Origin of the sequence: Pilimelia anulata (assembly GCF_014647895.1) — a bacterium.
Taxonomy (GTDB): Bacteria; Actinomycetota; Actinomycetes; order Mycobacteriales; family Micromonosporaceae; genus Pilimelia; species Pilimelia anulata.
This window is the reverse complement of sequence record NZ_BMQB01000007.1, coordinates 112,247-169,595: the sequence shown is the minus strand read 5'-3', so window position 1 is coordinate 169,595 and position 57,349 is coordinate 112,247. Positions and strand designations below refer to the sequence as shown.

Sequence of the window (57,349 nt, the reverse complement as noted above, 5' to 3'; positions counted from 1 at the left end):
GACTGCCCGCCGACCGTGACCCGGCTGGCCGCGGTCAGGTTCGTCCCGTTGATCGTGACCAGCGTCTTCGCCGCCGAGGACGCCGCGCTGCCCACGCTCAGCGACGCCAGGGTCGGCGCCGCCGGGGCGGTGTAGGTGAAGTTCACCGCGTTGCTGGTCCCGCCCGGCGTGGTCACCCGCACCAGCGAGACGCCCGCGCCGGCCGCCTTCGGCATGGTCACCTTCACCTGGGTGTCGGAGACCTTCGCCATCGTGACCTTCGCGCCGTTCGCCGTGGCGCCGGTCGCGTCGGTCAGGTTGGCGCCGGTGACCAGCACCGACGTGGTCGCGTACGTCCAGCCCGTGCTGGTGCTGAGCGAGGACAGCGTCGGCGCGGACGGGGTCGTCCGGGTCACGGTCACGCCCTGGCTGGAGCCGGCCGTGTTGGTCAGCACCAGGGCGAAGCTGCCCGCGGCGCCGGCCGGGACCGACACCTTCGCCGAGGTCGCCGAGACCTTGGTGAAGGTCGCCTTGGTACCGCCGAGCGTGGCCCCGGTGACCCGGTCGAGCGCCTGCCCGGTCACCACGACCGTGGACGCCTTGTAGTACGGCACGCTGCTCGGCGTCACGCCGGTCACGGTCGGCGCCGGCGGGTTGGTGTACCCGTAGGACTGCGCCCCGCTCGCGCCGAGGGCGTTGGCCAGCCGCACGTCGTACGTGCCCACCGGCTGCGGCGGCACCTTGAACGTCAGCGACGTCGCCGAGACCACCTTCACGCCGGTCGCGGTCTTGGTGCCGACCGTGACCTTCGGCGTCGCGCCGGTGAAGTAGTTGCCGGTCGCGGTGACCGTCTCGCCGCCGAAGACCAGGCCGCTGCTCGCGCTGAGCGAACTCAGCAGCGGCGGCGGGTTCTGGTACGTGAACTTCGTCTGGGTGCCGACGTCGCTCGTGCCGCCCGAGCTGGTCGCCCGCACGTCCACCACGCCGTTGCTGCCGGCCGGCGTCCGGAAGGTGAGCCGGGTCGAGCCGCTGACCAGGGCGCTCTGCAGGTTCGTCGCGGCCGCGCCGCCGACCGTCACCGAGGTCACGTCGGCCAGGCCGGAGCCGGTCAGCGTCACCTCGGTACCGCCGGTGTTGGCGCCCTTGACCGCCGACATCGACGCGATCGACGGCTTCATCGCCACCGGGGTGGCCGGGGTGGTGATGCCGCGCACGGAGTACGCCGCGTCCACCCGGCTGAGCACCCAGGACCAGGACAGCTTCGCCTCGCCCGCGTTGCCCCAGTTGCCGCCCCACGAGTTGCGGACGGTGATGCCCTGGCTGTCGTACGCGAAGGCCGCCATCATGTGCCCGCCGAGCATGCTGCCCGAGGCGGAGTTGTAGATGGTGTGCGCGCCGAGGGCGCTGAAGTTGCTGTACACGGGCATGCCGATCGCGACCGGGTTGCCGGACGCCATCGCCGCCATCATCGCCTCCTTGGCGGTGGTGGTCTGCCCGGCGCCCAGCCACAGCCGGGTCCAGCCGCTGACCCGGTAGTTGGCCGCGTTCGCGATCTGCGCCGTGGTCGGCGCGGTCTGGTAGTTGTAGTAGCCCTGGAAGTAGTCGGCCTGGGTGTCCACGCCGGAGTTGGTCGCGGTCTGCAGCGCGTAGTCCGGGTTGGTGCCCGCGTTCGGGGCGCCGCCGGCGGCCACGGTCCGCATGTACAGGTACAGCGGCGCGTACGGGGCGCCGGAGCCGCCCGTCCGGTTCGCCCAGTACCCCATGATGTTGTGCGCGATCGACCACGACACGCAGGAGCCGATCTGCCCCTGGTTGCCGATGGCGGGCGCCCACTGCCGCAGGTCCGCCGACTCCGGCAGGACCTCGAACGCCTTCGAGGTGGGCTTCTTGGCGACGGCCCGGCCGACGGTCTTGACGTACCCGCCGACCTGGACCTTGGGCTTCGGCGCCGGCCTCGCCGGGGCCGCCGAGGCGGCCAACGGCGCGAGCGGCGCGGTGAACAGGGCGACGAGCAGGCTGACGCCCAGCCGATGGATCGGGCGCATCCATGCACCTCCGGGGGGGGAGAGGGGTCCGCACCGCACGGCCGTGTGGCCGCACGGGATTGCTGCGTTCCTGCCTCCGCCGGGGTGGTCGTCGGAAGTGCATGGTTGATCGGGGGGTGGCACCCCCTACCTGAGAAAACGCTCCGCGGTTGTGGCGTAGCTAACCGTTATGCAACCGAACGCGGGGGGTCGGGCGCGGTTGTCGGGCGCTGGTTTCGGGCGCCGGGCATCGAGCACTGGCTGTCGTGCGCGCTGTGGGATCGAGCGCGGGGTGATCGGGCGCGGGGTGATCGGGCCTCGGGCGATCGGGCCCCGGGGCGATCGGGCGTCAGGCGATCGAGCCCGGGGCGGCCACCGCGACGGGGGGCGGGGTCGCGAGCAGGTGCGGCGGGAAGACCAGGTGCAGGCTGGTCCCCTCCCCCGGCCGGTCGGTGAGCGCCAGCGTGGCGTGGTGCACGTCCAGGATCTGCTTGGTGACCGCGAGGCCGGCGTCCGGCTGGCCGGGCGCCGGGGTGGCGATCGCCCCGCGGTAGAGGTGCTCGAACAGGTGCGGGTGGGCGCCGCCGGGCGCTTCCAGGTCGTCCAGCCGCAGGCCCGGCGCGGGCTCGCCCTCGGTGGTCACCCGGACCCGGCCGTGCTCCGGGGTGAACTTCACCGCGGCGAACAGCAGGTGCGCCAGCGCCTGCTCCAGCCGGACCGGGTCGGCGAGGATGGGCAGCTCGGGGCCGTCCGGGTGGAGGATGCCGATGCCCTTCATCCCGGCGATCGGCCGGACCGCCTCGACCGCCCGGGCGGTCAGCCGGGTCAGGTCGACCATCCGCAGCCGCAGCCCGGCGCCGTCGCCGCCGACCACGGCCAGCACGGTGTCCACCAGGGCGCGCAGCTCGCCGGCGTTGGCCCGGACCACCCCGGCCGCCCGGGCGGTCAGGTCGGGGTCGGGCGCGATCCCGGCGGCGAGCAGGTCCAGGTACGCCCGGACGTCGGCCAGCGGCCCGCGCAGGTGCGCCCGGACCAGGTGCACGACCTCGTCGAGCCGCTGGTCCACCTCCTGCTGGTGGTGGCTGACCGCGCTGATCCGGCCGGCGGCGTGGCGCAGTTCGAGCTGGGCGGTGACCTGCCGGGCCAGCGCCCGCAGGGCGCGCATCTGGTCGACGCTGAGCCGGCGCGGCTGGGCGTCCACGACGCAGAGCGTGCCCAGCGGGAAGCCGTCGCTGGTGACCAGCGGCGCCCCGGCGTAGAACCGGATGCCGTGCTCGTCGGTGACGGCCGGATTGCCGGCGAACCGGGCGTCCCGCGTCAGGTCGGGCACCACCATCAGGTCCCGGCCGAGGATCGCGTACGCGCAGAAGGACAGGTCCCGGCTCGTCTCCTGCATGTCCAGGCCGAGCTTCGCCTTGAACCACTGCCGCTCGGCGTCCACGAGGCTGACCAGCGACATCGGCGTGCCGCAGACCCGGGCGGCGAGCGCGACGATCTGGTCGAACTCCTCCTCCGGCGGGGTGTCGAGCACGTCCAGGGAGCGCAGGCGGGCCAGCCGGGCTTCCTCGTTGTCCGGCTGCGGCGGACGGGTCGGCTCGGCCATCGGGCATCTCCTCGGCGCTCGGGTCGCCGGTGGTCCCGGCGGGCCGTTCGGGCAAACCACCTGGCACTACGACAGGTAGGCACACCACTACCCATCGTAGTGCCAGCGGAGTACTGTATGAGCCGATCGGTGCGCGAGGGGGGACGCAGATGGCGCTGATTCTCGCCGCGGACGATGAGCCCGCAGCGCGGGAGATTCTCACCCGCGTGCTCACGGAGGCGGGCCATCGCGTGCTCGCGGTGCCCGACGGCGAGACCGCCCTGCGGGCGTTCCGCGAACACCGGCCCGACCTGGTGCTCACCGACGTGGACATGCCGCTGATCAACGGCTTCCTGCTCTGCGACGAGATCCGCCGCGACCCCGACCGCCCGCACACCCCGGTGGTCCTGGTGACCGGCGTCATCGACCCGCGCGACCACCGGGCCCGCGAGGTCGGCGTCTCCGCGGTACTGGTCAAGCCCTTCGGCCCGGCCGACCTGCTGACGACCGTCGCGGGCTACCTGCGGCCCGGCGCGGGCCCGCCGCCGCTGGCGGCCGCCGGCCCGGCGGGCGCGCCCGGCCGCGCCGACCCGGCCGCCGGCGCCTGATTCCGCGGTTTTGCGGTACGGGGTCCGGTCGATGCCCACCCGCGGCCTTCGGGCAATTCAGGGTGATTGGGGGCACAGCCGGCGGGAGCGCGTTAGCGTTGAGGGATGCCGAAGGCCGTGTGGAACGACGTGGTCGTCGCCGAGAGCGACGACATCGTGGTGTTGGAGGGCAACAAGTACTTCCCGCGCGCGTCGGTGCGCGAGGACGTCCTGAGGCCGTCCGAGAAGCACACCGTGTGCCTCTGGAAGGGGCGCGCGTCGTACTACTCCCTCGAACTCGACGGCGAGCGCGCCGAGAACGCCGTCGTCTACTATCCGGAGCCCAAGCCGGACGCCCGGACCATCGCCGACCGCGTGTACTTCACCCGCGACATCAAGATCCTGGACTGAGTCCGCCCGCCGCCCGGGAGCCGGCCCACGCCGCCCGCTCCCGGCGGCCCGCGCCCGCTCCCCCCTTCCGCCGCCGCCCGGCTCCCACCGCCGCCCGGCGCGCGCCGCCGTTCCCCGCCCGCGGCCCGCGCCGCCCGGCGGCCCGCCGGGCTCCCGCACCGGCTTCGGGGTGATCGTCGCAACCCTGCCGCCCCTCCGCAGGCAGTGACGGACGTGCTAGCGTCCCCGTTTTGCCGTCACCTTCGACAACGGCAACCACCCCCGATTGACCTCGAAGGATCACCATGACCATCGGCCGACAGCCACCCATCGGTCCCCCCGACGCGACGCACACGCCGCGGTACGTCAACGCCAGCACCTTCGCCCGGCTCCCCCGGCTCGACCAGGTCGGCCGCGCCGACATCGCGGTCGTCGGGGTGCCGTTCGACTCCGGCGTGACCTACCGGCCGGGGGCCCGGTTCGGGCCGAACCACATCCGGCAGTCCAGCATGCTGCTGCGCCCGTACCACCACCTGCTCGACCTGGCGCCGCTCACCGACTTCCAGATCGCCGACGCCGGCGACCTCGCGGTCAACCCGTTCGACATGGACGCCACCATCGAGCTGATCGCCGACGGCGCCCGCGACCTGCTCGCCACCGGCGCCCGGCTGATGACGCTCGGCGGCGACCACTCGATCGCCCTGCCGCTGCTGCGGGCGGCGGCCGAGCGGCACGGCCCGCTCGCCGTGGTGCACTTCGACGCCCACCTGGACACCTGGGACATCGACTTCGGCAAGTGCCACTCGCACGGCACCCCGTTCCGGCGCGCGGCCGAGGCCGGCTACCTGGACCGCAACCACTGCCTGCACATCGGCATCCGCGGCCCGCAGTTCGACAAGGCCGACCTCACCGCCGACGCCGACCTGGGCTTCGAGATCGTGTACGGCGAGTGGCTCGACGACCTCGGCGTCGACGGCGTCGTCGAGCGGATGCGGGCCCGGCTCGGCGACCGCCCGGTGTACGTCTCGGTGGACATCGACGTCCTCGACCCGGCGTTCGCCCCCGGCACCGGTACGCCCGAGTGCGGCGGGCTGACCAGCCGGGAGCTGCTGGCGATCCTGCGCGGCCTGGCCGGGCTGAACGTCGTCGCGGCGGACCTGGTCGAGGTGGCGCCGGCGTACGACCACGCGGAGATCACCGGGATGGCGGCGGCCCGGCTGGCGTACGAGCTGATCTCGGTGATGGCCGCCCACCTGGCCGGCCGGACCCCGACCCCGCTCGCCGAACCGGCCCTCCTCGCCCCGACCTGCTGAACCGTTGATCGGGGAGGGCGGGCCCGCCCTCCCCGACCTCAGGTGGCGCCGAGGTGGGCGAGGAGCGTCTGGTGGGCGGCCCAGCCGTCCGGGAACCGGGTCGGCGTGTCCAGGTGGACCGGCTCCCGGGACGGGTGGGCGTCCAGCAGCTCCGCGATCCCCGCCCGGGCCACCACCACGCACGCCTGCCGATGCCGGCTGGCCAGCACGCACAGCCGCCCGGCCTCCAGGTGGAACGCCGTCGCGTCCCGCCGCCCGGACAGCGGGTGCAGCACGATCGTCACGTCGTACTCCCGGCCCTGGAGGCGGTTGGCCGTGTCCACGGTGACCGCGGCGGCGCGCGCGGGCAGGGCCGCGCGGATCGCCGCTACCTGGTCGCGGTGGGCGGCGCCGACCGCGATCCGGTCCGCGGTGACCGGCGCCGTCGCCCGCTCGCAGGTCGCGGTGGCGCCGCGGTCGAGCAGGCGGGCGGCCAGGTCGGCGCAGGCGCGGACCGCGGCGGCGTCGGTGCGCGGGGTGTGCCCGGCCGGCAGCTCGTACAGGCCCCAGCCGGTGTCCGCCGCGGCGGCGAGGGCGGCGTCGGCGGCGTCCCCGCCGCCGGGCGGCAGGTCCAGCTTGCGGTCACCGGGCGCGGTGCCGGCGGCGAACGGGGCGTCAGGGTAGAAGGCGTCGGCGACCAGGCCGGCCGCGGACGGCGGGAGCCGCCAGGAGACCGGCAGGCGGTGGACGGGCAGGTCCGGGTTGTGCCGGAGCAGGACGGCGACCGCGCTCTGCATCGGGTCCCAGGTCAGGCCGGTCCAGCGGGCGGTCTCCACGGTGGAGAACGGGTCGAGCTGGCCGGGGTCGCCGACGAACAGCGCCCGGTCGAACCGCGGGGCGACGCGCAGCAGGGCGTCCGAGCGCATCTGGTACGCCTCGTCCACGATCGCCCACGGCCACCGGCCCTCGGCGACGGTGGCCCACTTGGCCGCGGTGCCGATGGTGACGGCGGGCGCGTCGAGGTCGGCGACCTTGGCGGCCACCCGGACGTTGCGGTGCCGGGCGACCCGGTCGGCGGGGCGGTAGTCGGCGGCGGACAGCCGGCCGAGCCGCAGCCGGTCGTCCGCGGCGGCGAGCCGGTCGATCAGGTCGTCGACCTGCTCGTTGGTCTGCGCCACCAGCATCGCGGGGGCGCCGGTGGCGGCGAGTTCGCGGGCGGCCCGGACGACCAGCGTGGACTTGCCGGCGCCGGGCGGGGAGTCGACGACCACGCCGCGGTGGGCGCCGCCGAGCAGGTCGGCGAGGACGGCGTCGGTCACCTGCTGGGCGCGGGCCGTCGGGGTCACGCCGGACAGCGTGCCACACCGCCACCGCGAACCGCCGCAGGCAACCCCGCCCTGCTGACGGAAGACGTGGGTGTGATCCACGCCACTCGAGGGCGGGCGCAATTGGGTCGGGCGGGGCAGGGTGGCGCGACTCGGGCGGCGGTCCGGGCGTTTCGGCACGGATGGGGCCGAACGACCGACTGGCGTTCTGTTTTGGTTAGGCTAACCTCACTCCGTGCCCGATGCCGCCCGCCCCGCCCTCGCCGGCGCCGACCTCGACCTCGGCTACCACCGGACGACCGTCGTGCACGGCGCCGGGATCGCCCTGCACCCCGGCCGGGTCACCGCGCTGATCGGCCCGAACGGCAGCGGCAAGTCCACCCTGCTGCGCGCCCTGGCCCGGCTGCACAAGCCGACCGCCGGCCGGGTCACCCTGGCCGCCGGCGCCGACGCGCTCGCCCTCGCCCCCCGCGACTTCGCCCGCCGGGTCACCCTGCTCGCGCAGAGCCGGCCCGCGCCGAGCGGGGTCAGCGTCCGCGACGTCGTCGGGTACGGCCGGCACCCGCACCGCGGCCGCTGGCGCGCCGACGACCCGGCCGGCGCCGCGGCGGTCGCGCACGCGATGGCCGTCACCGGGGTCACCGCGATGGCGCACCGCGGGGTGGACGAGCTGTCCGGCGGCGAGCGCCAGCGGGTCTGGTTCGCCTCCTGCCTGGCGCAGGACACCGGCACGATCCTGCTCGACGAGCCGACGACGTACCTGGACCTGCGCTACCAGGTCGAGGTCCTCGACCTGATCCGCGACCTCGCCGACGCCCACGGCGTCGCCGTCGGGGTGGTGCTGCACGACCTGAACCAGGCCGCCGCGGTCGCCGACGACGTCGTCCTGATGGACGGCGGGCGGGTGCGCGCGGCCGGGCCGCCCGCCGCGGTGCTCACCGCGGCCGCGCTCAGCGAGACGTACGGGATCACCGTCGAGGTGGCCGTCGACGCCGACTCCGGTCGGCTCACCTGCCGGCCGGTCGGCCGGCACAGCAGCCGGGCCGCGGCCGTCGCCCGCGCCGGCGAACGGAGAGAAGAGAAGTCATGATGCGCCTGCGTACGCTCGCCGTCCTGGCCGCGGCCGGGCTGGCCCTGGCCGGCTGCGGCACCACCGAGAAGCCGGGGGCGGCGGAGCCGTCGGCGACCGGCGGGCCGGTGTCGGTCACCGACAGCCGGGGAAAGCAGATCAAGCTGGAGCGCCCGGCGAGCCGGGTCGTGGCGCTGGAGTGGGGCGAGGCCGAGATGCTGGCCACCCTCGGCGTGATGCCGGTCGGCGTCGCCGACACCAAGGGGTACGCCACCTGGGTCACCGCCGCGAAGCTGGACCCGTCCGTCGCCGACGTCGGCACCCGCGGCGAGCCCAGCGTGGACGCGATCGTCAAGCTCCAGCCCGACCTGGTGGTGATGGAGGACGAGTCGAAGTCGCCGGTCGTGGCGCAGCTCGAGAAGTACGTACCGGTCATCGTCACCAAGGGCAGCGACGCCACCCGCAACCTCGACCGGCTGCGCGACGACTTCCGGCTGCTCGCCGCGGCGACCGGGACGTCGGCCGCGGCCGACCGCGAGCTGGCCGCGATGGACGCCGCGTTCGACGGGGTCAAGGGCAAGCTGGCCGCCGCCGGGCACGCCGGCAAGCCGTTCGCCATGGCCGACGGCTGGAAGGAGGGCAGCACGATCTCGATCCGGATGTTCGGCCGGGGCGCGCTGGTCTCCGACGTGGCGACCCGGGTCGGGCTGGCGAACACCTGGACCGGCAAGGTGGACGCACTGTGGGGCCTGGGGACCACCGACGTCGAGGGCCTGACCCCGCTCAAGACCCGGGACCTGCACTTCCTCTACAACGCCTCGGCCGGCGACGACGTCTTCGCCGCCGGCCTGAGCACGAACGCGATCTGGCGGTCGATGACCTTCGTGCAGAAGGGGCAGGTCCGCAAGCTCACGCCGGGCATCTGGACCTTCGGCGGCCCGGCCTCGTGCCGGCAGTACGCCGCCGAGCTGGTCAAGGTCTTCGGCGCTTGAGCGGCGGGCGCGGGCTCCGGGCGGGCGGCGCGGCCGTGGCGGCGGCCGCGGCCGCCCGGCCGGGCCCGCCCGCGCCCCCGCCGCCGCGGGCCGGGCGGCTCGCGGCGCTGTTCGGCGCGGGCACGGCCCTGCTGGTCGTGCTCGCGGCGCTGCACGTCACCCAGGGCACGTCCGGCGCGGGCGCGGCGGACGTGCTGCGCGCGCTCGCCGGCGCCGACCCCGGCACGCTGGACGTGCTCGTCGCCGCCCGGCTCCCCCGGCTGCTCGCCGCGCTGGTCGTCGGCGCGGCGCTGGGCCTGGCCGGGGCGGCGTTCCAGTCGGTCGCCCGCAACACCCTGGCCTCGCCGGACACCCTCGCCGTCAACGCCGGCGCCCACCTGGCGGTCGTCGCGGTGGCCGCGTTCGGGGTGGCGCTGCCGGTGCTCGCCGCGGGCGGGGTGGCGTTCGCCGGCGGGCTGCTCGCGGCCGCGTTCGTCCTGCTCCTCTCGGCCGGCGGCGCCGGCGGGCCGACCCGGCTGATCCTCGCCGGCTCCGCCGTCGCGCTCGCCCTCGGCTCGCTGACCATGCTGCTGTTGCTGCTGTTCGAGCAGGGCACGGTCGGCCGGTTCGCCTGGGGCAGCGGCACGCTCGTGCAGAGCGACCTGAGGGCGGTGACCCAGCTCGGCCCGATCGTGCTGGCCGCCGGGCTCGCGCTGGCCGCGCTCGGCCGCCGGCTGGACCTGCTGTCCCTCGGCGACGACTCGGCCGCCGTGCTCGGCGTCGCGGTCCGCCGCACCCGGCTGTACGCGGTGCTGCTCGCCGTCGCGCTGTCCGCCGCCGCGGTCGGCATCGCCGGACCGATCGGCTTCGTCGGGCTGTGCGCGCCGGTGATCGTCCGGCTGCTCGCCCGGGTCGTGCCCGGCCTCGGCCGGCACCGGGCGCTGCTGCCGGCCGCCGCCCTGTCCGGCGCCCTGATCATCGTCGGCGCGGACCTCGCCGTCCGCGCCCTGCTCGGCGCCCGGGCCGGCGTGGACCTGCCGGCCGGCGTGGTCACGACCGTGCTCGGCGCCGGCGTCCTGGTCTGGCTCGCCCGCGGGCAGCGCGACTCCGGCCCCACCCGGCAGCCGCCGGCGGGGAACCCGGCGGTGCTGCGCGGCCGGGGGTACGTTCGGCTCGTCCTCGCCGCCGCGGGCGTCGCGGTCGCCGGCGCGGGCGTGGCGGGGCTGCTGCTCGGCGACACGCTCGTACTGCTCGGCGACGTCGCCAACTGGCTCGGCGGCCGGACCGGCCGGGCGCTGACGTTCGTGCTCGACCAGCGGTACCCGCGGGTGCTCGCCGCGCTCACCGCCGGCGCCGCGCTGGGCATCGCCGGCACGGCCGTCCAGGCCGTCTGCCGCAACCCGCTCGCCGAACCGGGCCTGCTCGGCATCACCGGCGGCGCCGGGGTGGCGGCGGTCGCCCTGATCACGTACGCGCCGCTGGCCGGCGGCTGGACCATGGCCGGCGTCGCGGGCGCCGGCGCGCTGGCGGCGTTCGCCCTGGTGTACGGGCTGGCCCGGCGCCGCGACGGCCTGCGGGCCGACCGACTGGTGCTGATCGGCGTGGCGATCTACCACGGCACGTTCGCGGCGATCACGATGATCATCGTGCTGTCCGACCCGTGGAACACCGCCAAGGCGCTGACCTGGCTGTCCGGCTCGACGTACGGGCGGACGCTCGCGCAGGTGATCCCGGTCGCGGCGGCGCTGCTGCTGCTCACCCCGGTGATCGCGCTGCGCCGGCGCACCCTGGACCTGCTGTCCCTCGACGACGACACCCCGCGGGTGCTCGGCGTCCGGCTGGAGCGCAGCCGGCTGGTGATCCTGCTGGCCGCCGCGCTGCTCGCCGCCGCGGCGGTCGCCGCGGTCGGCGTGATCGGCTTCGTCGGCCTGGTCGCCCCGCACGCGGCGCGGGCGCTGGTCGGCGGGGCGCACGGGCGGGTCCTGCCGGTGGCCGCGCTGCTCGGCGCGCTGCTGGTCAGCCTCGCCGACACCCTCGGCCGGACGGCCATCGCGCCGGCCCAGGTGCCCGCCGGGCTGGTGACGGCCCTGGTCGGGACGCCGTACTTCGTCTGGTTACTGTGGCGCGCGAGGAGGAGCGGATGACGGCCGTGGCGGCGTGGAAGCGGTTCGACGTGGTGGTCGCGGAGGTGGCCCAGCTCTCGCCGACGTTCCGCCGGTTCACCCTGGTCGGGCCGGACGTGGCGGAGTTCGCCGACTGCGGGTACGACCAGCGGATCAAGGTCGCCTTCCCGGTCCCCGGCTTCGGCCTGACCGCGCTGCCCGACGGCGGCGACTGGTACGCCGGCTGGCGCGCCCTGCCCGACGACCGCCGCCCGCCGCTGCGCACCCTCACCGTCCGCGCGGTCCGCGCCGACCGCGGCGAACTGGACGTCGTCCTCGCCGTCCACGAGGGCGCCGCCGGCCCGGCGATGAGCTGGGCGGCCCTGGCCCGCCGCGGCGACCCGCTCGCCATCATCGGCCCGAACGCCGGCTACGCCGGCGACCACGGCGGCCGCGAGTTCCGCCCCGGCGACGCCCCGCACCTCCTGCTGGCCGGCGACGAGACCGCCGCGCCGGCGATCGTGTCCATCCTGGAGCGGCTGCCGGCCGGCGTCGGGCAGGCGCTCATCGAGGTGCCGGACCGGGCCGACGCCCTGCCGTACGAGGCGGCGGGCCCGCTGCGCGCGACCTGGCTGCCCCGCGGCGACGCCGAGCCGGGCAGCGCGCTGATCCCGGCCGTCCGGGCGGCGGTGCCGGCGGCGCCGGGCGGCGAGGAGGTCGCCGAGGTGGACGTGGACGAGGACGTGCTGTGGGAGGTGCCGGACCGGGGGCCGGCGGCGGGGCTGTACTGCTGGCTGGCCGCGGAGGCGGCGGTGGTGCGGACGCTGCGGCGGTACCTGGTGACGGACTGCGGGCTGGCCCGGGACCGGGTGGCGTTCATGGGCTACTGGCGCCGCGGCCGCGCCGAATCCGACTGACCGCCCCGGGCGGCAAATCGCTTGCCGGCCGGCCGGGAGCCGCCGATGATGACGGCCGGGATCGGCCCGCCGCCGGGCGGGGTGGGATCACCATCCCGGACAGGATCGGGACAACCATGGACGTCACCCGCCGCCGCGAGCTGGCCCGGCTTGCGCTCGACGGCTACCCGAGCGGCCCCGGCGCGCCGGTCCGGGCCACCGCGCGCGCCCTGGCCGGGGTCGGCGACGCCGCGGCCGTCGTGCTCGTGGAGGGCGTCAGCGACCTGATCGCCGTGGCCACGGCGGCGGGGTGCCTCGGCCGGGATCTCGACGCGGAGCGGGTGGCCGTCGTCCCGATCGGCGGCGCCCACGCGATCGGCCGCTTCCTCGCCGACCTCGGCCCGCTGCGCCCCGGGGTGCGCCTCGCCGGCCTCTGCGACCTGCCCGAGGCGGGGATCGTCCGGCGGGGGCTGGTCGCCGCCGGCGTCGGCCCGCCCCGCGCGCGGTTCGACCCGGCGCACCCGGGATTCCACGTCTGCGCGGCGGATCTGGAGGACGAGCTGATCCGCGCCGTGGGCGTCGACGGCGTCGAGGAACTCTTCGCGGCGCAGGGCGACCTCGGTTCGTTCCGGTCGCTGCAACGCCAGCCCGCCTGGCGGGGCCGGGAGACCGCCGAGCAGATGCACCGCTTCCTCGGCAGCGGCTCCCGGCGCAAGCTGCGCTACGCCCGGCTGCTCGTCGAGGCGGCGGCCCGCCGGGGTGCGCTGCCGCGGCCGCTCGACGCCCTCCTCGCCACCGTTCGACCGCGCTGACCCCGCCGCCGGGCGGGGATCGGCGGCGCCGCGGCGGCGGGCGGGCCGGCGCGGCCGGTCAACCGGCGGCAGCCGGGGCGGTGCCGGACGCGGCCGGCTCCTCCTCGGCCGGCGGGCCGCCGTGGGTCCACGGTGTCTCCTCGGGCGGCGGGAAGGCCGGCGGCGGCGCGAACGCGTCCGTCAGCGTCGTGTACGCCAGCCGCTCCCCCACCCCCGGCACCGAGCCGGGCTCCGGCGTGCGCCCCCGCCCCATCCCGCTGCGCAGTTCCAGCACCACGTCCCGGCCGGTCACCGAGATCAGCGTGGCCCGCTGCTTCGGCCGCTGCGGCGAGCACAGCGCCGTACCGGGCGGCAGGTGCACCGGGTCCGCCGAGCGCAGCAGCAGCCGCGGGCGCAGGACCGGGCGGCGGCCGGTGTCGTCGATCCGGGTCGGGTCGGCCAGCACCACCTCGCCGGCGAACGCCTCGCCGGACAGCCGGTACTCGGCCAGGACCAGCGGGTCGTCGTACGCCCGCTGCAGCGCGTACGCCGACGCCGCCCGCTCCAGCCGGTGCAGCCGCGCCGCCGCGCCGACCGCCGTGTCCCACCGGCGCTGCGGCGGGCCGCCGGCGTCGACGTGCGCCGCGTACCCGGTGAACGCGTCCCGGTCGGCGGCCCAGCGCGCGGCCACCGACGCCCCGGCCGGCAGGGCCGCGAGCAGGTCGTACGCCCGCCACACGTCCGCCCACACCGGGGCGAGCTGCCCCCGCAGCGCGGCGGCGAGCCGGTCCCCGGCGGCCGGGTCGCCGCGGTCGTACGCGGTCATCAGCGGCGCCAGCACGTCCCGGTCGAAGGTCGGGTCGGTGGCCGGGCCGGCGGGCGGGCAGGCGGCCGGGTCCTCGGCCGCGGCGGCGGCGCCCGGGCCGGTCCGGCCCTCGGGCGGGTCGATCCAGGCGAGCAGGGCGGCGAGGTGGGCGTCCTCGACGGCGCTCTGCCCGGTGGCCCAGTGCTCGGCGAGCGCGGCGGTCGCCGGGACGAGCAGGTCGGCGCCGGGCAGCTCGGCCCGGTCGGCGAGGAACGTCAGCCACCGGCCGAGCAGCGGCAGCTCCGGCGGGACCGGGTGCTCGCCGTCGGTCCGGCGGAACCGCAGCGACCGGCCGAGCAGGGCGACGAACGCGACGCCGCCGGGGTTCGGCAGCCAGAGCTGCGGGGCGTCGAGGTAGCGCTGGCGGACCTCCCGGCCGGGCACCTCCTCGGTCGGGCCGCGGTGGCCGTCGAGGTACGGCAGGATCTCCGCGGCCAGCGCGGCGGCGAACGCGAAGCGCAGCTCCCGGTTGCGCGGCTGCGGGACGACCAGCAGCCGGGGCGCCCGCCGGTCGGTGCCGACGAGCGCGGCCAGCGGCGCGTGCGCCTCGCCGGCCAGGACGAGCGGGACGCAGACCAGCGGGCGCGCCGCGACGTGCCGGTGCCGGACGGTGGTGGTCGGCTGGGCGACGCCCGCGGCGGCGGCCCTGGCCCGGGCCAGGGCGGTGAGCGCGCTCACGCCGGCCGCCCCGCCGCGGCCGGCGCGGCGAGGGCGTCGGCGCGGAGGCGGGCCGCGGCGCGCAGCAGCGCGGCCGCCTCCTCCTGCCCCGGCGCGGCGGGCGCGCCGTCGGCCAGCGCGAGCGCCGCCCGGACGTCGGCCACCCCGCCCAGCTCCTCCCGGACCGCGGGCCCGAGCGCGGCAGTGCTGCCGCTGGCCTCGGCCCGGCAGTGGTACGCCAGCTCGCACGCGGCCAGGCAGTCCGGCGCGTACCGGGCGGGCAGCGCGCCGAGGGCCGCGGCGACCTCGCCGGCCGGGCGCGGCGCGGCCGGGTCGCCGAGGTCCAGGGTGTACCCGGCGGGGAGGTCGGCGAGCAGGGCGTCCAGCCGGGTGAGCCGGCGGAGCTGGCGGCGCAGCACGGCGACCTGGCGGCGCAGGTCGAGGACGGCGCCCGCGGGCTGCTGGCCGAAGTCGCGCGGGCAGACCAGCAGGGCGTCGGTGGCGACCGCGGCCGGGTCGGCGCCGGCCGCGGTGAGCAGTTCGCGCAGCGCCAGCACGTACACGGCGGCCTGGGTCGCCGCGGCGGCCACCTTCGGCGGATCGGCGCGGCCGTCCAGGATCGGGAAGGACTTGATCTCGACGACGTGCAGCCGGCCGGCGACCCGGCAGGCCACCAGGTCGGGCTCCAGGTGGACCACCTGGCCGGCGACGGTCAGCCGCAGCAGCGGGTGGTCGACCAGGCCGGCGGTGCCGTCGGCGAGCGCGGCGCGGGTGCGGGCGTACCGGGCGGCGTGGTCGGCGCCGGACTCGCCGCCGAGGTCCTCGACCGGGCCGTCGACCGCGGCGCCGGGCAGCTTGGCGGCGATGACCCCGCGCAGGGCGGCGTACCCGTCGGCCTTGAGCCGCGCCTCGAACGCGTGCCCGCGAGCGATCGCGAACGGCGACTGCCCGTACCGGGACGGGTGCCCGACGTGCGCGGCCAGCGCGGTCTTGTCGACGCCGGCGGCGTCCACGACCGCCCGCCGGGCGCAGCCGGGGTTGCCGGTGAGCGCGGCGATGGTCCGGGCGTTGTGCCGCAGCGGGGCGGCGCGGCCCCGGACGCGGTCGAGCCGGGCGGCGACGGTGTCGGTCACGGCGGCCAGTATGCCGCCCCACCCCGACACCCGCCCGCCGCCGGGCCGACGCCGCCCGCCGGGCCAGCGACTGCCGGCGGTTCCGCCCGCCGGACCGGCGGGCAGCGAACGGTGGGTCAGCGGTGGACCGTGTGCTTCAGCTCCGCGATCAGCGCCGGCGACAGCGACGGCCCGGCGCTGGCCGCGAACCGGGTCATCTCGTACGCCACCGTGCCCAGGTTCGCGCTGCGGTCGGCGATCGCGCCGAGCACGCTGCCGGCGCTGATCGCCGTCATCAGCAGGTACCCGTCCGCCATGTCGATGATCACGCGGTTGAGCGCGCCGAGCCGGTACGTGCCGGCCACCCCGTACGCCAGCCCGGTCATCCCCGCCACCACCGCCGCGAGCCGCTCGGCGTGCCCGCGGTCGCTGACCGCCGACACCGCCATGAGCAGCCCGTCGGCGGAGACGGCGATGGCCTCGCGGACCCCGGCGCAGTGCGCGGTGAACGAGTCCAGCAGCCAGTTGAAGTTCTCCGCCTCGGGGCTGAGCCGGTCGCTCACCTCGTACGTCATGCCGCTGATCGGCTGCGCGTTCGTCACCGCCGCACCTCCCCGCTCGCCGGGCCGTACTCGTCCATGGCCCGCGCCACCCCCGACTCGAACTCCTCGACCAGCGCCCGGACGGCGGCCGGGTCGTGGGTCGGCGCCCCGGCCGGCGCCGGCTGCACGCCGACCGCCCGGGCCCGGGCCGGCAGCGTCGCGCCGGGGATCCGGCGGATCAGCCCGTCGTCGCCGGCGCGCTGCGCCGGGGCGGCGGGGAGGGGGATCGGTCTCGGTGCGGCGGTGGCTGGGAACACCGGCGCCTCCTCGCTGTTCTCGTACCGGGGTGCCCACGGCTCGGCCGCCGGGCGTTGCAGGGGGATGAAGCCGCTCCACGACGGGCCCTCGGTGACGGCCGCCCGGGCGCGGTCGAGCGCGGCGCCGGGCCGCCGGGGCGGCGCCGGACCGGGTACCGCCACCCGCGGCGGCACGTCGTCGGCGAGCAGCCGGGCGGGCAGCTCGATGATCGCCGTCGTACCGCCGCCGGGGTCCGCGGTGAGCCCGACCCGCAGCCGGTGCCGGCGGGCGAGCCGGCCGACGACGAACAGCCCGAGCGCGCCGGTCGGCGCCAGGTCGAGCCGCTCGCGCTGGCGCAGCCGGCTGTTCTCGGTGGTGAGCTGGCCCTCGCTGAGCCCGATGCCGGCGTCGGTGATGCGGACCCGGGCGCCGGCCCTGGTCTCCTCGGCGGCGACGGTCACCCGGCTGGTCGGCGGGGAGTACACGCAGGCGTTCTCGACCAGCTCGGCCAGCAGCAGCACCGCGTCCCCGGCGAGCGCCGGGACGACCGCCAGCGCGGCCGGGACCTCGATGTCGACCCGGTCGCCGTCCTCGATCTCGGCCAGCGCCAGCCGGACGATGTCGCGCAGCGCGCGCGGCTCGGTCGGCGGCTCGGTGCCGACCGCCCCGGAGATCACCACCAGGCTGCCGGCGTTGCGCCGCAGCCGGCCGGTGAGCTGGAGCAGCCGGGTCAGGTCGGCGCGCCGGACCGGGTCGGTCTCCGCGCCGGTCAGCGTCTCGATGCCGATCGTCTGCCGGGCGACGAGCGCCTGCGTGCGCCGGCCGACGTGGTGGAACATCTGGGCGATGTTGCGCCGGACCGCGACCTGCCGGTGCACCAGGCTGACCGCCGTCCGCTGCACGCCCTCGATGGCGCGGGCCAGCTCGCCGATCTCGTCCGGCGCGTCGGTGGCGACCGGGTCCAGCCGGACCGGGCGGGCGGCCTCGACCTCGTCGTCGACGACCCGCAGCAGCTCGTCCTCGGTGATCGCGGCGATCCGCTCGGCGGACGCGGTCAGCCGGGTCAGCGGCCGGACCACCCGGCGCCCGACGACCAGGCAGAACCCGACGACGAACACCGTGAGCAGCAGTACCCCGACGCCGACCAGGATCGCGCCGAGCACCTGCGCCCGGTAGTCCCGGTCGGCCAGCGCGGTGACGTCGCCGACGATCTGCTCGCTGACCACCCGGTCGGCGCTGCCCCGGTAGTACAGCGCGCGCAGCAGGTCCGGCAGCGCCTGCGCGCGCAGCGCGGGCCGCGGGTCGACGCCCGGCTCGGTGGTGACGACCTCGCCGACCCGGGCCACCCGGGTGTACAGGGTCTGCTGGGCGGGGGTGGCGAAGTGCCGGAACCGGTCGACGTCGGCGGCGAACACCGCCTGCGCGCCGTGGTACCGGGCGAGCAGGTGGTCGTACCGGGGGACGCCGAGCAGGAACGCGTACACGCCGGCGACGGCGAGCGCCTCGTCGGTGCGCAGGGCGGCGTCCAGGGCGTAGAGCTGGCGGCCGGTGCCGCCGTCGGTGCCGGCGCGCAGGCCGAGGGCGTCGATGAGCCCGCCGATCAGGCCGCCGTACCCCGGTACGACGGCGCGCGGGTCGGCGGCGGCCGGGGCGGCGTGCCGCGGGGCGTACCCGCCGACGGCGTCCAGGGCCGGGGCGAGCGCGACGCCGTCCGGCAGGTCCCGGGTGCGCAGGGCGGCCGCGCGGCGCTCGACCAGCTCGACCTGCGCCTGGAGCTGGGCGCGCGGCGCGGCGCCGACGCCGACCCCGAGCAGGACCAGGCGCTCCTGCTGGAGGGCCTGGATGAGCTGGCCGACGTCGGCGGCCAGGCTGGCCCGGGCGGCGGCGAGCGCCGCCCGGCCGGCGGTGTCGACCCGCTGGTTCACGACCGGCACGGCCAGGGCGATCACGGCGAGTAGCGGTACGGCGCTGAGGAGGCCGAGCTTCCCGCGGATGCGGAGTCGGCTCAGCAGCACGGGACCGCTCTCGTCCTCAACACCCACCCCGCCGTCCGCACCCAGGAATGTGGACCGCCCCGCCCGAGCACGGGGCGGTGCGGCGAGGATGAAGTTACCGGACCACCCCGCCGCTGTCGCGCGCTGGTCAACGCAAAGATGGCGTGATTCGCACGACGGGGTCCGCGTCGATACATTCCGTCGGGCTCCCGGTACTGCTAGTGTCGCCCGACATGGCGGGCAAGAGGGCGCCGCGCCCGGTGGGCGGCGGCGACGGGGGCACCTCCGGCGGCACTGTGGACGACGGCGCCCGCGGGGCGGCGCGGCGTACGCAGGGTGATCGCAATCCCTGGTACTGGCTGCTCGCGATACCGGTCGTCATACCGCTGATCACGGCGGTGTACAACACCGCCGAGCCGCGCCTGTTCGGCCTGCCGGCCTTCTACTGGGTCCAGCTCGCCTGGATCGGCCTCGGCGTCGTCGCCACCGCCGCCGCCTACCTGCTGACCAGGGGCCGTCGATGAACGTCACCCAGCTCGCCATCTTCACGGCCGGCTTCCTGCTGGTCGCGGGCCTGGGCTTCGCCGCCGCGCACTGGCGCCGCCCGGCCGACATGGCCCACCTGCACGAATGGGGGCTGGGCGGGCGCAGCTTCGGCCCGTGGGTGACGTGGTTCCTGATCGGCGGCGACCTCTATACGGCCTACACGTTCGTGGCCGTTCCGGCGCTGGTCTTCGGCGCGGGCGCGATGGGCTTCTTCGCCGTGCCGTACACCGTGGTCACGTACCCGCTGGTCTTCCTCGTGCTGATCCGGCTGTGGTCGGTGGCGCACCGGCACGGGTTCGTCACCCCGGCGGACTTCGTCCGGGCGCGGTTCGACTCGCCGACGCTGGCGCTGGCCGTCGCGGTGACCGGCCTGGTGGCCACGATGCCGTACATCGCGCTGCAGCTCGTCGGCATCGAGGCCGTGCTCAAGACGATGGGCGTGACCGGGCACTGGCCGATCGTGCTGGCGTTCGCGGTGCTGGCGGCGTACACGTACCGGTCCGGGCTGCGGGCGCCCGCGCTGATCGCGTTCGTCAAGGACACCCTGATCTACGTGGTGATCCTGGCGGCCGTCCTGTACATCCCGTACCGGCTCGGCGGCTGGTCGACGATCTTCGACGCGGCGGCGCGCAAGTTCGCCGCCACGCCCGCGGCCGGCGACGGGCTCCTGCTCCAGCCGGGCCAGCACCTGCAGTACGTCACGCTCGCGTTCGGGTCGGCGCTGGCGCTGTTCCTGTACCCGCACTCCGTCACCGGCGTGCTCGCCAGTCGCAGCCGCGACGCGGTCAAGCGGAACATGGCGGCGCTGCCGGCGTACTCCCTGCTCCTGGGCCTGATCGCGCTGCTCGGCTTCATGGCCATCGCGGCCGGCGTCACGCCGATCGGGACGGACACCAACACCGTCGTGCCGCAGCTCTTCGACCGCATGTTCCCGGACTGGTTCACCGGCGTCGCGTTCACCGCGATCGGCATCGGCGCCCTGGTCCCGGCCGCGATCATGTCGATCGCGGCGGCGAACCTGTTCACCCGCAACATCTACAAGGAGTACCTGCGCCCCGGGGCCACCCCGGCGCAGGAGGCCACGGTCAGCAAGGTCGCGTCGCTGCTGGTCAAGGTCGGCGCGGTGCTGTGCATCCTGCTGCTGGAACCCCAGTTCTCCATCGACCTGCAACTCATCGGCGGCGTGATCATGCTCCAGACGCTGCCGGCGGTGGCGCTGGGCCTGTTCACCCGCTGGTTCCACCGGGGCGCGCTGCTGGCCGGCTGGGCGGTCGGCCTGGCCGCCGGCCTGGCGATGCTGTACGCCACGCCGAACGCCGCCGGCACCCGGCAGCACTTCGGCGGCTCGGCGTTCGCCCTGTCCCACCTGGGCCCGGACACGAAGCTGACGGTCTACGCCGGGTTCGTGGCGGTCCTGCTCAACCTCGCGGTGGCGGCGCTGGGCACGCTGGTGCTGCGCCGGGCGGGCGTACCGGCCGGCACGGACCGGACGGCGCCGGACGACTATGACGCGGAGGCGCCGGCGGACCTGCCCCAGCAGCGGGTGGCCGCGGCGACGACGGGCGCGGCGACCCACTGATCCGGGCCGCCAACCGCCCACGGCCGGACGGCGGCCGCCTCCGCGCTCCCGGCCGGGCGGGCGGCCGCCGCGATCGCGCGCCGGCGGTTGGCCGGGCGGGCGCTCAGGGGCGGGCGGTGTCGCCGGCCGGCTCGGTCTCGTGGCCCGGCTGGCCGGGGGTGCGGCGGCGCTGCTTCAACTCCGCCTCGTACAGGTGCCGGACCCCGCCCGCCAGCTCCTCCCGGGCCGCGCGCTCGATCCGCCGGAACGTCGCGTAGTAGCCGTCGTCATACTCCTCGACGATCTGGTACGTCCACCGCCCCGCCAGCACGTTGCGCCCGACCAGCTCCCGCTCGATCCGGTCGGCGTACCCGTCGTGCCCGGCCCGGCGCAGCAGCTCGACGGCGGCGTCCAGCTCGAAGTCGGCGGTACCGGTGAGCTGGTGCAGGCTGTACAGGTGCCCGCGCGCCCGCTCGATCGTCTCCAGCGCCTTGCTCAGCCGGCCGAGCGCGTCGACGGTGGTGTCGTCGAGCCCGGGCGGGCGGCGATGCCCGGTGTCCACCGGGTGCTCGGCGTCGGGCGGCGGGGCGGGCGCGTCGTTCGGCATGACCGTCCGCTACCCGCGATCACCCCGCTCCACTCCCCGCGCGCCGCACGCCGCTCAGCCGACGCCGCCGGGTCGGCCCGGCGGCCGGCCCGAGCGGTCGGCGTCGCGGGCGGCCCCCAGCGGTCGGCGTCGCGGGCGGCCGGGGCGGGCTCAGCCGAGCTGGCCGCGGATGGCGCCGCCGGGCGAGTCCGGCGTGTGGAGCTGCAGGTAGTGGATGTCCGGCGCGGCGGCCACCCGGAACAGCACGTCGTTGTCCGCGTCGATGCAGGCCGCGACCCCGTTCCCGGCGATGTCCAGGTCCACGACCACCGGCCCGGCCACCCCGTACGGCCCCTGGTGCACCATCGCCGCCGTCGGCTCGGCCATCCCGGCGTACCCGAGGGTGTAGCAGAGCCGCCCATCGTGCAGGACGAAGTCCAGGCTCGCCGACCCGTGCGCCCCCGCCGGCCCCGGCCGCGGTACGACCTCCTCGGCGGTGAGGTGCACGTCGTGCACGGTGCCGGCCAGCGCGGGGGGCGGCGCCACGACCGCGGCGAGGACGGTACCGGTGGCGATGGTCGCCGCGGTGAGGAGCGTACGCATTGCGGGGTTCACCTTCCGCCGTCGGGCGCGCACCCTGCGCACCACCGCCCGGCAGCGTAGAACCCCGCCGACCCGGCCGCCGCCGCCGCGAGGGGCAGGGCGCGAAGTCCTAACCGGTCCAGTGAAGATCGACAAGTCCGCACGTACCGAATCCACCCCTCATGGGTGCGCCACCCCATCCTCCCGAGCGCGCGGCACGGGGGGGGTGGCGCGGGGGGTCAGGCCGCGAGGCCGAACAGTTCCACGGCGCGGGCGCGGAAGCGGGTCACCGCCGGGAGGGTGGCGTGCGGGGCGAGGCGGCGGTCGAGGTCCCGGACCGCCGCCCGGCAGCGGGAGGAGTCGACCGCGGCGGCCAGCTCCAGCACCCGGCCGGCGGCGGCCGCCGCGGCCTCCACCTCGCCGTCCGCCAGGTGGCCCGCCGCCAGCGCCGCGTGGCTCAGCGCCCCCCGCCGGGCCCGCCCCTGCGCCGCCGCGGCGGCGATCGACTCGCCCGCGAACCGCGCCGTCTCGGCCGCCCGCCCCAGGTCGCGGAAGCAGTGCGCGGCCTCGCCGAACAGGTACGCCGCGTCCAGGTACCGCGCCCACTCCGGCTCCGCGGCACGGTCCACCAGGCCGAACGCCCGCTCCGCCGCCGCCACGGCACCCGCCGCGCCCGCGCCGTCGCCGAGCGCCGCGAGCGCCCGCGCCTCCAGCACGTACAGGTCGGCCAGGCACGCGGGCGATCCGGCGTCGCCGATCCCCTGCCGCCCGACCCGGGCCAGCGCGAGCGCCTCCCGCGGGTGCCCGAGCAGGTTCGACTGGTCGGACATGCCGGCGAGGATGTGCGCGCCCAGCGCCGCCGCCCCGGCCTCCTGCGCGAGCCGCAGGGCCTGGATGAGGTACCGCTGGGCGAGCCCGTGCGCCCCGTCGTCGTAGGCCATCCAGCCCACCAGGTACGCCTGCTCGGCCGCCGCCTCCTGCACGGCCGCGCGCACGCCGGGCTCGTGCTCGCGCGCGACGAGCGGCAGCACGTACCCGTTCAGGTACTGCACCAGCGCGGTCCGCGCGTGCCCGCCGCCGCGCATGACGTCCAGCTCCTGGAACAGCGCGAACATGTCCCGCACCCCGGCCACCTCGCGCAGCCCGATCCGGCGCGGCCCGCGCTCGGTGGCCAACTCGGCGAGCTGGGCCAGCAGCCAGTCCCGGCTGGGCCCGCCGAGAGCCGCGACGATGAACGGCGCCTCGATCGCCCCGCGCCCGTCCGGGTCGGCCCGCCCGAGGTCGATGATCGTGTTGATCGCCCCGCCGGCCGTCCCGGCGTACCGCAGCCCGCGCGCGGCCACCGACTCGCCGTCGCGCAGGCCGAGGTCCGGCGGCGTGACCCGCCGCCCCAGCCGCTCGGACAGCACCCGGGCGATCAGCGCCGGCACCGGCGGCCGCGGCCGCTCGCCCTTGCGGACCCAGCGGTGGACGGCGGTGTAGTCGTACCGCAGCGCCAGCCCCTCGTCGGCGCCGGCCGCGTTGATCCGCCGGGCGAGCCCGGCCCAGGAGCAGCCGGCCTCGGCGATCAGCGCGCCGAGCGCACCGTTCGGTGTGGACGTCGTACCCCCGGACATCGGCACCTCCCACCGCGACGCTACCGCCCGCCCGAGCGGCGCACCATGCCCACAGCACCACCCGTTCCCCGCATGGTCCCGCACATGGGGACAGCCGCGCCCGCGTCCACTGTGCTGTAACGATGTCGCCGCACCCACGCCCGCCGGGAACGCTGACCCCCGAGCACCTGCTGGCCCTCGCCGCGCTGGTCGACCAGCGCCCGGCCACCCACACGTCGTGGCGGTACATCGCCGAGTCGATGGCCCACGAGCTGCGCCGCCTCGCCGCGGCGGCGACCCGCCCGCCCGAGGTCCGGTGGTGGTCGGGGCAGGTGCACCCGCACATCCGGCACGCGCGGCTGCCGCACGGCGTACCGGGCGTCACGGTGGACCTGCACAGCCGCCTCGTCCTCGACGGCGTCGCCGCCCTGCTCCCCCGCGACGCCGCCCTGCGCGGCTGGGCCCTGATCAGCGGCGCGGCCCTGTGCGACGAATGAGCCCGCCCCGCCGCCGATCCAGCCGGCGCGGGGCGGATCCGGGGCGTCGAGCCGGGAGTACGCCAGCGGCGGAACGGCTTGCCGCCGGTACCGCGGGCGGCCAGGCTGGCGGGCGTGACCGACGCCTCCGACCTCGCCGCGCTCCGAGCCGCGGACCGCCGCCTCCAGGCCGCGCAGCTCGCCGCCGACGCCGACGCCCTGGACCGGCTCATCGACGACCGGCTCCGGTTCACCGGGCCGGACGGGCGGATGTACACCAAGCAGGACGACCTGGCGCTGCAACGCTCGGGCGAACAGGCGTTGACCGAGGTCACCGAGGAGGGGCTGGACGCGCTGGTGGCCGGCGACACCGGGGTGACGTGGTTCCGCGGGCGGCTGGCGGGGCGGCTCCGGGGCGAGGCGTTCACGGCGCACGTCCGCTACACCCGCACGTGGATCCGCAGCGGCCCCGACTGGCGCCTCCTCGCCGCCCACGTCAGCCCCGCCGACTGACCCGGCGGACGCCCGCCGCGACGACCGGGCGGGTAGCGCGTCCGGCGGTACGCGTTCCCGTCGCCTCCGACCGGTCGCCGGTCACCGCCGGCCACCACCCGCCGCACGGCGGACCGATCGGCCCGGTTTGCCGAATGGCTGTCGAGTACCGGACAGACCCATGGGCTTCCGCCCGCATCGACCCGCAGGGTGGGCGCAGGTTGCCCCGCCCGATCGCCGGTCATGCGGTACCCCGGCCGGGTGGCGCACCGCCGCTGTTCGCTCACCACGGGAGGAAGATCGATGAACGCACTACCCAGCCGTCGACCGTGGCACCGGCGCGCCGCCGCAATCGGCGCGCTGCTCACCGCCCTATCCCCGATCGCCGTACCGGCACCCGCGCTGGCCGATGCCGTGCCGGACTACGTCGCGATCTCCCGCGCCACCCCGACCACGATGCCCGAGAACCCGCCCGGCAGCGAGGGCGCGATCCGCGCCACCCTGAAGTTCCGCGGCCTGGCCGCCGGCGACACCCGCAATCTCCGCGCCGAGGCCGTCGTGGGGAATTCCAGGGTGAACGGCGAGCCCGGCCGCGTATCGGTGAGCATGAAGATCACCTGCAACAAGATCGGCGGATCCACCCTGCCCACGGCCGACGTGTGGCCGGGCGGGCCGAACCTGCTGCGCGGAGGGCCGGACAAGACACTGATGGGCCGGATTCTCTTCCGGGCTCCCGAGGCGGGCGACTACGAGTGTCACGAGCGCGTCTACGTCGGCCGCGATCTGTCGGATGGGGAGGAGACCGCCGCCCTCGTCTCCGGCTTCCTGGGTGACATCAGCGGGCCGATCGACCCGGCGCACAGCCGCCAGGTCGTCTCCGACACCCCGGCCAACCTGTACTTCGACAACGGCAAGGACGCGCAGGTCAACGTCCTGAGCGGCTACCGGACGGCGGCCAACGCGACGTCGTTCGTCGCCGTCTCCGACATCTACACGACGAGCTGCTACCAGAAGGACAACCACTGCCCCACCGGCAACCCGGACTCGTCGGGGACCGACACGGCCCGGATCTACGCCCGGCTGGTCGCCACCCCGTCGGTCACGACGGGGTCGTGTGCTGTCCAGGCGACCAACCCGACGACCACGTCGGTCAGCCGCTCGGTGCACCACACGCGGATCACCCAGGCGCTCGTCGTCAACCTGCCCGCCGCCGGCTGCGGCACCTGGACGATCAACTCCTACGTCAAGGACGACGGCGGCAAGCTGCCCTTCGTGGTGAACACCGCCAACCCGTACACCGTCACCTACGCCCGCCCCGCCTACTGACCTCGGCCGCCATACGGACCCGGCCCCGGAATTCGACGGTGCGGGGCCGGGTCGTCAACGCGGGAGATGGTCCCTGACCATGCGGAGTCGCTCCGCCAGTACGGCGAGGTCGGGCTTCCCGCCGGACCGCGGATCGAGGCCATGCAGGTGCAGTCCCGCCAACTCGGCGCCGCCACCCAGCTCCGCGATCTCCCGGATCAGGTCGTCGCATGGCCAACCGAAGACCGCGAGGTGGTGGACGACAACGTCGGTGACCGGGCTGTCCCCTGGTTTCCCGTTCGGCATACCGCCGATCGTGCCAGACCCGCACCGCCGCGACCCGCAGGCCGCTCGCCGCGCCTGCGGGTCGCGGCCGGACCGGCCGACCCCGCGGGCCCGGCGACGGTCGCCGCCGCCGTGCCGCCGCACCGGACGGGCCCGCCGGACGGACCCCGAACGGCAGGGAGCGGCCGGTGCCGGACGGCCCGATCGGGCCCTACCGGGACGGCGGGTGCGCGGCGGGGTCGGCCGGGACGCGGAACAGGGTCTGCTGGCCGGCCGCGACGAGCACCCGCTCGTCGCCCGGGTCGCCGAACACCTCCAAGCGGCAGATGGTCAGCGTCCGGCCGGACCTCAGCACGGTCCCGACCGCCTCGATGTGCGCGTACGCGGCGGGGGCCAAGAGATTGATCTTGTACTCCACGGTGAGCACCTCGGTGTGCGCGGGGAACAGGGTGAGAGCCGCGTAACCGCCGGCGGTGTCGGCGATGGCGCTGGTGGCGCCCGCGTGGATGTAGCCGTGCTGCTGGGTCACCTCGGGCCGGTTGGCGAGGGCGATGCGCACGCAGCCCGGCCCGACGTGGGTCAGCCGGGCACCGAGGTGACGCATCAGGCCCTGCCGCGCGAAGCTGGCCCCGATGCGGTCCCGCACCGCGGCGTCGGGCGGCGGCGGGCTGCCCGCGTCCCCCATGGCTCCCCCTCGAACGTCTCCGGGCCGACCACCGTCGCGGTGGTCGGATCACTGCCTGCGCCGAGCACGAAGTGGCCCCCCAGAGAATTCTCTGGGGGGCCACTTCCGTTGTAGCGGGGACAGGATTTGAACCTGCGACCTCTGGGTTATGAGCCCAGCGAGCTACCGAGCTGCTCCACCCCGCGTCGGCTTGTTAACAGTAGCGCACCCACCCACCGCCCGCCAAAACGGCTCCCCACCCCCCATAGCCACCCATCGATAACCCCAGCTCAACCCCCTGATAACCCGGAAAGCAGCGGGCCGCCACCGCCGCGTCAACGGCGATGGCGGCCCGCTCGGCCGACCGCGATCAGCGCCCGCCGGACGCCGCCCGCGCCGCCTGGTAGTTCCGCATCGCCGTCTCCAGCCGCTGCAGCGCCCGCCCGTACCGGGCGAAGTCCCCGGCCTGCTGCGCCGCCCGGACCTCGGCGATCGCCCGGTCCAGCTCCGCCGCGGCGGCCGCCACGCTCGGCGGGGTGGCCGTACCGGTCGGACCCGGTGTCGGGGTCGGCGTGGGGGTGGGGCCGGGGGTCGGCGTGCCGCCGCCCGGCGGTCGGTTCCGCCCGGCGGCCAGGAGTTTCTCGAGGCCCTCGGACAGCGTCGACGCGATCGCCCGGGCGTCGCCGTAGCTGACCATGACGAACTGCAGGGTCGGGTACGCGCGCACGTTCGCCGTGCTCTTCACGTACACCGGTTCGACGTACAGCATGCCGTTGTCGAACGGCAGGGAGAGCAGGTTGCCGTACTCGACCACGGCCTTGCCGTCCGCGGTCAGACCGTTGAGGATCGGTCGGATCTGGCCGTCGTTGACCATCTCCTGGTGTACCTGGATCGGACCCGCCACGACCGAGCTGGACGGCAGCTCGGCGACCTGGAGGGTCGGGGTGCCCTTGTCGTCGTACGAGCCGGACAGGACCGCGGCGAGGTTCTGCCGGTCCTTCGGGCTCAGCGCGGCCGTGAGCTGGAACCGCGGGGCGGCCTGGCCGGGGAGCTGGGTGAGCAGGTAGTACGGCGGCTGCTTCACCCCGGCGTCCGGCAGGGCCGGCGCGTTGGGCACCTGCCACAGGTCCGACTCGCGGTAGAAGGCGCCGCTCTCGGTGACGTGGAACCGGCTGAACAGGTTGCGCTGGACCTTGAACAGGTCCGCCGGGTACCGCAGGTGCGCCATCAGCTCCGCGGGGATCTCGGCCCGCGGCTTGACCAGGTCGCCGCCGAAGGCGGCGTTCCACGCGCGCAGGATCGGGTCGGTCTCGTCGAAGGCGTACAGGGTGACGGTGCCGTCGTACGCGTCGACGGTGGCCTTCACCGAGTTGCGCAGGTAGTTGACGTCCTGCCGCTGCTGGGCGACCGTGCCGCGGCCGGTGGAGGCGTCCGAGGTGGCGGCGGCCAGGTCGACCTGCTGGGCGTACGGGTAGGTGTTCGCGCTGGTGTAGCCGTCGATGATCCACTGGATCCGGCCGCCGACGACCGCGGGGTACGGGTCGCCGTCGAGGGTGAGGAACGGGGCCACCTTCTGCACCCGGTCCCGCGGGTCCCGGACGTAGAGCAGCTTGGACTCGTCGTTCACCGCGTTGGACAGCAGGAAGTTGCCCTCGGTGAAGCGCAGCGCGTACAGCAGCCGCCGGGTCAGCGAGCCCACCTCGATGCCGCCGGCGCCGGCGTAGGTGAAGTTGACCTGGTCCTCGCCGCTCTTCGCCTGCTCGGCACTGGTCGGCCGGTCGAACTCGACGTCCCGGCCGCCGGGCTGCTTGCCGACGATCGCGTACGGCGGGAGCTGCTCGCCGTAGTACACCCGGTGCTCGGTGACCGGGATCTGCTCCTTGTCGGCGTTGCACTGGCTGTCGCCGCCGCCGCGCGCGTCGTCGGTGAGGAAGCCGGAGACGAACGCGGGCTGGCCGTTGCAGACCCGGTTGGCCGGCGCGGCGACCAGGCCGTACCCGTGGGTGTAGACGGTGTGCCGGTTCTGCCAGACCCGCTGCTGGCCGCTCAGGTGGTCGTCGGCCACCTCGCGGACGCCGACCACGTAGTCCTGGAGCTTGCCGTCGACGACGTACCGGTCGATGTCCAGCTTCTCGCCGAAGTCGTAGACGTTGCGCACCTGCTGCAGCGCCGTGAACGTCTCCGAGACCAGGTCGGGGTCGAGCAGCCGGATGTTCGGGACGACCGCCTTGTCGGTCTTGAACGCGGCCTCCCGCGGCGAGGTGTTGGGCCCGTCGTACGGCGTCGACTGCACCCCCTCCAGCCCGAACGCCGTCCGGGTGGCCTTGATGCTGCGGTCGATGTACTCGGCCTCCTTGCTCGGCACGCTGGGGCGGACCGAGAAGTACTGCACGCCGGCCGGGTACAGCCCGCCGATCGCCACCGCGGACACCCCGAGCAGGGCCAGCGCGATGCCCGGCCAGAGCAGGTTGCGCATGATCGCGTGGGAGAAGACGAGGATGGCGATGGCGACCAGCACGGAGATGTACGCGAGGATCTCCTTGGCCGGCAGCAGCGCGTTGACGTCGGTGTAGCCGGCGCCGTACAGGTTCGTCGCCTCGTTGTGGCTGAGCAGCAGCCCGCGCCGGTCCAGCAGGTACGCCACCGCCTTGGCGGCCACGAACAGGGCGACCAGCGTGGTCAGGTGGGCCCGCGCCCCGTTGGTCATCCGGTCGCCGACGCCCTGCAGCCGGACCCCGCCGAACAGGTAGTGCACGGCCAGCGCGCCGACCAGCGACAGCACCAGGGCGGTGAAGACCGCGCCGAGCAGGTACCGCCAGAACGGGTACTCGAACACGTAGAAGCCGACGTCCACCCCGAACTCGGGGTCCGCGACGCCGAAGTCGCCGCCGTTGCGGAACAGCAGCCACTGCCCCCACTGGGCCTGCGCCGACAGGCCGGCGAAGACCCCGACCACGGCCGCCGGGAGGAGCAGCCAGGTGGCGATCCGGGGGGTGAGCAGCATCCGGTACCGCTCCAGCGTCGCCTGCTCGTCGGAGTGCGGGCGCAGCAGCGGGCGCAGCCGGTACGCGAGGTACAGGTTGCCGCCCACGACCAGGCCCATCCCGACGCCGAAGGCGAGGAAGAGCACCAGCCGGGTGAGCAGGACGGTGGAGAAGACGCCGGTGAAGCGCACCTCGTCGAACCACAGCCAGTCGGTGTACGCCTGGACCGCCCAGCTCAGCACGCTGAATAGGATGAAGGCCCCGGCAATGACGGTGATGGCCGCTCGGCCCCGGCGGTTGACCCGGGGCAGCGGTGCGTTCCTGATGACCACGCCCACAGCGTACGACGCGATCCCGGGACCGGCCGCGACCCGCGGGCCGCGGCGCTCAGCAGGGCTTCGGCGGCCGCCCCGCGCGGATGTCGGCCAGCGCCGCCAGGGCCTCATCCAGCGTGGACACGCGGGCGAGGGTGAGGCCGGCCACGGGGTTGGCCGCGGCCTCGGCGCAGTTGTCGGCCGGGGCGAGGAAGTACGTGGCGCCGGCCGCCCGGGCGCCGACCAGCTTCTGCGGGATGCCGCCGATCGGTCCGACCTTACCGGCGTCGTCGATGGTGCCGGTGCCGGCGATGACCTTCCCGCCGGTCAGGTCCTCCGGGGTGAGCTTGTCGATGATGCCCAGGGCGAACATCAGGCCGGCGCTGGGGCCGCCGATCTCCTCCGGTACGTCGATCTTGAGCTGGAACGGGTGCGGCTGCTCCTGCTCGATCTCCACGCCGATCCGCGGCGGGTCGTCGCCGGCGCCGCGGCTGACCAGCGCCGCGGCGGCGGGCTTGCCGGCGCGCTCGTACGCCACCCGGAAGCGGGTCCCGGCGGGCGCGGCCTGGATCGCCGCCGTCAGCGCGGCCCCGCTGTCGATCTTCTTGCCGTCGACCCCGGTGACGACGTCGTCGGCGCGCAGGACGCCCTCGGCGGCGCCGCCGGGCACGATCCGGCTGACCCGGATCCGGACGGGGAAGCCGAGGTGGCGCAGCGCGGCCGTCTCGGCGCTGGTCTGGGAGCGGGCGAACTCCTCCTGGTTCTGCTTGTCCACCTCCTTCTCGTTGCGGCCCGGCGGGTAGATCAGCTCCCGCGGGACGACCGCCTCGCTCCGGTCGAACCAGGCGGCGATGGCCGCCACCAGGTCCGTCCGCCCCTGCACGCCGACCGTGGTGAGCCGGAGCTGACCGGCCGAGTCGGAGGTGGCCCGGCCGGTGACGTTGATCACCTGCTTGCCCTTCTCGGTGCCGACCGTGTCGACGGTCGGCCCGGCACCGAGGATCACGTACGGGACGGGGGCCGACAGCAGCCCGGCGAGCAGCAGCCCGACGAGGACCGCCCCGACCAGCACCGTCACACCCCGACGTCTCATGCCGGCGAGCCTATCCGCTGCCGGCGCGGACGCCGGTGTCGGTGGTGCCGGGGCGGCGTACCGTGGAGTGGTGCCCGACATTCCTTTCGGCTTCAGCCTCCCCGGCCAGGGTCCCGACCCGGCCGATCCCGCGCAGCTCCAGGCCATGATGAGCCAGCTCCAGCAGTTGCTGGCGACACCCGGCGGCGGCCCGGTCAACTGGGACCTGGCCCGCCAGCTCGCCGCGAACGCGCTCGCGCAGGAGGGTGATCCGGCGCCGTCGCCGTACGACCGGCACGCCGTCGACGAGGCGATCCGGCTCGCCGACCTGTGGCTGGAGCCGGTCTGCGCGCTCCCGTCCGGGGTGCAGACCACCGAGGCGTGGAACCGCAACGAGTGGATCTACCGCACCCTCGACGTCTGGAAGAAGCTGTGCGACCCGGTCGCCGGCCGGATGGTCGCCGCGATGGGCGACCTGGTGCCGCCCGAGGCGAAGGCCCAGTTCGCCCCGATGCAGGCGATGATGGCCAGCCTGGGCGGCGCGATGTTCGGCGGCCAGCTCGGCCAGGCGCTCGCCTCGCTCGCCGCCGAGGTCCTCTCGGCCGGCGACATCGGGCTGCCGCTCGGCCCGCCCGGCGCGGCCGCGCTCGTCCCGGCCAACATCAAGACGTACGGCGACGGCCTCGAACTGCCGCCCGACGAGGTCCGGCTGTACGTGGCGCTCCGGGAGGCCGCGCACCAGCGGCTGTTCGGGCACGTGCCGTGGCTGCGCGGGCACGTGCTGGCGACGGTCGAGACGTACGCCGCCGGGATCCGGGTGGACCAGGACCGGATCGAGGAGGCCCTCGGCCGGGTGAACCCGATGGACCCGGCGAGCATGCAGGAGCTGGACCTCAACGGCGTGTTCGCCCCCGCCGACTCCCCCGCCCAGCAGGCCACGCTGGCCCGGCTGGAGACCACGCTGGCGCTGGTCGAGGGCTGGGTCGGCCACGTCGTCGACGCGGCGGTGGACGGCCGGATCACGCAGGTGGACCGGCTCGCCGAGGCGTTCCGGCGGCGCCGGGCGGCCGGCGGCCCGGCCGAGCAGACGTTCGCGGCGCTGGTCGGGCTGGAGCTGCGGCCGCGGCGGCTGCGCGAGGCCGCCGAGGTGTGGACGGCGCTGACCCGCGAGCGCGGCGTGGCCGGCCGGGACGCGATCTGGGGGCACCCGGACCTGCTGCCGACGGCGGCGGACTTCGCCGATCCGACGGAGTTCGCGACGGCGACGAGCGAGGAGATCGACTTCGACGCGCTGACCCGCGATCCCGGCCCGACCGAGGAGCCGCCCCCGGCGGGCTGACCGCGCTCGTTCGCGCTTCGTTTGCGCTCGGCCCGGCGATTCGCCGGGCCGAGCGTCGTTGCGGCACGGGTGGCGGCGCAGCGAGCGCGGCCGGGGTCCGAATCCGCGGTCTCGGCTAGTCCACGGTGTCGGGGCCGCGGTCTCGGCCAGCCCCCGTGGCGGTGTCGGGCTCCGCGGTCCCGGCGCCGTCGGTATCGGCGTCGGCGTCGGCGTCGGCGTCGGCGTCGGCGTCGGCGAGGAGGGTGCGGGTGGTGTCGGCGCCCGCCAGCGCCGGGGTGAGGGTGGCCAGGTCCGCGGGGTCGCGCAGGCGGCGCCAGCCGGCGGTCACGGCGACGTCGGCCGGCCGCGGCGCCGCGGCCCGCACCGCCGCGGCCGAGAGGTCGTCCAGGCCGGCGGCGGGCAGCCAGCCCGGCGCCGGCAGCCGGCTGGCGAGCCCCGCGAGCGCGGCCCGGCCGGAGGCGTCGGGGGCGGCGGCCACCGGGCGGGAGGTCAGCGGGCGGAGGAGCTTGCCGACCAGCAGCGGCGGCAGGTCCGGCAGGTCGGCGGCGAGCAGCACGGCCGACGTCGCCCCGCCGGCGGCGGCCGCGGCCAGCACCGCCGGCGCGGTCAGCGCGGGGAGGGCGAGGACCGCCATGCCCGGCCAGCGCAGGGCGGCGGCGAGGTCCCGCTCGGCGTCCCGGACGGCGATCGCCACCCGGACCCCGGCCAGCGTTCCGGCCAGGTCGATCGTGTCCTCGGCCAGCGCGGCCCGCCAGTCGGCGGGGGCGACGCCGGGCGGCGCCCAGGCGGCGGGGGGGCCGAGCACCACGACGACGACCCGATCCACCACATCGGACACCGTACCGGCGCCGACCCGCCCGCGCGATCACCCGGCGCGGCCGGCCCGCCCGTCAGTCGTCGAGGGTGAGGGCGGTCGCGGCGGCGACGCCCTCCAGGAAGCCGCGGGCGCGCTCGGCCTTCGGGTACCGGCCGACCAGCGACCAGAAGACCTCGTTGTGGCTGGGCACGACCAGGTGGGTCAGCTCGTGCAGGAGGACGTAGTCGACGACCCAGTCCGGCATCTCCTGGATGCGGTGCGAGATGCGGATCGTCCGGTCGGCCGGGGTGCAGGAGCCCCAGCGGCCGCTCTGGTTGTGCACCCACCGGATGCTGACCGGCATGGCGCTCTCGCCGTGCTCGTCCAGGTACTGCGAGATCAGCCGGCGGGCGCGGGCGGCCAGGTCGGAGTCGGTACGGCGGGCGCGCTGCTCCCTGGCGGCGAGCCGGGCGAGCATCTTCTCCACCCACTCGGACTCCTCGGCCCGGGAGAACTTGTCCGGGATGAGGACGACTACGCGCTCTCCGTCCCGATAAGCGGACACCGTTCGCCGCCGGCGCTGACTGCGCCGTACTTCGACCACCGGCTTGCGCGCCCCGCCCATCAGTGCTCCGCGCGACTCCGAACGACGTTCACGCTGGCACGCTAGCCGGTAAGGGGCAGGGGGCCGCAAGACTCGACACTCCGTACCCCGCCGGGAAATCGACCTTATGCGCCGCAGGTCCGAATTTTTCTCCGACCGGGTGCTCAGCGCTCACCGTTTCGTCAACCGTACGGCGTGTCCCGACTAAGTTCGCATACACGGACGATCGGGACATGCACACTCAATTGGCCGGGGCTCCCACCCGGCGACGACATGAAAACGCGCCACCTCGGGTACCGAAGGAGGCGCGGACCGGCGGCCACGACGAGTGGACGCACCAGCCGTCGACCCGCCGCCGGCGTCCCACCGGGCGCCCCGGCGCGCGACGGACGAGACGAGGAGGACACCGTGGCCCAGAACTACGAGGGTTACTGCGTCAAGTGCAAGGAGAAGCGCACGTTCGAGGGCAACGTCACGGTGTCCAAGACCGGCATGGAGATGGCCAAGGGCAAGTGCCCGGTCTGCGGTACCACCGTCAACCGGATCCTCGGCAAGGCGAAGGCCCAGGCCTGATCGGCGCGCCGGAGCACTGATCGGCGGCGAGCCGGCTGGCGGACGGGCGCGGGCCCGGACACCAGCCGGCTTCTGCATGCCGCGACCCCGATGCGTGCCGCGACCCTGATCGGGTGCGGGCCGCGACCCTGATTCGAGTACGGCGTGGGGCTCGCGCCGCGAGCGGACTCACGGACGTCGCCGCACCGGGCGCCCGCGTTGTCCACCGTCCGCGGCGGACCCGGGGCGGCGAAGGATCGCTGCCCGCCGATGAGGCGACTGTCGGGCATCCGACAGGCCCTGTGGATAACCCGCCGCCGCGGGCGTTCGGTCGGCAATGACCGATACCTCCTGTGGACAGCGCGCACCGCCGCCCCGCCGGATCGTGGGAGCGTGCCGCCATGCCCACCGCGATCCGCCCCACCCTCGTCCCCGGCCTGCCGCTGCTGCGGCGCGGGCCGCGCCTGCTCCAGTTCGGCGTCGAGCCCGGACCGCACTGCCTGATCGAGCTGCCGCACCCCGCCCTGGCGGCCGTCGTCGACCTGCTCGACGGCGGGCACACCGTCGCGGCGATCGTCCGCCGCGCGGCCGGCGCCGGCGTACCGGCGGGCTGCGTGCACGACCTCATCGCCGCCCTGCGCCGGGCGGGCGTCGCGCTGCCGGCCGGCGACCTGCACCCGCCCGGCCTGCCGCCCGAGCGGCGCCGGCGGCTGGCCGCGGAGGCCGCCGCGCTGGCGCTGGCCGAGCCCTGGCGCCCGCCCGCGGCGGCGCTGACCGCCCGCTCGGCCGCCCGGATCCGCCTGGAGATCGTCGCCGGTACCGCGCCCGCCGGCGCCGAACTGGGCACCGTCCTCGCCCGCCTGCTCGCCACCGCCGGGGTCGGGCGCCTCGACCCCGTCACCGCGCCGGCCCGGCGGCTCGCGATCACCGCCGCCATCGCCGACGTGGCCCCGGACGTCGACACCGGCCGGCTGACCCGCCGCGCGAGCGCCGTCGTCCACGTGGGACTGGACCGGCCGGCGACGCTGGTCGCGCTCGGCCACGCCCGGCGGCGGCAGCCGCACCTGGTCGTCGGCGCCCGCGGGCCGATCGTCGCGGTGGGGCCGCTCGTCCCGCCGGCCGGCGGCCCGTGCCTCGGCTGCCTCGACCGGCACCGGACCGACCGCGACCCCGGCTGGCCCGACCTCGCCGCCCGGGTCCTCGCCGGTACCGCGCCGGCCGGGGCGGTGACACTGCACGCCGCGGCCGCGTACGCCGCCGGCCAAGTGCTCGCGCTCATCGACGGCCGGGCGCCGGACACGATCGGCGCGCTGGTGGAGTTCGACCGGGACGGCGCGCCGCGCTGGCGCCGATGGACCCACCACCCGCACTGCGACTGCGCCGCCCCCGCAGCGGCCGCCCGCGGCGGCGGGACCCACCCCCGGCAGGCCGGGGATCAGCGGGTACCGGCATGACATCGCCGCCGCCGGCACCATGGACCGCCGTCACACCGGCCACTCGACACTGCGCGGACCCCCGACCGCACACTGCGCGGACCCCCGACCGCGACCGACTCCGGACGAAACCGCGCCGGGCGTGCGCGCGGGAGCGGCGCGGGGACCGGCTCCCCGCGCCGACGGCACCGGGCCGGACGGTCGAGGCCGCCGTCACCGCCCGCACCGGGCGACCGGGCTCGCGCCGGGGCTTCCGGGTGGCGGCGGGGGCGGTGTCCGGTGCCCCCGCCGGGTCCGCCCCGCGGGCTGGCCGGGGGGTGGGCGGCGACGGCCGGAGCACGCGGTTGTGCCGCGTCGGTCAGAATCGGGGCATGAGCGATATCCCCCGCCGGGCCGTGGCCCGGACCGCCAAGCTGGCCGCCCTGCCGCTCGGCTTCGCCGGGCGGGCGGTGCTGGGGCTCGGGAAGCGGGTCACCGGGATCGCGTCCGACGTCGTCAGCGCCGAACTCCAGCAGCGTACGGCCGAGCAGTTGTTCAGCGTGCTGGGCCAGCTCAAGGGCGGTGCGATGAAGTTCGGGCAGGCGCTGAGCGTGTTCGAGGCGGCGCTGCCCGAGGACCTCGCCGGGCCGTACCGGCAGGCGCTGACCAAGCTCCAGGAGGCCGCGCCGCCGCTGCCCGCCGCCAGCGTGCACAGGGTCCTCGCCGAGCAGCTCGGGCGGCAGTGGCGGCGCAAGTTCCGCGAGTTCTCCGACCGGCCGGCCGCCGCCGCGAGCATCGGGCAGGTACACCGGGCGATCTGGCGGGACGGCACCGAGGTCGCGGTGAAGATCCAGTACCCGGGCGCCGGCGAGGCGCTGGTCGCGGACCTGAACCAGCTCGCCCGGCTGTCCGGGCTATTCAAGATCATTCAGCCGGGGATGGAGATCAAGCCGCTCGTCGCCGAGATCCGCGCCCGGATCACCGAGGAGCTGGACTACGAGCTGGAGGCGGCGGCGCAGCGGGCGTTCGCCGACGGGTTCGCCGACGACCCGGAGATCCACGTCCCGCGGGTGGTCGCCGGTACGCCGCGGGTGCTGATCACTGAGTGGATCGAGGGGACGCCGCTGTCCGCGGTGATCGCCGGCGGTACGCCCGAGCAGCGCGACCGGGCCGGCCGGCAGCTCGCCACGCTGCACTTCTCCGGGCCGGCGCGGGCCGGCCTGCTGCACGCGGACCCGCACCCCGGCAACTTCCGGCTGCTCCCGGACGGGCGGCTGGGCGTGATCGACTTCGGCGCCGTCGCGCGGCTGCCCGACGGGCTGCCGGAGCCGATCGGCCGGCTGGTCCGGCTGGCGCTGGCGGGCGAGGCCGAGGAGGTCGTGGCGGGGCTGCGGGTCGAGGGGTTCGTCACCGACGAGGCGATCGACCCGGTCGCCATCCTGGACTTCCTGCTGCCGATGCTGGAGCCGATCGCGGCCGAGGAGTTCCACTTCACCCGGGCGTGGCTGCGCGCCGAGGCGGCCCGGCTGGGCAGCCCGCGCAGCCCGGCGTACCAGCTCAGCCGGCAGCTCAACCTGCCGCCGTCGTACCTGCTGATCCACCGGGTGACGCTCGGGTCGATCGGGGTGCTGTGCCAGTTGGAGGCGCGGGCACCGTACCGGGCGGTGGTGCACGACTGGCTACCCGGCTTCGCGGAGTGACCAGCGGCCGGAAACGGGGGGCGCGCCCGTACGCGGGGAGACGTACGAGCGCGGGTCGGTGTGTGCGGACGGAACAGGTCCGGGCGGCGGGCGTCAGCCGGGGCCGGCCCAGCCGAAGAACGTAGTCATCGCAGTGATACCCCGTGATGTCGAGGGAATCCTCTCGGATCGGTGCACGCCGGGGGCGTGCGGTCAGGGCCGCGGCGGGGGCGCCGGCCCGGGCGCCCCCGCCCGATACGGGGAGGAATCGGGGTGCGGCTCAGCCGTACAGCAGCCGCGTCGCCTCCTGGCGACGGGCCCGTGCGGCGGTGCTGAGCGCGGAGCGGGGTGCCTCAGTGGTCGCCTGTACAACGGACTGAGGCCGGCGCGTTCGCGCCCGCGACAGCGCTTGGTGAAGTAGGTGCAGGCCGGTCAGGGAGCTGGTCATCTCAGTGGTCCTCTCGGGTTGTGGTGCGCTTCTCGGGTGTTGCCTTCTCGGGTGTTGCCGGCCGTTCGTCAGGCCGCGACCGGGGTTCCGGCCAGGCCGTTGGCGGTCAGTCGCGCCGCCACCTCGGTACGCAGGTCCGCGTCGCGGGCCAGGTCGGTCTTGCGGGGACGGCCGCGCGGGCGCTTGCGCGGCACCACGGCCCCCCGTTCGAAGATCTCCCCGCCCCACACGCCCCACGGCTCGGCCCGCTCGACGGCGCCGGCCAGGCACTCGCGCCGGACCGGGCAGTCGCTGCACAGGGACTTGGCCAGTTCCAGCTCGGCCGGGGCGTCGGCGAACCACAGGTCGGGTTCGAAGTTGCGACAGGGCAGTGCGGACAACTCCACCCGGGGCGGTGGAGCCAGGGACAGGGTCATGGCGTCGGTCCTTCCTCGGTCGGCGGTGCGGGCGAGTGGGGCGATCGGGTATGGCTCGGTCTTGATCAACTGGTCACCTGTTCCGGACAAAAAAATTGAGGCCGCGGATCCCGGTTACGGGTTCCGCGGCCTCAAGCGAGCCGAGGGCCTGACAATCAGGCCGGCCTACTTCGAGGCGGAACTCCGCGCAGGGGATCGGTAACGAAACGCTTCTTGGTGCCGGCAGCGGACAGAGTCCGGCCCAGCAGGGTGGTGACGGTGTACGCGATGCCGCGCTCACGCTGGACAGCCGGCTGCGCCGGGGCGCCCGCGCTCGGGCGCGACCACGGCGCGGCACCCGGGATCGGGTGCGCGACAGCGGTGGGCGGCGTCCACGTGGGGCCGACCGCGCTTGTGCCAGTCATGTTGATCTCCATCGGGGAACACCTCCTCGTCGGCTGTCGATCGGGGCTCACAGCGGAGCCCGGTCCGGGTGGGCCCCCGTGCGGGAGCCCGGTTCAGCTTACCGTCCCGGCGGTCGTCGCGGAATCCCCCACGGCCCGGAACACAGGCCCATTGACCTGGAAAAACACTGTCCCGGAAAGCGGTGGACACGACTCCCGAAGGGGCGCGGAATCGAGGCTAAGCCCAACCCCGCACCGGGGGCAAACGTATTTCCGTCGTTTCTTCGGTGGCTACCCGGTCGGATCCTCCGGCGGTCGGCCGGCGACGATCGCCAGCGCGGCGGCGCCGTACTGGGCGATCTTGCGCGGGCCCAGGCCGGGGATCGCCCGCAGCTCGGCCTCGGTGGCCGGGCGGCGCTCGGCGAGCGCGGTCAGCGTGGCGTCGGTGAACACCACGTACGCAGGGACGCCGTGCGCGTCGGCCACCCCGGCGCGCCAGCCCCGGAGGGTGTCGAGCAGGGCCTCGTCGACGTCCGAGGGGCAGTCGGCGCAGCGGCCGAGCTTGCGGTCGACGCCGGCCAGCAGGGTGGCGCCGCAGACCCGGCAGGTGGCGATCCGGACCGGCCTGTCGGGTTTCCGACTCCTCGCCGCCGGGGCCGGCGTGCGGTCGGTGGTGCCGTCGAACTGGGGCAGGAACCGGCACGGCCGCCGGTTGCGGCCGCCGGACCCGCGGGCCCGGGCGTAGGAGAGCCAGAGCCGCTGCCGGGCCCGGGTGATGCCGACGTACAGCAGCCGGCGCTCCTCCTCGACCGCGGCGTCGGTGCGGGCGTACGTGGTGGGCAGCGTGCCCTCGGCGAGCCCCACGAGGAACACCGCGTCCCACTCCAGGCCCTTGGCCGCGTGCAGCGAGGCGAGGGTGACGCCGGCCAGGGTGGGTACGTGCGCGGCATCGGCCCGACGGGCCAGCTCGGCGCAGAAGTCCCCCAGCGTCGCGCCCGCACCACCACCCCCGGAACCATCGGACCCGGAACCGCCACCGTCGCCGGTGGCCCCGGAACCGCCGACCGCGGACCCGGCAACCCCGGACCCGGCAACCGCGGGCCCGCCGACGGTGGTCGGGCCGGCGTACTCGGTGGCCAGGGCGACCAGGGCGGCCAGCGACTCCCACCGCTCCCGGGCCGCGCCGCCCCGCGGCGGGTCCCCCGGCTGCCAGCCGGTCGCCGCCAGCGACTCCGCCACCACCGCGGGCAGCGGCGCGGCCGGGTCCGCCGTCCGGGCGGCGGTGCGCAGCGCGGCCAGGGCCGCGCGGACCTCCGGGCGGGCGAAGTAGCGCTCGGCGCCGCGGACCACGTACGGCACGCCGGCCGCGGCCAGCGCCTCCTCGTACGCCGGGGACTGGGCGTTGGTCCGGAACAGCACCGCCAGCTCGCTGGCCGGGGCGCCCGCGGCGATCAGGTCGGCGCAGCGGCGGGCGACGGCGGCGGCCTCGGTGGTCTCGTCGGCGAAGATCCGCCACTCGGGCTCGGGGCCGGGCGGGCGCTGGCCCTCCAGGGCGAGCCGGAGCCGGGCCTCGCTGCCGCGGGCGCGGCCGATCACGGCGTTGGCCAGGCCGACCACCTGGGGGGTGGAGCGGTAGTCGCGGACCAGCCGGACGACCGTCGCGGTGCGGTGGGTGCGCGGGAAGTCGACCAGGTACGCCGAGGTCGCGCCGGTGAACGAGTAGATCGTCTGGCTGGCGTCGCCCACGACGGTGAGGTCGTCCCGGCCGCCCAGCCAGGCGTCGAGGAGGCGCTGCTGGAGCGGGTTGACGTCCTGGTACTCGTCGACGACGAAGTGCCGGTACTGCGCCCGGACCTGTGCCGCGACGTCCGGGTGCTCCTCGATGCCCCAGACGGCGGCGCGCAGCACGTCCTCGAAGTCGATCACGCCCTGCGCCCGCTTGAGCCGCTCGTACTCGGCGAAGACCGCGGCGACCCGGGCCGGCTCGTACGGCGTCTCCCGGCCGGCGGCCGCGGCCGGGTAGGCGTCGGGCTCGACCAGGCTGGCCTTGGCCCACTCGATCTCGCCGGCCAGGTCGCGGGCGGCGGCGCCGTCGGCGCGCAGCCCGGCCCGGGCGGCGGCGAGGGTGACCGGGCGGATCTTGCTGTCCAGCAGCTCGGGCATCGCCCGGCCGTGCAGCAGCCGCGAGGCGAAGTAGCGCACCTGGCGCAGCGCGGCGGCGTGGAAGGTGCGCGCCTGGACGCCGCCGGCGCCCAGCGCCGCCAGCCGGCCGCGCAGCTCGCCGGCCGCCCGCGCGGTGAAGGTGACCGCCAGCACGTGCCGGGCCGGGATCAGGCCCGCCTGCACCCGGTACGCGATCCGGGAGGTGATCGCCCGGGTCTTGCCGGTGCCCGCGCCGGCCAGCACGCAGACGGGGCCGGCCGGGGCGGTCACGGCCGCCCGCTGGTCGGCGTCCAGGCCCGCGAGCACGCGGTCGGCGGAGGTCTGCGTCACACCCGGAATTGTCCCGGGCCCCACCGACGTTGCGCGGGGGGCGGCGGCCGGTGTGGCCCCCGTCCCCCGACGACGGCGGGGCGCGCCGGGCGGGCGCGGCCCGGGGAGAGGTGGCGATCGGCATGCTGACGATGTACTCGACCGCGTGGTGCGGCTACTGCAAGCGGCTCAAGGCCCAGCTCGACCGGGCGAACATCGCGCACCGCGTGGTCGACATCGAGCACGACCCGGCGGCGGAGGCGTTCGTGATGAGCGCCAACGGCGGAAACGCGACGGTGCCGACGGTGGCCTTCCCGGACGGTACGGTGCTGACCAACCCGACGATCACCCAGGTGACGGCGCAGCTCGCGGCCTGAGCCGGCGGAGGACCGCCGGCTCGGACCGGCCGCCGGCCGGGCGCGGCGCGGGGTCAGGCCGCGGCGGTCGGGCGGCTCGCCGCCGCCGGGGCCGTCGCCCGGGTCGGCGGCTCGATGGCGCGCACGCGCGGGATCGGCGGCGAGAGCCGCCGGCCGCGCCACAGGTACGTGCCGGCGATGCCGACGACGAGCGCGATCCCGAGGTACAGCACGCGGTAGTCGACGAAGCTGACCAGGACCGCGCCGAGGCCGATCGAGGCCGCCTGCGGGCCCATGATCATCGCGTCGTTGACCGCGGTCACGCGGCCGAGCAGGTACGCGGGGGTGAACCGCTGGACCAGCGTGGTGATCCCGACGATCGCCATCGGCACCCCGGCGCCGAACACGACCACCGCGAGCATGCCGACCGGCAGGATCGGGATGGTCAGCGCCAGCGTGGCCGGGACGAACAGCAGCAGGCCCAGCGCCGCCCCGCCGATCTCGCCCAGCCGGCCGATCGCCGCCGGCGCGGCCAGCCCGCCGAGCAGCCCACCGACCCCCTGGACGGCCATGAGCACGCCGACGAAGCCCGGGTCGCTCAGGCGCAGCCCCCGGTCGACGTACGCGAAGATCAGCGCCTCGCCGAAGCCCAGCGCGAGCATCGCGACGGCCGCGCCCACGACGGTGCGGCGCAGCGCGGCCCGGCCGATCAGGTGGCTGAACCCGGCCTTCAGCTCGTCGCGCAGCGGCTGGCGCGGGACGTGCAGGCGCAGCCGCGCGGGCGGCAGCGAGGCGATGGCGCCGGCGGCGAGCAGGAAGCCGGTCGCGGCGACGACGGCGAGCGACCAGGGCCCGACGGCGACGTACAGGCCGGCGCCGACCAGCGGCCCGCACATCCGCAGGCCCTGCTTCACGGTCTGCACGGCGCCGTTGGCCTCGACCAGCAGCGGCGCCGGCAGCATCTCCCGGAGCAGGGCGGACAGGGTCGCGTTGCCGGCGATGCCGGCCAGGCCGTACAGGGCGGCGACCACATAGATCATCCAGACGTCGTGCGGACCCTGGACAAAGAACAGCGGGATCAGCGCGGCGGCGGCGCCGGCGTTGACGGCGGCGAAGAAGGGCCGGCGCGGGAACCGGTCCACGACCCAGCCGACCAGCGGCGCCAGCGCCATCGGCGCGGCGACCGCGAAGAGGGTGACCCCCGCGAGGCCGTCCGACCCGGTGAGGTCCTTGACCCAGATCGCGAGCGCGAGGACCAGGACCGAATCCGCGACCAGGTTGGCGACCAGGCCGGCGAAGAGTCGGGGGAACTCGGGGAGTTTCAGGACGGTGCGCATTCAGGGGCACTCCGGTCGAGGGGGGAGGGGTGGTGGTGCCGGTGCCGGCGGCGACGGTGGGGAGTGCGCCCGGCCGCCCGGTGCGCGGGGTGGGTGCGGTCTACTGTGGCGGCGCGGGTACCGGCACCCCCCAGGCCACGAAGCGGACGGGGCGGGCGTCCTCCGGCCGCTCGGCGGGGTGGGCCGTGCGGCCGGCGTAGCGCAGCAGGATCTCGTCGATCTCCGCGGAGACCGCGGCCAGCTCGTCGGCGGTGAGCCAGCCGATGGCCTGGTTGACGAACCCGGTGTCGCGCCAGGGGGTGGGCTCGGCCGCGCGGGCGGCCCGCCACTGGCTCAGTTGCTCCAGCTCGCGGTGCAGCAGCAGTTCGCTGACGGCGCTGCCGGCATGGGCCAGCGCGGTCGACTCGTCGTGGCCGCCCCAGCGGCGCGGCCGGAAGATCGCCCGCCACGGGCGGCGTCGGCCGGCGCCGCCCCCGGCCTCCTCGACGTACCCGTATCGGGCGAGCTGGCGCAGGTGCCAGGAGCAGTTCGCGGGGCTCTGGGCGAGCCGCTCGGCCAACTCGGTCGCCGTCGCCGGGCCGCCCAGGAAGAGTTCGTCGAGGAGTTGCAAGCGGACCGGATGCGCAATTGCACGCAGTTCTTGTGGATCCCGCACCTCATGCACTTCTAAATCGTTCACTCTCTGGACGCCGGTCACCCGGCCAGCGTACGGCCCACAAGGTATCTTTAGAAAGAGTTCTTGCGAAGATCAGCGATGCCCCCGTGGTCGGACGCCGGCCCCGTGGTCGGATGCTGCCCTGTGGATCGACGCTGTCCACGCTCGCGAACGGGTTCAGCGCGCGAGCGGGACGGCAGTAAGGTCGGAACGGCCGGCGCTCTCCGAGCCGTCCGAGTGATCGCCGCCCGGGTGATCACATAGTGCAGTGATCATCCTACCGTCCAACGTGGTCGTCGAACACCCCGTTCCGAAGGAGGTTCCGCCGGTGCCCCGCGCAGCGAGCCCCAGCGTGCGCCGTCGCCGCCTCGGCGCCGAGCTGCGCCGCCTCCGCGAAGCGGCCGGTCTGACCGGTGACCAGGTCGTCGAGATGATCGGCTGGGCCTCGTCCTCGAAGATCTCCCGGATCGAGAACGGCCGCAGCCGGGCCGACCTGGGCGACATCCTCGACCTGCTGGACCTGTACGGCACCACCGGGCCGCTGCGCGAGCAGCTCGTGGCCATCGCGCGCGACGCCGGCAACAGCCGCGGGTGGATGCGCGCGTACCCGTCCATGACCCCCCAGCAGCGCTCGTACGCGGAGCTGGAGGTCGGCTGCTCGATGATCCGGGAGTACGCCCAGCAGATGCTGCCGGGCCTGCTCCAGACGCCGGGCTACGCCCGCTGGCGCATCCTCGGCGGCCGACCGTCCGGACCGGACGACCTGGACGCGGAGGTTGCCGCGCGGGCCGCGCGGACCAGCCTGCTGCACAGCGAGACCGACCCGCCGATGTACGAGGCGATCCTCGAGGAGTCGGCGTTCTCCCCGCGGGTGGCGCCGCCGGACGTGCTCGCCGACCAGCTCCAGCACCTGTACGAGGTGGCCGCGCTGCCGCACGTCACGCTGCGGCTGCTCGCGCCGGAGGTGGTGGTCGGCCCGTGGTACGTGCCGGCCACGTCCTTCTCGATCTACCAATTCGTGGACCCGGACGACCCGGGTACGGTCGCGGTCGAGGCCCTGGCCCGCGACCACCTGCTCAGCGACGGCACCAGCCTGCGCGAGTACCTCAGCGCCTTCGGCTGGCTGCGGGAGGCGGCCCGGTCGCCGGAGGAGACGAGAGCATGGTTCGCCGCGCGGGCGGCGGCCGTCCGGGGCGACACGCCCCCCACCCCCGCCGACTCGCCGCCCGTCTCGGGTGGCGAAACCGCCGGCCGTCCGGCGAAACCCCCGGCACCACGCGCGGCCCCGACGATCGCCGCGCCGCACCAATGAGCGTGCCGGTCCGACGGCGGCCGCGCGCGAAACCCAACCTCACCACCACAGGAGTACCGCAATGACCACGCCCGAGGTTTCCGACCTGCTGCGCAACGCGAAGTGGCGGACGGCTGCCCGCAGTGCCTCGACGAACTGCGTCGAGGTCGCCACCCTGAATCGCGCGCACGTCGCGGTCCGCGACAGCAAGGACCGCAGCGGCCCGGTGCTCTTCTTCGGCCGCGACGCCTGGCAGGGCTTCCTCGCCGGCATCCGGGACGGCGAGTTCGACCGCGCCTGAAGAAGCGATCACCGCCCGAGGGGGCGGGGCGGCCACCCGGCCGCCCCGCCCCCTCGTTCGCTCCGCCCGGCCGGGGGGCGCGCGGCGGCTCCCGCCCGGGCGCGGTCGACGCGCGCCCGGTGGGTCAGCTCGCGAGCCAGTGGTCGATCAGGGACGCCGAGATCGACGCGTTGCTCGTCACCGCGATACGCGCCCCGCCCGGCAGCCGGCGCTCCTCCCCCGCCCGGATCGCCGCCACCTCGGCCCTGGTGAACCAGCGGGCCAGCGCGATCTCGGCGGGGTCCTCGCGGACCGGTACCGCCGGGTCGGCGAGGGCCAGGAAGCCGAGCATCAGCGAGGACGGGTACGGCCAGGGCTGCGAGCCGACGTAGGTGATCGGGCCGACCGGCACGCCCACCTCCTCGGCCACCTCGCGGGCGACCGCGGACTCCGCCGACTCCCCCGGCTCGACGAACCCGGCCAGGCAGGAGAACCGCTTGACCGCGGCGTCGTCCCAGGACGCGTTCACGGCCAGCAGGCAGCGCCCTCCGGGGCCGGGCCCGCCGTCGTGCACCAGCATGATCACGGCGGGGTCGGTGCGCGGCCAGGACTGCGCGCCGGCCGCGTCCACCCTGGTCCAGCCGCCGTCGCGGACCCGGGTCGGCGAGCCGGTGGCGGCCGAGTGGCCGTGCCGGGCGTGCCAGTGCGCCACGCCGAGCGCGGTGACGAGCAGGTCGGCGTCGCGCGCGGGCAGCCGGTCGGCGAGGTCGCGCAGGCCGGCGAGCCGCTGGCCGGGGCCGGCGGCCAGCGGGGCGTCGACCGCGAAGTACGGCGTGCCGTCGCCGTCCACCCCGAGGAAGTACGCGCCGCGCGCCGCCGGGTCCACCAGCGCCGGGTCGGCCGCGGCGGCGTCCAGCAGCGCCTCGGCCGCGTCGAGCGAGACCCCGGCCGGGTCGCGCAGGACCAGCGCGCCGGCCGCGTCGACCAGCGTCACGCCGGCGGCCGTGTCCACCACGACCACCCGGCCGCGCGCCCACGCGGCCGTCAGCCACGCCGGGTCGCCGCGGTGGTGGGCCGCCCGGTCGATGACCGACCGGCCCAGCGGGATGCCCGCCCCGTCACCCATGTGCTGTGCCTCCCGAACCGATCCCGCCGCCGTACCCCGGCGGCCGCCCCGGCCCGCCGGCGGGCGGCCTACTCGCGCTCCACCGGCAGCAGCGCCGCCAGGCCCGCCTCGACCCGGCCGACCTCGCCCAGCACGATGCCGACCGCGTTCGCCGGGGCCAGGTACCGCGCCCCGGCCGCGTGCACCTCGTCCAGCGTCGCCGCGGCCAGCCCCTCGCTGTACGTGGCGACGTGCTCCAGCCGCAGCCCGTGCCCGGCGTACGTGCTGACCAGCCCGGCCAGGCCGGCCTGGCTGGCGAGCTGGATGCGCAGCGCGCCGAGGATGTAGTTGCGGGCCTGCTCCAGCTCGTGCGGCTCGGCCGGCAGGCTGGCGGCCCGGCCCAGCTCGTACAGCGTCTCCACCAGCGCCGGCGCGGTCACCTCCGTGGCGACCTCGGCGGACAGCACCAGCACCGAGCCGGCGACCGCGTGCTCCACGTTGGCGAACGGGCTGTACGTGTACCCCTTGTCCTCGCGGATGTTCTCCACCCAGCGGGAGGAGAAGTACCCGCCGAAGACCAGGTTCGCGAGCTGCATCGGCACGTGGTCGGGGTGCTTGCGGCCGACCGCGGGCAGCGCGATGCGCAGCGAGGACTGCACCGAGCCGGGCCGGTCGACCAGCAGCAGCGGCGCCGGGCGGGCCGCCGGCAGCGCCGGGATCGTCCGGCTGGTCGCCGGGCCCGCCCACTCGCCGAACACGGCCTCGGCGCGGTCCAGCGCCTGCTCCGGCCGGACGTCGCCGACCAGCACCAGGATCGCGCCCTCGGCGCCGACCCGCTGCGCGTGCAGCGTCCGCAGGTGGCCGGGGCTGATGCCGCGGACCTGCTCGGCGGTGGGCAGCTCGACCGCGTACGGGTGGGTGCCGAACCGGCGCCGCAGCAGCGCCGCCCGGGCCAGGTGGCCGGGCTGGCTCTGCGCGACCTCGATGTGGTCGGCCAGCCGCTCCCGCTCGGTGCCCACCTCGTGCGCCGGGTACGCCGGCTCGGTGACGACCTCGTGCAGCAGCGCCAGCGCGGTGTCCAGGCCGCCGGCCAGGCAGTTGCCGGAGATGGTCAGCCAGTCCGGGTCCTGGTCGGCGCCGAAGCCGCCGCCGATCGCCTGCAGCGCCGCGGCCAACTCGACGGCGGAGCGGCGCTGCGTACCGGTGAACAGCGCCGACGCGAGCAGCCCGGCGCGGGCCAGCGGCGCCCGGGCGAACGGCAGCCGCAGCCGCAGCTCGACCAGCGGCACCGACGGGCGGCGCACGGCGATGACGGTGAGGCCGTTGGCGAGCGTGCGCTCGGCCCGCGGCGGCAGCTTGAGCTTGGCCGGCTTGCCCAGCGCGGGCAGCTCCGTGATCGTCGTCATCGCGCACCCCCCGGAATCGCCTCGACCACGGCGCGGCGCTGCGGGCGCAGCGCCGCGGCGGCGGCGCCGACCTGCTCGGCGGTCACCTCGGAGATCAGCCGCGGCAGCTCGTTGAGCAGCTCGGGCGCGCCCCGCTGCTGTTCGAACACGGCCATCCGCAGCGCCCGCTGGAGCACCGTGTCGGCGTCGCGCAGCAGGTGGGTGGACATCCGGGCGACGGTGCGGGCCAGCTCGGCGGCGGCGACGCCGCCGGTGGCCAGCCGGTCCAGCTCCTCGTCGACGGCGGTCAGCACGGCGTCGCTGGTCCCGCCCGGCGGCAGGCCGGCCTGCAGCAGGAAGGCGGTGGGGTTGCGCGCGTCGAACGCGTCGCCCATGAAGCCCAGGTACCCGCCGACCTGGGTGGCCGACCGGTCGTCCTGGACCAGCCGGCGGACCAGCCGGGAGGCGTCGCCGTCGGTGAGCACCTCGGCCAGCACCGCGTACGGCAGGTAGGCGGCCAGGTCGGCGACCGGGTCGGGCACCCGCCAGCCGGCCGCGACCATGGTCAGCGGGGCCAGCGGGTCGGTGTACGAGCTGCGCCGCTCGGCGGTCAGGTCGGGCTCGTCGAAGTCCGGCAGCGCCGGCGCCGGGCGGGCGGCCACGCTGCCGAAGTGCCGCTCGACCAGCGCGGTGCAGCCGGCCACGTCCAGGTCGCCGGCGACCGCGAGGACGGCGTTGCCGCAGGCGTAGTACTTGCGGAAGAACGCCTCGGCGTCGGCGACCGTCGCGCTCTCCAGGTCGACGAACGAGCCGTAGCCGTCGTGCACGTTCGGGAAGGTCTCGAACATCACCGGCGGCAGCTTCAGCCAGGGGAAGCCGCCGTACGGCCGGTTCATGATGTTGACCCGGATCTCCTCCTTGACCACGTCGACCTGGTTGCGCAGGTTCTCCTCGGTCAGCACCGGGCCGCGCATCCGGTCGGCCTCCAGGAACAGCGCGCGCTCCAGCGCGTTGCTCGGCATGATCTCGTAGTAGTCGGTGTAGTCGAGGTGGGTGGAGCCGTTGAAGCTGCCCCCCGAGCCCTGGACCAGCCGGAAGTGCTCCAGCTTCGCGAGGTTCGCCGAGCCCTGGAACATCAGGTGCTCGAACAGGTGCGCGAAGCCCGTGCGCCCCTCCGGTTCGGAGCGGATGCCGACGTCGTACACGACGGCCACTCCGACGACCGGGGCACTGCGGTCGGGGCTCAGCACCACCCGCAGGCCGTTGTCCAACGTGAACCGCTCCGTCGGGTACCGGGTCACCGGTACCTTCACCGCCTTCGCCACACGCAGACCCTAACGTGCGTACGGCTGCGCCGCCCGCACTCCCGCGCCGATTCCCGCGATCAGGCCGCGCCGGCGGTCGCCAGCGCGCCCACGGCGTCGGCGAGCGCGCGGGCCTGGGCCCGGATCTCCGGTACCGCGGTGGTCTCCCACAGGCAGCCGCGCCGGGCCGGGCCGACCGTCCACAGGGTGTGCTGCGGACTGCCGGTGCCGTCGAGCAGCGCGCCCTCGGGGGTGACGTCGAGGCCGAGCCCGTACGGGCCGGGGCGGGCCAGGCCGGCGCCGACCAGGCTGCGCACGACCGGGGCGGCGTGCGCCGGCCACAGGCCGGGGCCGGTGCAGTTGACGACCGCGCCGTACGGCTCCTCGCCGGCCGGGTCGTCGGCGAGCCGGGCGCGCAGCACGCTGTCGGCGTCGGCCCACAGCTCGCGCAGCCCGCCGGGCCGGACGGCCAGCGCGCCGGCCGAGCGCAGCGCGGCCAGCTCGGCGGCGACGGCCGGGGCCATCCGGTGCCGGTGCACCTCCCAGTACCGGGCCAGGTGGCGCAGGAACCGGCCGCGGTCGGCGGGGGTGAGGCCGCGCCAGTACCCGTCCAGGTGGGGGCGCAGGCCGTCGACGGCGGCCCGCCAGTCGCCGCTGGCCGCCGCGGCGGACCGGACGGCCCGGACCAGCGCGGCCAGCGTCGGGGCGACGGGCGGCCAGACGGCGGCGAGGGCGTGCAGCGCGGGCGCGGCGGCGGGCCCGGCGCCGGTCGCCGCGGGGTCGGGCGGCCCGGCCGCCGGGCGGCCCACCGGGTCGGGGTCGGGCGCGCCGCGGTGGGTGCGGGGCAGCAGGCCGTGCCGGGAGGTGAGGACGATCGGGGCGCGGTGGCCGCCGCGGGCCAGGGTGAGCGCCACGTCGACCGCGGTGAGGCCGGTACCGAGCAGCAGGACCGGGCGGGCCGGGTCGATCCGGGCGAGCGCGCCCGGCGCCCACGGGTCGGTGACGACCGCCGGGTGCCCGTACAGGTGCGGCCCGATACAGCCCGGCAGGCCGGGGGCGGCGTTGCCGACGGCCAGCACCACCCGGTCGGCGGCGATCTCGGCGCCGTCGCGCAGCAGCAGCCGGACCGTGCCGTCGGGGGTGCGGCCGACGTGGTCGACGGTGGCCCGGGTGACCGCGAGCCGGTCCGGGTACGCGGGGGCCAACTCGGCGAACGTCTCCCGCAGGTACGCGCCGAACCACTGCCTGGCGACGAACCCGTCCGCCGCCAGGGGCCGGCCGCGGGCGGCGGACCAGCGGCGGAAGTGCTCCGGGTCGTCGGGGTCGACGCTCATCGTGCCGGCCGGGGAGTTGAGCAGGTGCCAGGGCGCCGCCGCCCCGTACGCGAGGCCGGGGCCGGGGGTGGGCTCGGCGCCGACCAGGTGCACCCGGCTGCCGGTGCGGCGCAGCAGCTCGCGGGCGGTCAGCACGCCGCTGGCGCCGCCGCCGACGATCGCCACGGTCCCGCCGGACGTGATCGTGCGCATGTCGGGCCTCCGTCCCCGGCGCGCTCCCGGGGCAGGGACGGCCGTCCATTAATCCTAGCGAGTTACTAGGGAAATGGCGCGGTCGTGTCACCCCGGCCGGTCAGCCGTTCGGGACACCGCGGACGAGTCGGGCGAGCCCGTCGGCGTCGAGCAGGTCCGCCGGCCGCACGGTCACGTTGGCGGCTACGTAGTGGAACGCGGCACGCACGCTGAGTACATCCACTCGGGCGAGCTGCGCCCAGGCGAGCCGGTACGCCGCGAGCTGCACCGCCGCCGCCCGGGCGGCGGCGCCCGTCGGCTGCCGGCCGGTCTTCCAGTCCACGACGTCGTACCCGCCGGCGGCGTCGGCGAACACCGCGTCCATCCGGCCGCGCAGCACCACCCCGCCGACGACCGTGGCGAACGGGACCTCGACCTCGGCCGGCGTCCGGTCGGCCCACTCGCTGGCCAGGAACGCCGTGCGCAGCGCCGCGAGCTGCTCGTCGCCGGCGGCGTCCTCGTCGGCGGCGCCGGGCAGCTCCTCGATGTCCCACAGCCGGTCGCCGCCGAACCGGCGCTCCAGCCAGGCGTGGAAGGCGGTGCCGCGGCGGGCGTACGGGTCGGGGCGGCGCGGGACCGGGCGGCGCAGGGAGCGGGCCAGGGCGGCGGGGTCCTGCCGCAGCGCGACGAGCTGGGAGACGGACAGGTGCGCGGGCAGCGGGACGTCGACCGGGCCGGCGCGGCGGGCCTGCCGCTCCCGCTCGGCGAGCAGCAACTCCACCTCGGCCCGCCACCGCCGCGCCACCGGATCACCGTCGGCGTCCTCGTCCTCGTCGGTGGCGGTGGCGCCGGCGGTGGCGGTGGCGGTGACGTCGGAGCGGTCCGGGGTGGCATCGGCCCCGTCGGCGGTGGGCGGGGCCGCCGGGCGGGCGGGGCGCAGGGCGGCCAGTTCGGCGCGGACCAGGTCGGCCGCGGCGGCCAGGGCCGGGCGGCGGGCGCCCAGCGGGTCCGCCGGCCACTGCGCCGTGCGCTCCGCCGCCGCCAGCGGGTGCGCCGCCCCGTCCGCCGGCGCGGGCGCCCAGTGGTCCACCACCCCGGCCCCGGCCCGGCACTCCTCGCCGATCCGGTCGAGGAACGCCGACGGGCCGCGCGGCCGCTTCACGTCCTCGCCCCACCAGTGGCCCGAGGCCAGCAGCAGCCGGCGCGGCCGGGTCACCGCCACGTACGCCAGCCGGCGCTCCTCCCGCTCGTCGTGCGCGGCCCAGCCGGCCAGGAACGCCTTGCGGGCCTCGTTCAGTTCCCGCTGGTCGGCGGCGCCGGCCAGGTCGAGCTCGGGCAGGCCCGCGGCGTCGCCGCGCAGCGGGAACGGCAGCGAGCCCACGCCCTTGAGGAAGTGGTCGGCGCCCTGTACCCGCCCCGGCCACACGTGCGCGGTCAGGCCGGCGACGGCGACGACGTCCCACTCCAGGCCCTTGGCCGCGTGCGCGGTGAGGATCTGCACGGCGCCCTCGGCGACGTCCACCTCGCCGGGCGACAGACCGCGCTCCTCGTCCTCGGCCGCCGCCAGGTACGCCAGGAACGCGGTCAGCGACGGCGCGTCCGACTCGGCGGCGAACCGGGCGGCGGCGTCGCCGAGCGCGTCCAGGTGCGCCCGGGCCAGGCCGGCGTCGCCGGCCCGGCCGGCGCGGACGGCCACCTCGACGTCCAGGCCGACCGTCCGCTCGACGTCGGCGACCAGGTCGGGCAGCGGCTGGTCCAGCCGGCGGCGCAGACCGGCCAGCTCGTCGGCCAGCGCGGCGAACCGGGCGTACCCGGCGGGCGAGTACCCGGCCGGGTCGCCCGGGTCCGCCAGCGCCTCGCTGAGCGTGGCGTCGTCCAGCCGGTCGGTGACGATGTCCGGCTCCCCGGCGCCGCCGGGGTCGCGCCGGTCGGCGGCGAGCCGGCGGGCCCGCCGGTGCAGGGCGACCAGGTCGCGCGGGCCGATCCGCCAGCGGACGCCGGTGAGCAGCCGCAGCAGGGCCGCGCCGTCGGCCGGGTCGGCGAGGGTGCGCAGGGTGCAGACGACGTCCCGGACCTCGGGGGTGTCCAGCAGCCCGCCCAGCCCGACGACCTCCACCGGCAGGCCGCGGGCGCGCAGCGCCGCCTCGATCGCCGGGATCATCTTGCGCACCCGGATCAACACCGCGGTGGTCGGCCGGCGCTCGACCGGGATCGCCGCGGGCGGGGTGTCCGGCCGGACCCGGGCCGCTGCCCGCCAGGCGCCGGCCACCGAGTCGGCGAGCCAGTCGGCCTCGTCGGCGTACGTCTCCAGCAGGGCGCAGTGGACGGTGGCCGCGCGCTGCCCGCGGGCCGTACGCCCGCCGACGGCCGCGGCGACCGCCGGGGCGGCGGCCAGCTCGGCCACCCGGGCGCCGGCGGCGCGCAGCGGCGCGGACAGCGCGTTGGCCACGGTCAGGATCTCCGGCCGGTTTCGCCAGCTCGTGCGCAGCTCGCGGACCGGGGCCGGGTCGCCGGCGGCGTCGGGGAAGGCGGCCGGGAACCGGTCCAGGGTGCCGGCGCTGGCGCCGCGCCAGCCGTAGATCGCCTGGCAGGGGTCGCCGACCGCGGTTACCGGGTGGCCGCCGCCGAACAGCGCGCGCAGCAGCACCACCTGGGCGTGCGAGGTGTCCTGGTACTCGTCCAGCAGCACCACCCGGAACCGGTCCCGCTCGACCCCGCCGACCTCCGGGTGGTCGCGGGCGACGGCGGCGGCGCGGGCGAGCTGGTCGCCGAAGTCCATCGCCTCCAGGGCCAGCTTGCGCTCGGCGTACCGGCGCAGCAGCGGCAGCAGCGCCCGCCGGGCCCGCTGCCGGCCGAGCAGCTCGCGGACGTCGGCGTACACCCGGCCGGGCAGCGCCTCGGCCCGGCCGCAGAACGCGCCCGTCCACTCGGCCAGGTCGACGGCGGACACCAGGTGCTCGGCCAGCTCCCCGGCGAGCCCGATCAGGTCGGCCACCACGGTCGCCGGGGCGCGGTCCACGTCGGACAGGTCCCCGTCGTACGTGCGCACGATCGCGTCCGCGAGCTGCCAGCAGCTCGCCTCGGTGAGCAGCCGGGCGGCCGGCTCGAACCCGGCCCGGAGGCCGTGCTCGGTGACGATCCGCCCGGCGTACGCGTGGTACGTGGCCACCGTCGGCTCGCCGCCGACGCCCGCGTCCGGCTCCCGGGCGGGGTGGCCGAGCCGGCGGTCGAGCTGGTGCAGCCGGGTCCGGACCCGGTGCGCCAGCTCCCCGGCGGCCTTGCGGGTGAACGTCAGCCCGAGCACCTGGTCGGCCCGGACGTGCCCGTTGGCGACCAGCCAGACCACCCGCCCGGCCATCGTCTCGGTCTTGCCCGAGCCGGCGCCCGCGACCACCAGCAGCGGGCCGACCGGCGCGGCGATGATCGCCGCCTGCTCGTCCGTCGGCGGGTGCGGCAGGCCGAGCAGCCCGGCCAGCTCCACCGGCGTGTACCGGGGCCCGACGGTGGCGCCGACCGGGCGGGCGCCGTCCACGGCGGTCATCCGCCCTCCCCCGGCGCGACGACCTGCCGGCCCTTGCCGGAGACCGGGCAGCAGACCCGGACCGGGCAGGTCCGGCAGCGGGCGTTGCCGACCGCGGCGAACGTCGCCGCGGCCATCGTCCGGGCCGTCCGGTCGACCATCGCCCGGGCCCAGCCGGGGTCGTCCGCCCCGGCGACCGGCGGCTGCACCTGCTCCCCCGCCGCCGCGGCGGACGTGCCGAGCTGGACCAGCGCCGCCCCGCCGGACTCGGTGCCGTACTCGGCGAACGCCCCCTCCTCGACCGCCACCTGGTACGCGCCGAGCTGCGGGTGCTCGGCCAGCTCCGGCTCGGTGACCGAGGTGGTCCGCCCGGTCTTCAGGTCGATCACGACCAGCCGGCCGGCGTCGTCGACCTCCAGCCGGTCCACCCGGCCGGTCAGCTCGACCACCGGGGCGGTGTCGGCCAGCCGGACCGCGAACTCCTTCTCGATCGCCAGCAGCCGGCGCGGGTTGGCGGCCAGCCAGCGCAGCAGCTTGTCCACCATCACCTCCGCCCGGGCCCGCTCCCGGCCGGCCAGCCACTGCGCCGCCAGCTCGATCGCGTCGAACCGCGCCGCCACGTACGCCAGCAGCTCCCCCCGGTCGGCGCCGGCGTCGTCGGCGAGCATCGCCGCGGCGTGCACCAGGTTGCCGACGCCCTGCGCGGCGCTCGCCGCCTCGGCGCCGCCGTGCCGCTCCAGCAGCCAGCGCAGGCTGCACCGCAGCACGCTCTCCATCGTGGACGGGGTCACCCGGACGGTGTCGTCCGGCCCGTGCAGCGGCCCGTCGTCGGAGAGCGGCGCGAGCCCCCACCAGCCCGCCGGGTCGGCGCCGGCCACCCCGGCGGCGGCCAGCCGGGCCAGCTCGGCCGCGGCCGCCGCGCGGCGCGCCGCCGGCGCCGCCGGGTCGGCGACCGCCACCCGCAGCTCGGCCACCAGCGCGGGCAGCGTCAGCGCCCGGGGCAGCCGGCGCACCGGCAGCGCGGGCTCGCCGCCTTCGTCGCCCGCGGCGACCGCCCCCAGCTCGTACAGGAACCGGCTCGGCTGCTCCTCCCCGTCCGCGCCGCCCACCGCCCCGGACGCCACCGCGGTGACCACCAGCCGGCGGCGGGCCCGGCTGACCGCGACGTGGAACAGCCGGCGCTCCTCGTCCAGCAGCGCCGAGAGCTGCCCGGCGGTGGCCGCGGCGGCGGTCCCGTCGCCCCGGCCGGCGACCACGTCCACCAGCCGCTCGGCGCCGAGCAGGCTGCCGCGCAGCCGCAGGTCCGGCCACACCCCCTCCTGGACGCCGGCGACCACGACGACGTCCCACTCCAGGCCCTTCGCGGCGTGCGCGGACAGCAGCGCGACGGCCGCCCCGCGGTCGGCGCTGGGGGCGAGGCTGTCGGCGGCGTACTGCTGGCCGAGGACGTGCTCCAGGAACACCTCGGTCCGCGCGCCCGGCAGCCGGTCGACGAACCGGGCCGCGAGGTCGAACAGCACCACGACGGCGTCCAGGTCCCGGTCCGCGGCGGCGGCCCGCCGCCGGTGCACGTGCCCGGCCTCGCCCGCCCGCGCCGGCCGGGTGGCCCGGGCCGCCCACCGCTCGGCCAGCCCGGTCGCCCGCCAGACCGCCCACAGCACGTCCTCGGCGGTGGCCCCCGGTACGGCGAGCGCGGTCCGGGCCTCGGCGAGCAGGCCGGCGACGGCCCGGGCGGGCGCGGCCCAGCGCCGCTCGATCGGGGCCAGCTCGGCCGGGTCGCGCAGCGCCTCGACCAGCAGCGCGCCGGTGGGCCGGTCGTCGCCCGCGGCCAGCGCCAGCGCCCGCAGGCCCTGGCGCAGCCGCCGCTCGGCCAGCGGGTCGGCGCCGCCGAGCGGCGAGTGCAGCAGCGCGACCGCGGCGTCCTCGTCCAGCGCGGCCGGGTCGACGGCGCAGCGCAGGACGAGCAGCAGCGGCGCCACCGCCGGCTGTAGGTGCAGCGGCTGCTCCTCGACCTGGAGCGCGGTGGGCACGCCGGCGACGTGCAGGGCGCGCTGGACGAGCGGGAGCTGCCCGCGGGCGGACCGGACCAGCACGGCCATCCGGGACCAGGGGACGCCGTCGCGCAGGTGCGCCTCGCGGAGCACGTGGGCGGCGTAGGCGGCCTCGCTGGTCCCGGTCCGGAACGTCGCCACCTCGACCGGCGGGCGGGCGCCGTCGCCGCGGTCGGGGTCGGGGCGCGGGCGGGCGGGCGCGGCCGGCTCCCGTTCGGGCGCGGGGGCGGCGCCGGTCGCTGCCACGCCGGACTCGGGTGGGGCGGCCGGGGTGGGGTGGCGGTGGGGGCCGGGGCCGCGGAGGCGGGCGGCGACCCGGCGGGTGGCCGCGTGCAGGTCGCCCGCGGACCGGTACGCCCGGTCCAGCAGCACCGTGCCCGCCGGGCCCGCCGGGCCGGCGAACCGGTCGGCGAAGTCGCGCACGCCGGCCGGGTCGGCGCCGCGGAAGCCGTACACCGCGCTGTCCGGGTCGGCGAACGCCACCACCGGCGCCCCGCCGCCGGCCACCAGGGCCAGCAGGTCGCGCTGGGCGGGGTCGGTCTCGGCATACTCGTCCACGTACGCGTACGCCAGCCGGCGCCGCTCCGCGGCCAGCAGCTCGGGGTCCTCGCGCAGCGCCGCGGCGGCCGCCTGGATCAGCTCCGCGTGGTCGTACGCCGGGGCGCCGCGGGTGGTCGCCTCGCGCAGCGCGAGCACCTCGACGTACTGGTCGACGAACGCCGCCGCGCTCACCCAGTCGGCCCGCCCGCCCGCGCGGCCCAGGGCGGCCAGCTCGTCCGGGCCGACGCCGCGCTCGGCGGTGCGCAGCAGCAGGTCCCGGAGCTGGCCGGCGAACGCCCGGGTACCGCGGGCCGCGGCCAGCCCCGCCGGCCACTGCACCGGGTCGGCGCCGTCGGCCGGGTCCAGCAGCTCGCGGATGATCAGATCCTGCTCGGGGCCGCTGAGCAGCCGCGGCGCGGGCTCGCCCCGGCTGCCGGCGGCGCGGCAGAGCAGGCCGAACGCGTACGCGTGGAAGGTCCGGACCAGCGGCTCGTGCACGGCCGCGGCGGCCCTGGTGACCCGGGCCTCGATCCGGTGCCGCAGCGCCCCGGCGGGCCGGCGGCCGAAGGTGAGCACGAGCACCCGCTCGGGGTCGACGCCCCCGGCCACCCGGGCGGCGACGCACTCGACGAGGACGCTGGTCTTGCCGGTACCGGGGGCGCCGAGCACGAGCAGCGACCCGGCGGTGTGCCCGATCACCCGCTGCTGCGCGGGGTCGGGCACGAACGCCGAGCGCCCCGGCCCCGCGGGGTCGCCCGGTGCGGCCGGGCCACCGGCGAGCCCGCCGCCCGCGCCGTCGCCGGCCGGACGGGCCGCGTCAGCCGATCCGTCGGCGAGCCCGGAAGTCGCGTCGACCGGTCCGTCGGCGGGCCGGTGGGCCGCGTCAGGCGATCCGTCGGCGGACCGACGGACCAACCGGAACTGCGGCGTACTCACGCCGCCATGACACCACGCCGGTGTGACGGAACCCCCGCCGCACCACGCC

The 57,349-nt window shown here is 76.5% G+C and carries 44 protein-coding genes, 1 tRNA gene and 4 pseudogenes (1 of these 49 only partly in view); 20 read left to right on the top strand and 29 right to left on the bottom strand.

Annotated features, from left to right (window positions below):
• Together IEY94_RS16760 and IEY94_RS16755 are read right to left on the bottom strand one after the other, a co-directional pair.
• A protein-coding gene (locus IEY94_RS16760) for an IPT/TIG domain-containing protein (RefSeq protein ID WP_189171127.1) crosses the window boundary here: on the bottom strand, positions 1–2,024 show its 5' portion. Its footprint begins 139 nt before the window's first position; only the first 2,024 of its 2,163 coding nucleotides appear in the window; its start codon is at positions 2,022–2,024; its stop codon lies off the left edge, out of view.
• A gap of 328 nt (positions 2,025–2,352) precedes the next feature.
• The gene (locus IEY94_RS16755; RefSeq protein ID WP_189171126.1) at positions 2,353–3,606 is read right to left on the bottom strand and encodes a GAF domain-containing sensor histidine kinase; all 1,254 of its coding nucleotides are present in this window, start codon (positions 3,604–3,606) and stop codon (positions 2,353–2,355) included.
• A gap of 149 nt (positions 3,607–3,755) precedes the next feature.
• On the opposite strand from IEY94_RS16755, the gene IEY94_RS16750 reads away from it, so the two are divergent.
• The 3 genes from IEY94_RS16750 (at position 3,756) to speB (ending at position 5,875) form a co-directional block, all read left to right on the top strand.
• A complete protein-coding gene (locus tag IEY94_RS16750) occupies positions 3,756–4,193 on the top strand; it encodes a response regulator (RefSeq protein WP_229784118.1) in 438 nt (145 codons plus the stop codon).
• A gap of 105 nt (positions 4,194–4,298) precedes the next feature.
• A complete protein-coding gene (locus tag IEY94_RS16745; protein WP_189171125.1) occupies positions 4,299–4,583 on the top strand; it encodes a DUF427 domain-containing protein in 285 nt (94 codons plus the stop codon).
• A gap of 284 nt (positions 4,584–4,867) precedes the next feature.
• Entirely contained in the window at positions 4,868–5,875 is a 1,008-nt protein-coding gene (gene speB / locus IEY94_RS16740) for an agmatinase (protein WP_189171124.1), read from the top strand.
• Positions 5,876–5,913: 38 nt separating this feature from the next.
• Here speB and IEY94_RS16735 read toward each other — a convergent pair whose 3' ends face one another.
• Positions 5,914–7,209 carry an AAA domain-containing protein gene (locus IEY94_RS16735; RefSeq protein WP_189171214.1) on the bottom strand — a complete coding sequence of 432 codons (1,296 nt, stop codon included), beginning with the start codon at positions 7,207–7,209 and terminating at the stop codon, positions 5,914–5,916.
• Positions 7,210–7,414: 205 nt separating this feature from the next.
• Between IEY94_RS16735 and IEY94_RS16730 the strand changes: the two genes are divergently transcribed.
• The 5 genes from IEY94_RS16730 to IEY94_RS16710 all read left to right on the top strand — a co-directional run bounded on the left by IEY94_RS16730 (position 7,415) and on the right by IEY94_RS16710 (position 13,029).
• On the top strand, positions 7,415–8,269 hold the full coding sequence (locus IEY94_RS16730; protein ID WP_189171123.1) for an ABC transporter ATP-binding protein: 855 nt from the start codon (positions 7,415–7,417) through the stop codon (positions 8,267–8,269).
• On the top strand, positions 8,266–9,240 hold the full coding sequence (locus IEY94_RS16725; protein ID WP_229784113.1) for an ABC transporter substrate-binding protein: 975 nt from the start codon (positions 8,266–8,268) through the stop codon (positions 9,238–9,240). The genes IEY94_RS16730 and IEY94_RS16725 overlap by 4 nt, the downstream gene beginning before the upstream one ends.
• A complete protein-coding gene (locus IEY94_RS16720; RefSeq protein WP_229784111.1) occupies positions 9,237–11,363 on the top strand; it encodes an iron ABC transporter permease in 2,127 nt (708 codons plus the stop codon). The genes IEY94_RS16725 and IEY94_RS16720 overlap by 4 nt, the downstream gene beginning before the upstream one ends.
• On the top strand, positions 11,360–12,238 hold the full coding sequence (locus tag IEY94_RS16715; RefSeq protein ID WP_189171122.1) for a siderophore-interacting protein: 879 nt from the start codon (positions 11,360–11,362) through the stop codon (positions 12,236–12,238). The genes IEY94_RS16720 and IEY94_RS16715 overlap by 4 nt, the downstream gene beginning before the upstream one ends.
• A 116-nt stretch (positions 12,239–12,354) precedes the next feature.
• Positions 12,355–13,029 carry a TOPRIM nucleotidyl transferase/hydrolase domain-containing protein gene (locus IEY94_RS16710; protein ID WP_189171121.1) on the top strand — a complete coding sequence of 225 codons (675 nt, stop codon included), beginning with the start codon at positions 12,355–12,357 and terminating at the stop codon, positions 13,027–13,029.
• A gap of 58 nt (positions 13,030–13,087) precedes the next feature.
• Here IEY94_RS16710 and IEY94_RS16705 read toward each other — a convergent pair whose 3' ends face one another.
• From IEY94_RS16705 to IEY94_RS16690, 4 genes are all read right to left on the bottom strand, one after another.
• Complete coding sequence (locus IEY94_RS16705) at positions 13,088–14,551, bottom strand: hypothetical protein (RefSeq protein ID WP_189171120.1); 1,464 nt, start codon at positions 14,549–14,551, stop codon at positions 13,088–13,090.
• The gene (locus IEY94_RS16700; RefSeq protein WP_189171119.1) at positions 14,548–15,663 is read right to left on the bottom strand and encodes a hypothetical protein; all 1,116 of its coding nucleotides are present in this window, start codon (positions 15,661–15,663) and stop codon (positions 14,548–14,550) included. The genes IEY94_RS16705 and IEY94_RS16700 overlap by 4 nt, the downstream gene beginning before the upstream one ends.
• A 116-nt stretch (positions 15,664–15,779) precedes the next feature.
• A complete protein-coding gene (locus IEY94_RS16695) occupies positions 15,780–16,217 on the bottom strand; it encodes a roadblock/LC7 domain-containing protein (protein WP_189171211.1) in 438 nt (145 codons plus the stop codon).
• A gap of 23 nt (positions 16,218–16,240) precedes the next feature.
• Entirely contained in the window at positions 16,241–18,523 is a 2,283-nt protein-coding gene (locus tag IEY94_RS16690) for a sensor histidine kinase (RefSeq protein ID WP_189171118.1), read from the bottom strand.
• A gap of 185 nt (positions 18,524–18,708) precedes the next feature.
• On the opposite strand from IEY94_RS16690, the gene IEY94_RS16685 reads away from it, so the two are divergent.
• Positions 18,709–18,999: a DUF3311 domain-containing protein gene (locus IEY94_RS16685; protein WP_189171117.1), complete on the top strand. Its 291-nt coding sequence runs from the start codon at positions 18,709–18,711 to the stop codon at positions 18,997–18,999.
• A complete protein-coding gene (gene mctP, locus IEY94_RS16680; protein ID WP_189171116.1) occupies positions 18,996–20,600 on the top strand; it encodes a monocarboxylate uptake permease MctP in 1,605 nt (534 codons plus the stop codon). The genes IEY94_RS16685 and mctP overlap by 4 nt, the downstream gene beginning before the upstream one ends.
• A gap of 103 nt (positions 20,601–20,703) precedes the next feature.
• Here the strand turns inward: mctP and IEY94_RS16675 are convergent, their stop codons facing one another.
• The 3 genes from IEY94_RS16675 to IEY94_RS16665 all read right to left on the bottom strand — a co-directional run bounded on the left by IEY94_RS16675 (position 20,704) and on the right by IEY94_RS16665 (position 23,363).
• A complete protein-coding gene (locus IEY94_RS16675) occupies positions 20,704–21,186 on the bottom strand; it encodes a hypothetical protein (RefSeq protein WP_189171115.1) in 483 nt (160 codons plus the stop codon).
• A 150-nt stretch (positions 21,187–21,336) separates the two neighbouring features.
• Complete coding sequence (locus IEY94_RS16670; RefSeq protein WP_189171114.1) at positions 21,337–21,768, bottom strand: CHRD domain-containing protein; 432 nt, start codon at positions 21,766–21,768, stop codon at positions 21,337–21,339.
• 218 nt (positions 21,769–21,986) lie between these two features.
• Positions 21,987–23,363 carry an NsdA family TPR-like regulatory protein gene (locus IEY94_RS16665; RefSeq protein ID WP_229784101.1) on the bottom strand — a complete coding sequence of 459 codons (1,377 nt, stop codon included), beginning with the start codon at positions 23,361–23,363 and terminating at the stop codon, positions 21,987–21,989.
• A 122-nt stretch (positions 23,364–23,485) separates the two neighbouring features.
• On the opposite strand from IEY94_RS16665, the gene IEY94_RS16660 reads away from it, so the two are divergent.
• The 3 genes from IEY94_RS16660 to IEY94_RS16650 all read left to right on the top strand — a co-directional run bounded on the left by IEY94_RS16660 (position 23,486) and on the right by IEY94_RS16650 (position 25,636).
• Positions 23,486–23,839: a hypothetical protein gene (locus IEY94_RS16660; RefSeq protein ID WP_189171113.1), complete on the top strand. Its 354-nt coding sequence runs from the start codon at positions 23,486–23,488 to the stop codon at positions 23,837–23,839.
• Positions 23,840–23,953: 114 nt separating this feature from the next.
• Positions 23,954–24,331, top strand: coding sequence for a nuclear transport factor 2 family protein (locus tag IEY94_RS16655; RefSeq protein ID WP_189171112.1), 378 nt, complete (start codon positions 23,954–23,956; stop codon positions 24,329–24,331).
• Positions 24,332–24,613: 282 nt separating this feature from the next.
• Entirely contained in the window at positions 24,614–25,636 is a 1,023-nt protein-coding gene (locus IEY94_RS16650) for a hypothetical protein (protein ID WP_189171111.1), read from the top strand.
• A gap of 54 nt (positions 25,637–25,690) precedes the next feature.
• Here IEY94_RS16650 and IEY94_RS16645 read toward each other — a convergent pair whose 3' ends face one another.
• From IEY94_RS16645 to IEY94_RS16625, 5 genes and pseudogenes are all read right to left on the bottom strand, one after another.
• Entirely contained in the window at positions 25,691–25,921 is a 231-nt protein-coding gene (locus IEY94_RS16645; RefSeq protein WP_189171110.1) for a hypothetical protein, read from the bottom strand.
• 190 nt (positions 25,922–26,111) lie between these two features.
• The gene (locus IEY94_RS16640) at positions 26,112–26,585 is read right to left on the bottom strand and encodes a PaaI family thioesterase (protein ID WP_229784099.1); all 474 of its coding nucleotides are present in this window, start codon (positions 26,583–26,585) and stop codon (positions 26,112–26,114) included.
• Positions 26,586–26,696: 111 nt separating this feature from the next.
• Positions 26,697–26,770: transfer RNA gene (locus tag IEY94_RS16635), tRNA-Met, on the bottom strand.
• Between the two features lie 188 nt (positions 26,771–26,958).
• A pseudogene (locus IEY94_RS16630) lies at positions 26,959–29,880 on the bottom strand (UPF0182 family membrane protein); the annotation flags it as partial.
• Positions 29,881–29,935: 55 nt separating this feature from the next.
• Positions 29,936–30,955: a YlbL family protein gene (locus IEY94_RS16625; RefSeq protein ID WP_189171108.1), complete on the bottom strand. Its 1,020-nt coding sequence runs from the start codon at positions 30,953–30,955 to the stop codon at positions 29,936–29,938.
• Between the two features lie 70 nt (positions 30,956–31,025).
• Here IEY94_RS16625 and IEY94_RS16620 point away from each other — a divergent pair, with 70 nt between their 5' ends.
• A complete protein-coding gene (locus IEY94_RS16620) occupies positions 31,026–32,273 on the top strand; it encodes a zinc-dependent metalloprotease (protein WP_189171107.1) in 1,248 nt (415 codons plus the stop codon).
• Between the two features lie 226 nt (positions 32,274–32,499).
• Here the strand turns inward: IEY94_RS16620 and IEY94_RS16615 are convergent.
• Together IEY94_RS16615 and IEY94_RS16610 are read right to left on the bottom strand one after the other, a co-directional pair.
• Positions 32,500–33,102, bottom strand: a pseudogene (locus IEY94_RS16615) (hypothetical protein); the annotation flags it as partial.
• 61 nt (positions 33,103–33,163) lie between these two features.
• Positions 33,164–33,694 carry a M48 metallopeptidase family protein gene (locus IEY94_RS16610; protein WP_189171106.1) on the bottom strand — a complete coding sequence of 177 codons (531 nt, stop codon included), beginning with the start codon at positions 33,692–33,694 and terminating at the stop codon, positions 33,164–33,166.
• 387 nt (positions 33,695–34,081) lie between these two features.
• Here IEY94_RS16610 and IEY94_RS16605 point away from each other — a divergent pair, with 387 nt between their 5' ends.
• The 3 genes from IEY94_RS16605 (at position 34,082) to IEY94_RS16595 (ending at position 37,337) form a co-directional block, all read left to right on the top strand.
• Positions 34,082–34,246 carry a DUF5679 domain-containing protein gene (locus IEY94_RS16605; protein WP_189171105.1) on the top strand — a complete coding sequence of 55 codons (165 nt, stop codon included), beginning with the start codon at positions 34,082–34,084 and terminating at the stop codon, positions 34,244–34,246.
• Between the two features lie 380 nt (positions 34,247–34,626).
• Positions 34,627–35,679, top strand: coding sequence for a hypothetical protein (locus IEY94_RS16600; protein ID WP_189171104.1), 1,053 nt, complete (start codon positions 34,627–34,629; stop codon positions 35,677–35,679).
• A gap of 350 nt (positions 35,680–36,029) precedes the next feature.
• The gene (locus IEY94_RS16595) at positions 36,030–37,337 is read left to right on the top strand and encodes an ABC1 kinase family protein (RefSeq protein ID WP_189171103.1); all 1,308 of its coding nucleotides are present in this window, start codon (positions 36,030–36,032) and stop codon (positions 37,335–37,337) included.
• Positions 37,338–37,832: 495 nt separating this feature from the next.
• Here IEY94_RS16595 and IEY94_RS16590 read toward each other — a convergent pair whose 3' ends face one another.
• The 4 genes and pseudogenes from IEY94_RS16590 to IEY94_RS16580 all read right to left on the bottom strand — a co-directional run.
• A complete protein-coding gene (locus IEY94_RS16590) occupies positions 37,833–38,180 on the bottom strand; it encodes a WhiB family transcriptional regulator (protein WP_189171102.1) in 348 nt (115 codons plus the stop codon).
• 155 nt (positions 38,181–38,335) lie between these two features.
• Positions 38,336–38,596 carry a hypothetical protein gene (locus tag IEY94_RS16585; protein ID WP_189171101.1) on the bottom strand — a complete coding sequence of 87 codons (261 nt, stop codon included), beginning with the start codon at positions 38,594–38,596 and terminating at the stop codon, positions 38,336–38,338.
• Between the two features lie 258 nt (positions 38,597–38,854).
• Positions 38,855–39,076: pseudogene (locus IEY94_RS24360) on the bottom strand (HRDC domain-containing protein); the annotation flags it as partial.
• A gap of 165 nt (positions 39,077–39,241) precedes the next feature.
• Positions 39,242–41,056 (bottom strand): annotated as a pseudogene (locus IEY94_RS16580) (ATP-dependent helicase); the annotation flags it as partial.
• Positions 41,057–41,178: 122 nt separating this feature from the next.
• On the opposite strand from IEY94_RS16580, the gene IEY94_RS16575 reads away from it, so the two are divergent.
• The gene (locus tag IEY94_RS16575; protein ID WP_189171207.1) at positions 41,179–41,412 is read left to right on the top strand and encodes a mycoredoxin; all 234 of its coding nucleotides are present in this window, start codon (positions 41,179–41,181) and stop codon (positions 41,410–41,412) included.
• 53 nt (positions 41,413–41,465) lie between these two features.
• On the opposite strand, the gene IEY94_RS16570 is transcribed toward IEY94_RS16575, so the two are convergent.
• A complete protein-coding gene (locus IEY94_RS16570) occupies positions 41,466–42,728 on the bottom strand; it encodes an MFS transporter (protein WP_189171100.1) in 1,263 nt (420 codons plus the stop codon).
• A 100-nt stretch (positions 42,729–42,828) separates the two neighbouring features.
• Positions 42,829–43,383 (bottom strand): helix-turn-helix domain-containing protein, encoded by a 555-nt coding sequence (locus IEY94_RS16565; protein ID WP_268244856.1) that lies wholly within the window; start codon positions 43,381–43,383, stop codon positions 42,829–42,831.
• 352 nt (positions 43,384–43,735) lie between these two features.
• Here IEY94_RS16565 and IEY94_RS16560 point away from each other — a divergent pair, with 352 nt between their 5' ends.
• Positions 43,736–44,695, top strand: a complete 960-nt coding sequence (locus IEY94_RS16560; RefSeq protein WP_189171098.1) for a helix-turn-helix domain-containing protein — start codon at positions 43,736–43,738, stop codon at positions 44,693–44,695.
• Positions 44,696–44,756: 61 nt separating this feature from the next.
• Positions 44,757–44,975: a DUF397 domain-containing protein gene (locus tag IEY94_RS16555; RefSeq protein ID WP_189171097.1), complete on the top strand. Its 219-nt coding sequence runs from the start codon at positions 44,757–44,759 to the stop codon at positions 44,973–44,975.
• Positions 44,976–45,099: 124 nt separating this feature from the next.
• On the opposite strand, the gene nudC is transcribed toward IEY94_RS16555, so the two are convergent.
• From nudC to IEY94_RS16525, 6 genes are all read right to left on the bottom strand, one after another.
• Positions 45,100–46,080, bottom strand: a complete 981-nt coding sequence (gene nudC, locus IEY94_RS16550; RefSeq protein WP_189171096.1) for an NAD(+) diphosphatase — start codon at positions 46,078–46,080, stop codon at positions 45,100–45,102.
• A gap of 68 nt (positions 46,081–46,148) precedes the next feature.
• A complete protein-coding gene (locus IEY94_RS16545; protein WP_189171095.1) occupies positions 46,149–47,465 on the bottom strand; it encodes a M16 family metallopeptidase in 1,317 nt (438 codons plus the stop codon).
• Entirely contained in the window at positions 47,462–48,769 is a 1,308-nt protein-coding gene (locus IEY94_RS16540; protein ID WP_229784096.1) for a M16 family metallopeptidase, read from the bottom strand. Before IEY94_RS16540 ends, IEY94_RS16545 begins: the two co-directional genes overlap by 4 nt.
• A gap of 59 nt (positions 48,770–48,828) precedes the next feature.
• Positions 48,829–50,274, bottom strand: a complete 1,446-nt coding sequence (locus IEY94_RS16535) for an FAD/NAD(P)-binding protein (RefSeq protein ID WP_189171094.1) — start codon at positions 50,272–50,274, stop codon at positions 48,829–48,831.
• 100 nt (positions 50,275–50,374) lie between these two features.
• On the bottom strand, positions 50,375–53,794 hold the full coding sequence (locus tag IEY94_RS16530; RefSeq protein WP_189171093.1) for an ATP-dependent helicase: 3,420 nt from the start codon (positions 53,792–53,794) through the stop codon (positions 50,375–50,377).
• Positions 53,791–57,087 (bottom strand): ATP-dependent helicase, encoded by a 3,297-nt coding sequence (locus tag IEY94_RS16525; RefSeq protein WP_229784171.1) that lies wholly within the window; start codon positions 57,085–57,087, stop codon positions 53,791–53,793. The genes IEY94_RS16530 and IEY94_RS16525 overlap by 4 nt, the downstream gene beginning before the upstream one ends.
• Positions 57,088–57,349: the final 262 nt, after the last annotated feature.

Bases quoted from the DNA above. Each gene is read 5' to 3' on its own strand.
- IEY94_RS16610 (WP_189171106.1), bottom strand. From the start codon at position 33,694: ATGGGCGGGGCGCGCAAGCCGGTGGTCGAAGTACGGCGCAGTCAGCGC.
- IEY94_RS16715 (WP_189171122.1), top strand. From the start codon at position 11,360: ATGACGGCCGTGGCGGCGTGGAAGCGGTTCGACGTGGTGGTCGCGGAG.
- IEY94_RS16625 (WP_189171108.1), bottom strand. From the start codon at position 30,955: ATGAGACGTCGGGGTGTGACGGTGCTGGTCGGGGCGGTCCTCGTCGGG.
- IEY94_RS16660 (WP_189171113.1), top strand. From the start codon at position 23,486: ATGTCGCCGCACCCACGCCCGCCGGGAACGCTGACCCCCGAGCACCTG.
- IEY94_RS16710 (WP_189171121.1), top strand. From the start codon at position 12,355: ATGGACGTCACCCGCCGCCGCGAGCTGGCCCGGCTTGCGCTCGACGGC.
- IEY94_RS16695 (WP_189171211.1), bottom strand. From the start codon at position 16,217: ATGACGTACGAGGTGAGCGACCGGCTCAGCCCCGAGGCGGAGAACTTC.
- IEY94_RS16555 (WP_189171097.1), top strand. From the start codon at position 44,757: ATGACCACGCCCGAGGTTTCCGACCTGCTGCGCAACGCGAAGTGGCGG.
- IEY94_RS16745 (WP_189171125.1), top strand. From the start codon at position 4,299: ATGCCGAAGGCCGTGTGGAACGACGTGGTCGTCGCCGAGAGCGACGAC.
- speB (WP_189171124.1), top strand. From the start codon at position 4,868: ATGACCATCGGCCGACAGCCACCCATCGGTCCCCCCGACGCGACGCAC.
- IEY94_RS16670 (WP_189171114.1), bottom strand. From the start codon at position 21,768: ATGCGTACGCTCCTCACCGCGGCGACCATCGCCACCGGTACCGTCCTC.
- IEY94_RS16675 (WP_189171115.1), bottom strand. From the start codon at position 21,186: ATGCCGAACGACGCGCCCGCCCCGCCGCCCGACGCCGAGCACCCGGTG.
- IEY94_RS16750 (WP_229784118.1), top strand. From the start codon at position 3,756: ATGGCGCTGATTCTCGCCGCGGACGATGAGCCCGCAGCGCGGGAGATT.
- IEY94_RS16535 (WP_189171094.1), bottom strand. From the start codon at position 50,274: ATGCGCACGATCACGTCCGGCGGGACCGTGGCGATCGTCGGCGGCGGC.
- nudC (WP_189171096.1), bottom strand. From the start codon at position 46,080: ATGGGTGACGGGGCGGGCATCCCGCTGGGCCGGTCGGTCATCGACCGG.
- IEY94_RS16725 (WP_229784113.1), top strand. From the start codon at position 8,266: ATGATGCGCCTGCGTACGCTCGCCGTCCTGGCCGCGGCCGGGCTGGCC.
- IEY94_RS16590 (WP_189171102.1), bottom strand. From the start codon at position 38,180: ATGACCCTGTCCCTGGCTCCACCGCCCCGGGTGGAGTTGTCCGCACTG.
- mctP (WP_189171116.1), top strand. From the start codon at position 18,996: ATGAACGTCACCCAGCTCGCCATCTTCACGGCCGGCTTCCTGCTGGTC.
- IEY94_RS16545 (WP_189171095.1), bottom strand. From the start codon at position 47,465: ATGACGACGATCACGGAGCTGCCCGCGCTGGGCAAGCCGGCCAAGCTC.
- IEY94_RS16685 (WP_189171117.1), top strand. From the start codon at position 18,709: ATGGCGGGCAAGAGGGCGCCGCGCCCGGTGGGCGGCGGCGACGGGGGC.
- IEY94_RS16595 (WP_189171103.1), top strand. From the start codon at position 36,030: ATGAGCGATATCCCCCGCCGGGCCGTGGCCCGGACCGCCAAGCTGGCC.
- IEY94_RS16530 (WP_189171093.1), bottom strand. From the start codon at position 53,794: ATGACCGCCGTGGACGGCGCCCGCCCGGTCGGCGCCACCGTCGGGCCC.
- IEY94_RS16755 (WP_189171126.1), bottom strand. From the start codon at position 3,606: ATGGCCGAGCCGACCCGTCCGCCGCAGCCGGACAACGAGGAAGCCCGG.
- IEY94_RS16640 (WP_229784099.1), bottom strand. From the start codon at position 26,585: ATGGGGGACGCGGGCAGCCCGCCGCCGCCCGACGCCGCGGTGCGGGAC.
- IEY94_RS16645 (WP_189171110.1), bottom strand. From the start codon at position 25,921: ATGCCGAACGGGAAACCAGGGGACAGCCCGGTCACCGACGTTGTCGTC.
- IEY94_RS16575 (WP_189171207.1), top strand. From the start codon at position 41,179: ATGCTGACGATGTACTCGACCGCGTGGTGCGGCTACTGCAAGCGGCTC.
- IEY94_RS16665 (WP_229784101.1), bottom strand. From the start codon at position 23,363: ATGTCCGGGGGTACGACGTCCACACCGAACGGTGCGCTCGGCGCGCTG.
- IEY94_RS16600 (WP_189171104.1), top strand. From the start codon at position 34,627: ATGCCCACCGCGATCCGCCCCACCCTCGTCCCCGGCCTGCCGCTGCTG.
- IEY94_RS16650 (WP_189171111.1), top strand. From the start codon at position 24,614: ATGAACGCACTACCCAGCCGTCGACCGTGGCACCGGCGCGCCGCCGCA.
- IEY94_RS16570 (WP_189171100.1), bottom strand. From the start codon at position 42,728: ATGCGCACCGTCCTGAAACTCCCCGAGTTCCCCCGACTCTTCGCCGGC.
- IEY94_RS16585 (WP_189171101.1), bottom strand. From the start codon at position 38,596: ATGGAGATCAACATGACTGGCACAAGCGCGGTCGGCCCCACGTGGACG.